This window comes from Arthrobacter sp. MDT1-48-3 (assembly GCF_054511015.1).
Genome location: NZ_JBTNDL010000001.1, coordinates 392,487 through 448,266, shown reverse-complemented (window position 1 = coordinate 448,266; position 55,780 = coordinate 392,487). Strand labels below are relative to the sequence as shown.

Genomic DNA, 55,780 nt, shown 5'->3' with positions numbered 1-55,780 from the left:
ATGGAGCGCATCCTCGCTTCCGGCAGAGCCACCAGGTCCTGGCCCTCGAACAGGATGCTGCCGGAGGTGACCCGGCCGTTGCCGGGCAGGAGGCCGATGCAGGCCATCGCCGTCGTCGACTTGCCCGAGCCCGACTCTCCGACGATCGCGAGGGCGCTGCCGCGCTTGAGCGTGAAACTCGCGTCCTCGACCGCCTGGACCTCGCCGTGGGTGGTCCGGAAGCTCACCGCCAGGTTCCGCACCTCGAGCAGGGGTGCGTCGAGGTTCTCTGGCTGGTCGGCCGCGCTTCCGGCGGGAGTGATGTCCGTCATAGCACCATCGTGCCCTATGTCCGGGGCCGTCGCCGTCCACGCGACGGTGCCCGGGCTAACTTTTCGGGAACGATGCGGCGCCGTCGGTCGCAGCGGTGAGCCGGGTCGCGAGGTGGTCCACCGCCAGGCGGTAGCCGTCGACGCCCGCACCGACGATCACGGCATCCGCGACGCCCGAGAGGAAGGAATGGTGCCGGAACTCCTCGCGCCGGTGCACATTGCTGATGTGCACCTCGACGACCGGGAGGCCCACCCCGGCGAGGGCGTCCCGGATGGCGATCGACGTGTGCGTGTAGGCGCCGGCGTTGATGACGATCCCGTCCGCCGTCGTGCGTGCGGCGTGGATGGCGTCGATGATCTCGCCCTCGTGGTTGGACTGCATCGCCGTCGTGGTGCAGCCGCGCTCCCGTGCGGCATCCGACGCGAGGCGGACGACGTCGTCGAGCGTCGCCGTCCCGTACACGGCCGGCTCCCTGGTGCCGAGCAGGTTCAGGTTCGGGCCGTTGATCACGAGGATGCGGGGGGTGCGTGCCGGGGTCATGCCCTAACTATGCCGCACGCCCGGCACCGGCCGGAGGATCCGCGAGGCGGGAGCGCAACCGCACCGCGCCCACCGCGCCGGCCACCGTCACGAGGCTCATGGCGGCGAGGACGACGCCCGGGTGCCACCAGGCACCGCCCGTCGCGATGCCGAACTGCTGGGTGATCGACGGGGCGAAGCCTGCGACGATCGCGGCGATGCTGTAGGCGAAGGACAGGGCAGTGAACGCCGTCGCCGGCCGGAAGATGTCCGCCATCAGGCCGCCCAGGGCTGCCCAGCTGGCGGTCGGCAGGATCCCGCCGAGGATGATCGCGGCGATGTACAGGGGTTCCGTCGCGATGCTGATGGTCCAGTACAGCGGGAAGGCGATCAGCGCGGTCCCGAGCGCCCCGCCGGCGACCACCTTCGCGGAGCCGATGCGCATCGCCAGGTAGCCGAAGGCCGGGATGGTGACGAGCTGGAGGATCGACCCCACGAGGGCTGCGTTCAGGACCGTCGCCTGGGACAGCCCGAGGGTCTCGGTGCCGTAGGCCTGGGTGTAGGTGACCATGAGGAAGTAGGAGCCGATACCCAGGACCGCGGAGGCGATGGCGATCACGATCGCGGTGGGCTGGGACTTCAGGACCTCGAGGAAGGGGACGCGGGGGAGGGCATGCTGCCGGCTCGTCTCCCGGAAGACGGGCGTCTCGTCGATGGCGAGCCGGAGGTAGATCGCGACGGCGAGGAACGGGAAGGCGAGCAGGAACGGGATGCGCCAGCCCCAGGTCGTCATGACGTCCGGGGCGACGACGGCGAGGACGAGGAAGATGGCGGAGATCAGCATGGTGCCGACGGGGGACCCGAGCTGGGGGATCGAGGCGTAGAGCGCGCGCTTGCGGGGCTCGGCGTGCTCGGTGGCGATGAGGATCGAGCCGCCCCACTCCCCGCCGAGCGAGAGGCCCTGCAGCAGGCGCAGCACGGTCAGGATGATCGGTGCCCACACGCCGATGGTGCTGTAGTCGGGCAGCAGCCCGACGGTGCCGGTGGCCAGCCCCATCAGGGTGATGGTCCAGATCAGGGTGCGCTTGCGGCCGATCCGGTCACCGAGGTGCCCGAAGAGGATCGCGCCGAGGGGGCGTGCCACGAATCCCATCGCGAAGACCAGGAATGCCGAGAGGGTCCCGGCGAGCGGATCCTGCTCGGTGAAGAAGACGGTGTTGAAGACGAGCGCGGCGGCGGTGCCGAACACGTAGAAGTCGTAGGACTCGAGGGCTGTTCCGACGAAGGAGGCTCCGGCGACGCGGCGGGCCATGCGCGGATTCGATACGGGGGGCTGCTGCACGGTAGTGGACACGCTGAAATCATCCTCTCGCTCCGGCGTACGGGCCATCTTTTCGGACGAACGTCACATCCCGGGCAGGTCGTCCGTCCGCAGCGCGGCCGCTGCGGCGCTGCTCGGAGCCGCCGGGCTGCTCAGGTGGGCAGGGCCGAACCGGCACCGGCGGTGATGATGGCACGCCCCGTGGTGATGAGCGACTCCGTGATCGCCGTCGGGTCGCCCAGGTAGCCCTGCACCATGGCGCCGTCACGCAGCATGATGAGCTGGTCCGCGACGATCCCGGGCTGCTCCACCCCGAGCTCGGACAGCAGCTCCGTGACGACGGAGTGCAACCACGCCCGGTACCGCTCGACGGCGGCGCGGACCACGTTGTCGGCTGCCGGGTACTCGGCGGCCGCATTGATGAAGGTGCATCCGCGGAATCCCGGCCGGCAGGCTGCACTGCCGTTGGCGGCGGCCAGGGCGAGCAGGACGCTGCAGGCATCCGGGCCCGCAGCACGCTCCCTGTCGACGGCGGTCCGCAACTGCTCCAGCTGGTTCTCGAGGTAGGCCACCACGAGGTGCTCCTTGGACCCGAAATGCCGGTAGAAGGTGACCTTCGTGGTCCCGGCGTCGGCGATCACCTTGTCCGCACTGACCGAGCGGATGCTGTCGGCGTCGAACAGTCGTGTCGCGGACGCGAGGATGCGTTCCCGGACGGAGGGCTGGGCGTTCATGGATGCTCCCGTGAGAGGGTGGATTTGGGTCGGGTGGAGTTACTAGTTAGTCTACCTGAAGGAGCGGGGGCCAGTCCGGCCCCCACGACGGAAGGATCTCCCCACATGAGTGCTCTCTACACCGCAGTCGCCACCGCCACGGGCGACGGACGCAACGGCAAGGCACACACAGACGACGGGCAGCTCGTCGTCGACCTGGCGGTCCCGAAGGAGATGGGCGGCGCCGGTGGCGCCACGAACCCCGAGCAGCTCTTCGCCCTCGGCTACGCAGCCTGCTTCCACAGCGCACTGAAGCTCGTCGCCGGCCGCAGCAAGGCCAGGATCAGCGACACGGCGGTCACCGCCGAGGTGAGCATCGACGCGGTCGACGGCGGCGCGTTCCAGCTCGCCGTCGCCCTGCACGCCGAGATCGGCGGCGTGGACCAGGAGACGGCGGACGCACTCGTCGAGCAGGCCCACCAGGTGTGCCCCTACTCGAACGCCACGCGCGGCAACATCGAGGTCACGGTCGACGCCACGATCGGCTGATCCGTTCCAGCTGGACGCAGAGAGGCCCCCGCACGCGCGGGGGCCTCTCTGCGTCCCGGGTCGGGCGCTACTTCCGGAGCGAGACGGCGATCTGCTGCATGATCGTGGGGTCGGACAGCGTCGTGGCGTCGCCCACCTCGCGGCCTTCGGCGACGTCCTTGAGCAGGCGCCGCATGATCTTCCCGCTGCGGGTCTTCGGCAGTTCGGGCACCACCAGGATGTTCCGCGGCTTGGCGATCGGTCCGATCTCCTTGCCCACGTGGTTGCGCAGGGTGGTGACGATGTCGTCGTCGTCCTTCGCCGAGCCACGGAGGATGACGAAGGCGACCACGGCCTCGCCCGTCGTCTCGTCACTGGCACCGACGACGGCGGCCTCCGCGACGGACGGGTGGCTCACCAGCGCCGATTCGATCTCGGTGGTGGACAGGCGGTGGCCGGAGATGTTCATGACGTCGTCGACCCGGCCGAGGAGCCAGATGTCCCCGTCGCTGTCCTTCTTGGCGCCGTCCCCGGCGAAGTACATGTCGTCGAAGCGGGACCAGTAGGTGTCCTTGAACCTCTGCGGGTCGCCCCAGATGCCACGCAGCATGGCGGGCCACGGCTCGCGGATCACCAGGTAGCCGCCGGAACCGTCCGGCACCGACACCCCCATCTCGTCGACGACGTCGACGGCGATGCCCGGTACGGCGACCTGCGCGGAGCCCGGCTTGGTCGCGGTCACCCCGGGCATCGGCGCGATCATGTGCGCGCCGGTCTCCGTCTGCCACCACGTATCCACGATCGGCGCCTGTCCGCCGCCGATCACCTCCCGGTACCACATCCACGCCTCGGGGTTGATCGGCTCCCCGACGGAGCCGAGCACGCGGATCGACGAGAGGTCGTACTTCTGCGGGATGTCGCGGCCCCACTTCATGAACGTGCGGATGGCCGTCGGTGCCGTGTAGAGGATGGACACCCTGTACTTCTCGATCAGTTCCCACCAGCGGCCCTGGTGCGGGGTGTCCGGCGTCCCCTCGTACATCAGCTGGGTGGCGCCGTTCACGAGGGGCGCGTAGGTGACGTAGCTGTGACCGGTGACCCAGCCGATGTCCGCCGTGCACCAGAACACATCGGTCTCGGGCCGCAGGTCGAAGGTGTTCCGATGGGTGAACGCGGTCTGGGCGAGGTAACCGCCGGTCGTGTGCAGGATGCCCTTCGGCTTCCCCGTGGTCCCCGAGGTGTACAGGATGAACAGCGGGTGCTCCGAGTCGTGCGCGACGGCGACGTGTTCCTCCGGGGCGCCGTCGACGACGTCGTGCCACCAGGTGTCGCGTCCCTCGGTCCACTCGACCGGTTCGTTGTTGCGGCGGACCACGACCACGCTCGTGACCGTGTGGCCCTCCTTCTCGAGGGCCCCGTCGACCGCCGGCTTGAGGGGGCTCGGCTTGCCACGGCGGTAGGTGCCGTCGGAGGTGACCACGAGCTTGGCCTCGGCGTCGTCGATGCGGCTGCGGAGGGCGTCCGCCGAGAAACCACCGAAGACGACGGAGTGGACGGCGCCGATCCGCGCACAGGCGAGCATCGTGACGACCGCCTCGGGGATCATGGGCAGGTAGACGGCGACGCGGTCGCCCTTCGCCACGCCGAGCGACTCGAAGGCGTTCGCCGCCTTCTTCACCTCCCGGGTCAGTTCCGCGTACGTGATGGTGCGTGTATCACCGGGCTCGCCCTCGAAGTGGATGGCGACGCGGTCGCCGAGGCCGGCTTCGACATGGCGGTCGAGGGCGTTGTAGGCGGCGTTGACCGTGCCGCCCACGAACCACTTCGCGAAGGGCGCGTCCGACCAGTCGAGCGTCTCGGTGAAGTCTCGGTCCCAGGTGAGGAGCTCCCGCGCCTGGCGGGCCCAGAACTCCGTGCCCTGCTCGCGTGCCTCGTCGTAGAGGGACGGCTGGGCGACGGCGTTCGCGGCGAACGCGTCGCTGGGCGGGAAGCGCCGTTCCTCGTGCAGCAGGTTCTCGAAGGCATCGCCTTGTCGTTCGGCGGTCATGTTCTACCCCTTTGTGACGTGTTCAATGACGGACAGGACGCAGGGTGCCGCGACGGCTCGCCGCACCGCAACGTGCTCCAGTGGAACACTATCGAGTTCTCCCCGCCGGTGTGTGCCCGGCGTCACAGGACCTAGCCGAGATGCGGCGATTGTGCGGTGAGCGGCGGTCGGCTCGGCATCTCCTGCGGTGGAGAAGGCGCGGGCCGATGGCTAGGGTGGAAGGAGGTAAGTGATGCCGGCGGCCGATGCCAGCCGGTGACCAGCGCTAGAAACGGGAGTTTGAGATGACGGAAGCAACCGAGGGGCGACTCGCCTCCGGCCAGGAGGCGACGGCATCCCGAACCGACGCACGGGACACGGGCGCGCAGGCGGCAGGGAAAGCCTCCGGCACGGACGGTCCGTCCGGCACGACGGCGACCCGGCAGGCCGGCGCCATTGGGCCGAGCGAGGCCGTGCTCGGTCCGTTCACCCTGCGTGAGGCCGTCTTCGGCGGAGGCGTTGCGCTCGTGTTCATCGGGACGCTGCTGCCGTTCATCGACGGCATGGTGCGCTACGCGAACTTCTGGAACAGCGGCCCGCTCTTCTTCATCGGCATCGGCATCCTGCTGCCCGTGATCGCACTCGCCCTCCTGGCCGGACGACGCCTGGGAAGTGCGGGACTCCGTGTCGGATCCCTCTCCGTCGACCAGTTCGCCTCGGTCACCGCCGTCCTGGCCGCCACCTACTTCTTCCTCCAGACCGTGACCGACTTCCACCCCGGACCCCTGCTCGCGCTGATCGGGTCCCTCGCCATGCTGGCCGCGACCGTCACCGCTCCTTTCCTCCCGGTCTTCCGGAACGACTTCGCGGAGCGGCCGGAGGTGCCTGCGCCCGCTGCGGCCCGTCCGATCACCGCAGCCCGCCCCCGCCCGAAGCAGCCCAAGCAGCCCAAGCCCGAGGCCGGAGCGAAGACCCGGCAGGCCCCGACGACCTCCGGTCCCGGCACGGCGGGAGTCAATCCTGCCGCTGCCGCAGTGCTGCAGAACGGCGCGGGCCTGTACGGTGCGGGCGGGGCAGGCGCCGTCGGTGCCGGTGCCGCCGCATCGGGCCAGTCCGGGATGGAGCGGGGAGCGTCGCAGGGCACGCCGACGCACAACGACCCGGTCACCGGTACGACGACGGCCGAACCGTCGGGGTCCTCCGCCGTCGGCCGCGGTTCGGAGGCCACTCCGGAGGATGCGGGCACGCGGACCTCCGATTCCTCGGATCTGAACGCCTCCGAGGCCGTCCCGTCGCAGACCACGACGCCCGCCGCGGATGCGACGCGGGTCCACGACGTCGTCCGCGACGACCTCCCGGGGTCCTCTGCAGCGGAGACCGCGGAGGAACGGAGCCACCAGGAGCCCATCACCGCAACGCGCTTCGCGGAGGAGGAACCCGTCGTCGAGGCGTTCTGGTTCGCGGTCGGCTCGCCGCGTCCCGTCGTCGACGAACAGACCGGCCGTGAGGTCTTCACGCTCCAGCCGGGCGACTGGGAAGTCGGCATCGAGGATCGCGGGAGCGAGTTCCTGGTCCAGGACAAGCGCACGGGATCGGTCGGTATCCTGCGGGACCTGCGCAACATCGAACGCGCTCCCCGCGACTGACGCATTCCGCCCCTGCCGGTCGTGGCCGGTGGCTCGAGCAGCACCACCGAGAGGAGATCCGCGCGTGGCAGGCAGGAAAGCGAAGATCGAGGAGGAATCACCCGTCGCCCTCAAGCGCCGCGCCCGCCGGATCAACAGGATCCTCGGTGAGACCTACCCCTACGCGGTCGCGGAGCTCGACTTCCGGAACGCGTTCGAACTGCTGGTGGCGACCGTGCTGTCCGCGCAGACCACCGATGTGAGGGTCAACCTCACCACCCCCGCCCTCTTCGAGCGGTACCCCGACGCGCGGACCATGTCCGAGGCCGAGGAGCTCGAGCTGCAGGAGATCATCCGCCCCACCGGGTTCTACCGCGCGAAGGCCAACAGCCTCCTTGCGCTCTCCCGGCGGCTCGTCGACGAATTCGACGGCGAGGTGCCCGGCACGCTCGAGGACCTCGTGACCCTGCCCGGGGTGGGGCGCAAGACCGCGAACGTGGTCCTCGGCAATGCGTTCGGTGTGCCCGGCATCACCGTGGACACGCACTTCGGGCGGCTGTCGCGCAGGTTCCGCTGGACGACGTCGGAGGACCCCGTGAAGGTGGAACTCGACGTCGCCGCGCTGTTCGACCGCAAGGACTGGACGATGCTCTCCCACCACGTCGTCTTCCACGGCCGGCGGATCTGCCATGCCAAGAAGCCGGCGTGCGGGGTCTGCCCCGTCGCGGCCCTGTGCCCGTCCTACGGGGAGGGCGAGACGGACCCCATGAAGGCGGCCAAGCTGCTCAAGTACGAACTCGCGCCGGGCCGGGAGGAGCTGCTGGACCAGATGCGGGCCGGCCGGACCCGTGCAGAGCTCCGCGAGGCCGGGCACGGCCTGGGTGCCTAGGACCCGGCTCGTGCCGGGAGGGGATCCGGCGGATGCGGCGGTGACGGCGTACGACGAGCTGACTCGATGGGTCAGGGAGATGGACCGGCCCGGAGCCACGCTGCTGCAGCCGCACGGCTGGCAGTTCGCGACCTTCGATCCCACCAGGAGCCGTCGCGCTGCCGTGCTGATCCTCTTCGGAGCCCGGGACGGGGGCCGGTCCGGACGACCCGGCAGGGATCTCGGGCGCAACGAACTCGACGTCCTGTTCGTGATGCGGGCCAGTTCGCTCTCCAACCATCCGGGCCAGGTGGCGTTCCCCGGCGGCGCGATCGACGCCGGGGACGCGGACGAGGGCGCGGCAGCCCTGCGCGAGGCAGAGGAGGAGACGGGGGCTGACCCTCGGGGCATCGAGGTCCTGGGCACCCTGCCCGACGTGGGACTCCCCGTCAGCAATTTCATGGTCACGCCGGTGCTCGGCTGGTGGGCCGAGCAGTCGCCGATCCGTGTCGTGGACACCGCCGAGTCCGAACTGGTCTTCCGGTGTCCCGTGGAGACCCTCCTCGACCCGTCGCGCCGCCGGACGGCAGTCGTCCGGCGCGACGGATTCGTCAGCCGGACACCCGCGTTCCTGGCGCCCGAAGCGGTGATCTGGGGATTCACGGCGATGCTGCTGGATGCGGTGTTCGACGGTCTCGGCTGGACGGAGCCGTGGGACCGGTCGCAGGAGATCCCCGCACCCCTGTGAAGTGCCCTGGCCCGGACCGCGATCGCCGGGCGTCGCACGGAAGCGTGACCGGAGGCCGTGCGGACTACTTGGCGTCCGCGTAGGACGTCACGGTGACCGTGGTGATGGAGAATTCGATCGGGATGGCACCGAAGATCAGCCGCGTCGCCGCCCGCGCAGCGTCGCCGAGGAGGGCCTCCGCCTCGGCGGCCTGCTCCACCGGGACATGCAGGACCACCTCGTCGTGCAGGAAGAAGGCGATGCGGCCCCGCGGCTGCGGGATGCTGCTCGCGGTCAACCGCCGCCGGATCTCCGCCAGCCAGCACAGGGCCCACTCCGCGGCCGAGGCCTGCACCACGAAATTGCGCGTGAAGCGGCCCCGGGCCCGCGCCGCCGCGTCCGCGCGGCGCTGCTCCTCCGCCGTCGTCGTCCGTTGCCTCGCGCGCCATTCCTCCGAGGCGGGCGGGCAGCCACGGCCGAGGTAGCTCGAGACACCCTCCCCGGCTTCCCCCGCCCTCGCCGCCGCCTCGACGACGCCGATGGCGCGCGGGTAGGCGCGGGTCAACTGCGGCATGAGCCGCCCGGACTCACCGCTCGTCGCACCGTACATCGCGCCGAGCATCGCGAGCTTCGCCTTCGCACGATCACCGCCGAATCCCTGTTCGGCGATGCCCTGGTAGAGGTCCCTGCCGCGCGCCGCTGCGGCCAGCGCCGAGTCCTGTCCGAGCGCCGCCAGCACCCGGGGCTCCAGCTGCGCCGCGTCGGCGACCAGGAAGACATGACCCTCGTCGGGCCGGACGGCGTCGCGCACCTGCCGAGGGATCTGAAGCGCACCGCCGCCCCGGGACGCCCACCGGCCGGAGACGACGCCGCCCACGACGTACTCCGGCCTGAAGCGTCCTGCGTGGACCCAGGTGTCGAGCCAGTTCCAGCCGTTCGCCGTCAGGAGCCGCGACAGTTTCTTGTAGGCCAGGAGCGGTTCGATGGCGGGGTGCTGCTGCTGCTCGAGTTCCCACGAGCGCGTGGTCCTCACCTCGATCCCGGCGCGGTGCAGGGCCCGCAGGACCTCCTGCGGGGAGTCCGGATTGAGCGCAGGGCTACCCAGCTCGGCACGCAGCACCCCGGCGAGCCGCTCGAGTTCGTTCGGCCGCGCACCCTCCGCGGGCCGTGGCCCCAACGTCCGTTCGAGCAGCTCCTCATGCACGTCCCTGCGCCACGGGAGTCCCCAGTGTTCCATCTCGGCGGCGATGAGCGAGCCCGCGGACTCGGCGGCGACCAGCAGGGTGAGGCGTGCCGGCTCCATGGCATCGGAGACGGCGGCGAGCTGGTCACGGAACGTCCCGAGGACCTCCTCCGGGGACGGACCGGAGGGCTCCCGCGGCTCGTCGAACAGCGAGCGCTGGTTCGGCGGCGGAGGGGGTGGCATCAGGAGCCGGGGAGGCTCCGTGCCGTCGTCCTTCGGGGCCGCCGATCTCAGCGAATCGATGTAGGGGGAGGGCCGGCAGGACGCCGAGTAGGCCAGGATGTCCCGGGTCAGTGCGAGGTCCCAGCATCGGTCCACGGCGACGCCCGCGGTCAGGAGGGCGGGATACCAGTCCCGTGTGCTGCTCCACACCCAGCGCGGGCGCTCGACCTCCAGGCGGGCGACGGCGTCGCCGAGCCCGTCGCGGTCGAGCACGTCCGGCTCACCGACGGACCCGCCCTCCGCATCGAGGCGCTGCAACGCCACGGCGGCGTCGCCACCGCGACCCGACGGCAGGGACGCCACGGCTATGTACATGAGCATATTGTCGGCGGTTGCGCTGTCATTCCTTCAATCCTGGTCCTTGTCCACATAGGGGTGACCCCTGCGGTGACGCCCACCCGGTGCAGCGAGGCTTGCCGCATGACTCGGCAGACGCGGACGCGGACGGAACGGCGGCAGCCCGTGGTCCTCGCCGGAGGGACGCAGTTCGTCCTGGATCAGGTGGCGCGCGCATGTGCTGCCGCCGGGATCGCGGGCCTGTTCGTCCCCACCCTCGCCGAAGCACTCACGCACGACCCGCTGGTGCTGCTCGTCGCGGTGGACCAGGCCGCGGCGGGAGTGCACGGGCAGCGCGAGGTCATCGTCGTGGGGACCGCCGACGACGAGCAACGGGCCTGGGGAAGCGCTGCGGCCCTCGCCTCGTCGCGCGTCGTGATCCTGCCGCAGGGTGCGGGCTGGCTCGCCGAACACCTCGGACGGCGGGTCAACCCTGCCGCCACCGGCGCGGTGGTCGGCTTCGTCGGTACCGCCGGCGGCTGCGGCGTGAGTACCTTCGCCTTCTGGTGTGCCCGACGCACCGCGGACCAGGGTAGGTCCGTGCTGCTGGTGGACGCGCATCCCCTCGGCGGCGGCCTCGATCGTGCCCTCGGCATCGAGGAGCACCCCGGCGTGCGGTGGCACGACCTCGAGGAGATCCGCGGGACGCTCGGTGCCGAGCAACTCGCCGCCGCCTTGCCCTCCGTCGGCGGCCTCTCCGTGCTGTCGCACGGCACGCGACCCGGCCCGCCCGGCGTCGGGCGAGGGGACGCGACGGGGCCGGCGGGAGCTGTCATGGAAGCCGCGCGCGGCGCGTTCGACACCAGCTTCATCGACCTCGGCAGCACCGGGACAGGTGACCGGGCCCTCGCGTCTGCATGCGACCGCCTGGTCCTCCTCGTGCCATCGAGGCCTCGCGGCGTCGCCGCAGCGGCCGCCGTCCTCCAGGAGTGCGGGTCCGTCCCGGTGACCATGGTGCTACGTGGGCCGGTCCTCGACGGCCTCGATGCCTGGGCGGTCGCCGAACTGGCGGGACGCCCGGGTCCGCTCCCGTACCTCCCCTTCGTCCGGGGGGCCGCCACTGCTGAGGCGAGCGGCAGGATGTTCGACTTCGCCCTGCCCAGGAAGGCACGCAGGATCGTCGAGTCCGTCGCTGCCGAGGGGGACGCGGCCGCATGAAGGAGCCCGACCCCCAGAGGCAGCCGACCCGGCGCGAGCTACGCGCCGGTCCCGGGGCCGGCACCCTCCACCGGGGTGCACCACCCCGGCCGGTCGCCGACGGGGCACGCGACAGGGACCCGGGTGCCGCGTCGATGGTGGAGTCGGTGCGGCGGGCCGTTCTCGCCGGGGACGTGCAGGCGACCGGGGCGGCCCTCGCCGACGCCGTGGGGTCGAGCGGCAGGCTTCTCGGATCGGAAGGTACCCTATCGGCCCTCGACCGGGTTCGTGCGGAACTCAAGGGACTCGGACCGCTCGAGCACCTCCTCACCCAGGAATCCACGACCGACATCCTCGTCAACGGGCCCTCGGACGTGTGGGTGGACGGCGCGGCGGGACTGCAGCGGGTGGGTTCCGTCTTCGCCGGCGATTCGGAGGTACGAGCGCTCGCCGTGCGCCTCGTCGCCGCGGGTGGGCGGCGCCTGGACGACGGCAATCCTGCCGTCGACGTGCGGCTGGACGGGCTCCGGATCCATGCGGTGCTCCCGCCCATCTCGACGACGGGAACGCTGCTGTCCATCAGGATCAGGAGACCGCTGCAGTTCTCGCTCCCGGAACTCGTCGACCGCGGGACCGTGGCGCCCATGATGGCGGAGGCACTGACCCTGATGATGCGCCGCCGCCTCAACTTCCTCATCAGCGGTGCGACGGGGACGGGAAAGACCACCCTCCTCTCGACGCTCCTCGGGCTGGCCGGGCCGCGGGAGCGTGTGGTGCTGGTCGAGGACGCCGCAGAGCTCGACCCTGCACACCCGCACACCGTCGGGCTCCAGTCCCGTCACGGCAACCTGGAGGGTGCCGGCGTCCTGGACCTCACCGAGCTCGTGCGGCAGGCCCTGCGCATGCGACCGGACCGGCTGGTCGTGGGGGAGTGCCGGGGCGCCGAGGTCCGGGAGTTGCTGGCCGCGATGAACACGGGGCACGACGGTGGTGGGGGAACGGTCCACGCCAATTCCGCCGACGCCGTCCCGGCCCGTTTGGCGGCGCTCGCAGCGCTCGCCGGCCTGTCGCCCGAAGCCCTCGCCCTGCAGGCAGCGAGCGCACTCGACGTGGTGGTGCACGTCGTGCGCGACGTGCGTGGCCGCCGGGTGGAGAGCATCGGGCTCCTGGAACTCGGCCCGGGTAGCGGCCTCCTGGTGCGGCCGGTCCTCGTCGACACCGGCGGGCAATGCCGACGAGCCTCGGGATGGGACGACTTCGCCCTGCGGGTGGGACGGAGCGGGGACGGGCCATGACCGGAGTCGTCGTGGCAATCCTCCTGGCGCTGGCCGGCACCGTCCTCGTGCTGCCGACCACGGGCCGGAGCGGCAGACGGGCGCCGGGTACCACGACACGTCCCGCTCGGACCGGCAGCACGCCCGTGGAAGCAGGGGTCTCCCGGCCCGACCGGCTCTGGAGGTCCCGGCGTCCGGCAGTCGACCTCCACGAGCTCCCGTTGTTCGTGCACCAACTGGCCGGGCTCCTCAGGGCAGGGCGGCCTCCACACGTCCTCTGGGCGGATATCGAGGCCGTCTACGCCGACGGGAGCAGTACCTTCGCGGCCGCCGTGCGCCCGATGATCGCCACAGCACGGCGTGCCGCGGACCTCGGCCTCGGTGTTCCCGACGCCCTCCGCCAAGGGGCTGCACATCGCAGCAATGGTGCCGGGGTGTCATCGTCCGCCGCGCACATCGACCGGCTGTGGATCGACCTCGCGGGGTGCTTCGAGGTGGCGGGGCGCAGCGGTGCGCCCTTGGCCGGGATCCTCGAGCACTACGCCGCACAACTGGACGCGCACCTCGATGGGCTGTCCGCCAGGGATACGGCGCTGGCGGGTCCGCGGGCGACGGTGGTGCTCCTCTCCTGGTTGCCGGCCGTCGGCCTGGTCCTCGGTTTCGCACTGGGCACCAACCCGCTGGAGGTCCTCACCGCGTCACCGCCGGGGCGCCTCGCGCTGGTCGCCGGCGCCGTCCTGATGATCGCATCGCGGATGTGGTCCCGGTGGCTGGTGCAGCGGGCGGGTGGGGGATCACCGTGATGCCCGGTCTCCTGGTGTTCGCCCTGCTGGCGGCGGCGTCCTCCGTGATGACGGTGTCGTCGGGGCGGCTCCGTCCGGCCCGCACGGAGCGACGGGGCGTGGAACAGGACGGCGGGATCCGCGACGGTCCGTTGCTCCTCGACCTGCTGGCAGCGCTGTTGTCCGCCGGAGCATCGGTGGAGCATGCGCTGTCGCTGGTCGCCGAATCCTGCGAGCCCGGTATCCGCTCGCACCTGGTCCGCGTGCACACGGCACGGCTCCTCGGTGCGTCGTGGGAGGCGGCCTGGGAAGCCGGGGCGGGGAGCCGGGCGGACACGCCGCCCCCGGGTTTCCTGCGCCATGCCGGCCGGAGGCGGTCCGTCCGCGATCAGGACCGCACCGTGGAGGACGTCCGGCTCGGTCTGCGCTTCGCCACATCGACGGGCGCGCCCTCGGCGGCGCTCCTCCACGCCCATGCGGCGCAGCTGCGGCGACGGTACAACCGTGAGATCGACAGGAAGGCAGCAGCCCTGGGCGTGCAGCTCGTCCTGCCCCTCGGCCTGTGCTCCCTGCCGGCCTTCATCTGCCTCGGCGTCGTGCCTGTCGTCCTGGGGCTCCTGCCTTCCCTCTGACGTGAGTGCCGGCGCTCCGCGGAGCGTGTGCGAGTGCGTCCCGCTGCAGGATCCGACCGTGAGTCCCGCTGCGCCGGTCAGTTCACTCGTCCCGTGCATTCCGCTGAGTCGGTCGGGCCGTTCGACCCGTTCATCCCGCTGAGTCGGTCGGGCCGCACGTTCCCGTGCATTCCGCTGCGCCGGTCGGACCGTTTGTTCCGCGGTTCCGGGGAGATGCGCTCCGGGGCAGGATGACCGCGGCACCTCGGGCACAGGGGTTATCCACTTAGCCCGTCCTGTCGTCGAGTGAGTACCGGCTGGTGACGAGAGTTGGTCCTGCGGCGATCGTCGCGGAGAGCACGCGGGACCTGTGTCCCTCGTCGAGGAAAGGACAGTCCATGTCAGAGGAGACCCAGCTCGAGGCAGTGCAAGGGTCGGCGTTCCGAAGCGCCGTCGTCGCTCCGGACGGTGCAGCAGGCTGCGGCAGCCCGGTGCGTCCTGCGCCGTCCGGGCTCTCGCAGGCGGCACCATCGGCGCCGCTTCACCCGGTGGGCGACGCCGAGCGGGAGAAGCCGGAGGGCGGCAGGCACGGGGCCGTCGCACCGGCTCCGATGCCGGTCGACCGGATGAGCCGTCGGGCGGAGGCTCGACGCCGGCGGTCGAACGAGCGGATCAGCCGCCGTCGGAAGGACCCGGCGACAGGTCAGGAAGCCGGGATGGCGACCGCCGAATACGCCATTGCGACGCTCGCGGCCGTCGCTTTCGCGGCACTCCTCGTCGCCGTCCTGTCGAGCGGCGAGATCAAGGGACTGCTCATGTCCCTGATCACGTCGGCCCTGAACTTCGGCTGATGGTGACCGGCCGGGGCGGGCCGGGGCGCGACCCCGCAGGACCACCGGACGAGTGTCATCGTGGATGTCACCTGATGAGCGGTACCGACGAGCCAGGCGACCCGCGCACACCGCGAAACCCGCATGAGCCGCACGAGCCGCATGGCCTGCAGCACCAGCGCGCACCGGACCCCTCGGATGGGGCTCCTGGAAGGCCGAGTGCTCGTCGGAAGGGTCTGCGCCACGAGAACGCCAGGACCTCCGACGGCGGTCAGCGCGGCTCGGTCACGGCGGAGGTCGCCGTCGTGCTTCCCGCCCTGGTCGTCCTCCTCGCGCTGCTGCTCGGGACCGCCCATGTCGGCACCGTCCAGCTACGGCTGGAGGAGGCCGCACGTGCCGGAGCACGCGAGGCGATGCGGGGCGAAAGCAGCGGAACAGTCCAGCAGACGGTGCAGCGTCTCGCCGGGCCCACCGCGAGGGTGCGGGTGGCGACAGACTCGGGATGGACCACCGTCGAGGTGACGGCACAGGTCGAGGGACCCGTCGTGAACCTGATGGGGATCGAACTCACGGCCACTGCTTCGGGGAAGGAGGAACACGGTGGATAGGAGTGGGGCGGCCGCCGGCGCAGGGCGGAGCCGCGATGCCGAGAGTGGGGCCGGGACGCTGCTGATGGCGGGCCTCGCCCTGGTGGCAGTCCTCCTGATCGCAGCAGCAGTCCTGGTGCTCCAGGCGGCATCCGCTGCATCGAAAGCGGCGACCGCGGCAGACCTAGCGGCACTCGCGGCCGCGGACATCGCGCGAGGACTCGCCACCGGAGACCCCTGCGCGGCCGCCTCGAGCGTCGCTGGACACCACGGGGCCAGGGTGCAGGACTGCATGATCGGCGGGGCGGGCCCCGGAACCGCGCTGGTCCGGGTCTCGGTCGGCGTCGCCGGCCCGCTTCCCGACGCCCTCGGCGCAGCCCGGGCCGGGCCGCCTCCGTGAGCGTCACCCGGGGACTACCCGGCGTCCGTCCGCTGATCCTCCAGATCGGACGCCGCAGACGCGGACCTCGGGGAGGTCGACGCTGAGATCGATGCGCCGCTGGTGGCCGGAGCCGCATTGTGGCCGGGGTCCGATACGCGGGCCGGACCGGCACCGGGAGCGGCACCGGCCTGGTTCAGGATGAGCGAGAGGACCGCTACGGCACCACCCTTGCTGAGCGGATTGTTCCGGTTGCCGCACTTCGGCGACTGGACGCAGGAGGGGCACCCCGACTCACACTCGCAGGCCTCGATCGCGTCACGGGTCGCGGACAACCAGGTGCGCGCGGCCTCGTAGCCCCGCTCGGCGAAGCCGGCGCCGCCGGGGTGGCCGTCGTACACGAAGATGGTGGGCATCCCGGTATCGGCGTGCAGCGCGGTGGACACTCCGCCGATGTCCCAGCGGTCGCTGGACGCGACGAGCGGCAGCAGGCCGATCGCCGCATGCTCCGCTGCATGGAGCGCCCCGGGGAGCTCCTCCGCGAGGATGCCCTCCGCCTCCAGCAACTCCGGACTGATCTCGAACCACACGCTCTTCGTGAAGAGATCCCGTGCCTCGAGTTCGAGCGGTTCCTCACCGAGGATCTCGTTGGAGGAGAAGGCCTTGCGCTGGAAGGACACCACCTGGGTCGTCACCTTCACGTCGCCGAAGTTGGCGAGGACCCCACCCCAGAGCCGGCTGACGTCCCGGCCGATCACCTCGATCTGAGTGACGTCCCGTGCCTGCGTGTAGTAGTCGGGATGGGCCCGTGCGACGACGGCGCAGTGGTCCTGCTCGTTGAGTTCCTGCACCACGTAGGTCCGCCCCTGATGGACGTACACCGCCCCGGGGTGCGCCTGGTAGTGGCTCTGCGGCGAATCCATGGTTCCGAGGAGTGCGCCCGATTCCGCCTCGACGATGTTGATCGGCCCACCTCCGTCGGCGCGCAGGTTCACCATCGAGGCGGCACTCTGGGGATGGGTCCAGAACCATCCGGCGGGACGGCGCCGCAGGAAGCCCTGGTCGCACAGGGTGCCGAGCAGTTCCTCCGACGTCGCGCCGAACAGGACGAGGTCGGCGTCTGTCAGCGGGAGCTCCGCGGCTGCGGCGCACAGGTGCGGCCCCAGCACATACGGATTGGAGGGATCGAAGACGGTGGCTTCGACGGCGAGGTCGAAGACGGCCTCGGGGTGGTGCACCAGGTACGTGTCCAGGGGGTCGTCGCTGGCCACGAATGCGGCGATGGCGTCCTGCCCGGAGCGGCCGGCACGGCCGATCTGCTGCATCAGCGAGGCCCGGGTGCCGGGCCAGCCGGCCACGAGCACGGCGTCGAGACCGGAGATGTCGATGCCGAGCTCCAGCGCCGAGGTGCTCGCGACACCGAGCAGCTCACCGCTGCGCAGGGCTGCCTCGAGGGCCCTGCGCTCCTCGGGCAAGTATCCGGAGCGGTAGGCGGCGATGCGGTGGGGGAGGCTCGGATGGACGTCCTCGAGCATCCGCCGGGAGGTCTGCGCGATACTCTCCGCGCCCCGCCGCGATTTGATGAAGGCGATGGTCCGCACATGGGAGGACACGAGGTTGGCGAGCAGGTCGGAGGTCTCGGCGATCACCGTCCGTCGCGTCGCCGCGCCGTTCTCACCCTTCATTCCCGTGAGCTCCGGCTCCCAGAAGGCGACGGTGGTGGAGCCGTGCGGAGAGCTGTCCCGGTCCACGGCCCGGGCCGGAGCGCCGATCAGCCGGGCGAAGGAGGCGGCGGGCTCGGCCGACGTGGCGGACGCCCCGATGAACACCGGATCCGCCCCGTAGCTCGCGCAGACGCGCCGTAGGCGTCGCAGGAGGTTCGCGACATGCGAGCCGAAGACGCCACGGTAGCTGTGCGCCTCGTCGATGATGACGTACTTGAGGCGGCGGAAGAACCGGGCCCACCACGTGTGGTTGGGCAGGATCCCGTAGTGGAGCATGTCCGGGTTCGCCAGCACCATGTTCGCGTGGTCGCGGATCCACCGCCGCGCACCCGACTCGGTGTCGCCGTCGTACGTCTCCGCCCGGACCGTGGGGAGTCCCAGCGCGTTGATGGCGGCGAGCTGGTCAGCGGCCAGGGCCTTCGTCGGAGCGAGGTAGAGGGCCACCGAGCCGGTGGGGGCGAGCGTCGCGCGGTCCAGCAGTTCGCTGCGGTGGATCTCGTCGAGGACGGGCAGCTGATAGCAGAGCGACTTCCCGGACGCGGTGCCCGTTGCAATGATCGTGTGCTCCCCGTCGTGGGCCGAGGTGGCGCCCTCCACCTGGTGACGCCACGGTTCGCTCACGCCGCGGGCGGCGAAGGCATCGACGACGTCGGGGTGCACCCATTCGGGCCACGGTTCGTGCTCGGCCTCGCGCGCGGGGATCTCGCGGACATGCAGCAGCTGCTCAGGGTCGGGCCCCCCTCCGAGGAGGGGAAGGAGGGGATTCTGCGCAGCCACCCTGCAATTCTCCCACCGGGTCTCCGGGAGGAGAGCGGAAACCGCCGTTATCCTCTGATGACGAACACATCGGCGAGGTGGCGCCACCCCAGGAACTCGTACAGCGCCCGGCCGTCCGCGGAGGCCATGAGCAGACCGGACGTGACGTCGTCCTCGAGGACGCCGGCCGTCAGGGCGCGCATGACGAAGCTGCCCAGTCCCCGTCGCCGGTAGCCGTCCTCGGTGACGATGCGGTCGTAGACCGCGTGCTCGGCCACCACCGACACCGAGCCGTGGGCCGCCAGTTCCCCGTCGGCGCGCACCGTCACACGGCGGCAGGCGCCGCTGTGCTCGCGCTCGAGGGTGAAGTCGTCCCCGGGGGGCCGGGGGTCCTCGACGTCCTGGCCGTCCATGTCGACGCTCATCAGGGACTGCTGGCGGTCGGTGACCCGCATGCGCAGGGGGGCTGCAGCATCGATGAGCTCCTGCATCCTGTTGGTGACGACGGTCAGCACGCGCGTCGGATCGTCCCGGGTCTCGGCGGCGAGTTCGAGGAACAGCCCGGTCGTCGGTTCGAACAGGAAGTGCTCGGTCTGGTCCTGTTGGTCCGTGAGCAGCACGGAGGTGCTCCGTGCGTCCCTGTGAGGCTCGTAGCCCCGGCAGGCGGACCAGCCGGTGATCCACGTCTGGAGGAGTTCGGCGTCTGCGTGTGCACCCATGTGCTGAACCATAGTTCTCGACGACTTCGAATCACCAGGGACGGGCGCCGAGGTGACCGTATTGAGACGCAAAGTACGCTTTAAGCCGTGTCGATGAATCGTATTGCCCTTTATTACGCCTTTGCACCACTGCCCGACCCCGAGGCGATCCGCCTGTGGCAGCGCGCTCTCTGCGAGAAGTGGGGGCTGCGCGGACGGATCCTCATCTCCAAGGACGGGATCAACGGCACGGTGGGTGGCGAGATCGGCGCGGTGAAGCAGTACGTGAAGACCACACGCGAGTACCCCGCGTTCAAGGGCATGGAGATCAAGTGGTCCGACGGCGGCGCGGACGACTTCCCGCGGCTGAGCGTGAAGGTCCGGGACGAGATCGTGTCGTTCGGGGCGCCCGGGGAACTCGAGGTCGACGCGAACGGAGTGGTGGGCGGGGGCACCCACCTGGCGCCGGAGGAACTGCACGCTCTGGTCGATGCAAAGCGGGCCGAGGGCGAGGAGGTCGTCTTCTTCGACGGCCGGAACGCCCTCGAGGCGCAGATCGGACGCTTCAAGGGGGCCGTGGTCCCCGATGTGCGCACCACGCACGACTTCGTCCGCGAACTCGACTCGGGCAAGTACGACGATCTCAAGGACAAGCCCGTCGTCACCTACTGCACCGGCGGCATCCGCTGCGAGGTGCTGTCCAGCCTCATGGTCAATCGCGGCTTCCAGGAGGTCTACCAGCTCGACGGCGGCATCGTCCGCTACGGCGAGAAGTACCGCGACGCCGGGCTGTGGGAGGGCTCCCTCTACGTCTTCGACAAGCGCATGCACCTGGAATTCAGCGATGACGCCGTCACGATCGGCAAGTGCGTGCGGTGCCAGACGCCCTCGAACACATTCGAGAACTGCTCCAACGCGTCCTGCCGGAATCTCACGCTCTACTGCTCGGCATGCGCGGCCGACCCGGCGACACTGCGGTGCCCCCAGGGGTGCGAGTCCGACGAAGCCGAGGCGACGGCCGCGGGCGCCGCGTGATGCCGGCCGCGCGTCCGACCGGCCGGCGGGACTTCGACGACGACGTCCCCACCGCACCCTCGAGCCGGGACCTCCCGGCGCTCGAGGCACTCGCCGAGGACCTGACGGACCTCGCCTACACGGTCGACGGTGTCGGGGAACTCCTCGGAGCCCCGGCCTACGCGGCCCTCGGCCGGGGTCAGCTCGCCCCCGCGCTCCTCGAATGCAGGCGCCACCTCTCCGGCTCGGCCGGCGCGCGGGCCGTGCCGGTCCTCCTGTGGCTCCTCGGGGAAGCCGTGGGCCACGAGGATCTGCGGGCCGCGTTCCCGCGCCTCGGCGTGCCCGGGCTCGAACAGCTGAGGCTCATCGAGCCCGGTGCGGACGGCGGGCCGACGTCGCACGAGGAACGGCAGGTCACAACGGCCGACGGGCCAGAAGCTGCGACGCGCACTGCCGCCGACCCGTCGGCAGGACGGAGCCGGCACGCCGCCGTCGAGCTCCGGCCCTACGGCTCCGATACAGGAGGTGGCCTGTGGGTGGCGAGTGACCTCGGATCGGAGCAGCGCCCGGGGCCCCTCCGCCACGACCACGTCCTAGGCATCGGCGGCGCGTCCCTGACCCTCGCCCAGACCGTCATGCGGACGTCCGTGGAGCGGGCTCTCGACCTGGGGACGGGGTGCGGGATCCAGGCCTTCCACCTGCTGTCGCATGCCCGCCACGTGACCGCGACCGACATCTCCGACCGCGCGCTCGGGTTCGCCCGGTTCAATCTCCTCCTGAACGCCCGGGCTCTGGAGATCGACCCGCAGCGGCTGGGGGACCGCGTCAGCCTCCGCAGGGGCAGCCTGCTCGAACCGGTCGAGGGGGAGCGGTTCGATCTCGTGGTCTCCAACCCGCCCTTCGTCATCACCCCGCGCACCGGGAGGTCCGGGGAGGCCTACACCTACCGCGACGGCGGACTCGCCGGGGACGCCATCGTCGAGGACCTCGTCGGGACGCTGCCGGGAGTACTCGCACCCGGTGGTGCCGCCCAGCTGCTCGGCAACTGGGAGATCCCGGAGGGGAACGCGTGGGACCGGCGGGTCCGTGGGTTCGTCCCGCCCGGCGTCGACGCCTGGGTCATCCAGCGCGAACAGCTGACACCCGTGCAGTACGCCGAGACGTGGCTGCGGGACGCCGCGGAGAACCGCGACCGGGAGGCATACCTCGAGAGCTTCGCGGACTACCTCGCGGACTTCGCGTCGCGGGATGTCGAGGGGATCGGCTTCGGCTCCGTATGGCTGCGTCGGCCCGGCAACCCCAACGACCTCGTCCGGGTCACGCTGGAGGAGATCACCCACGAGATCGAACAGCCCGTGGGACCCCACCTGGCCGCCGCGATCGGCCGGAACGACTGGCTCGCCGCCCACACGGAGCAGGCGGCGTCGGGCATCGGGATCGCCGACGAGTTCCTGCTGGTGGCGGACGACGTCACCGAGGAACGTCATGCACGGCCCGGAGCGGAACATCCCGGCGTCATCCTGCTGCGGCAGGGAGCGGGGCTGCGGCGCACCACGCTGCTGAGCACCGAGCTCGCCGGATTCGTGTCCGCATGCGACGGCGATCTCACCGCGGGCCAGATCGCGGGTGCGCTCGCGATGCTCCTGGACCGGCCCGACGCGGCGTTCACAGCGGAGCTGCTGGTCGATGTCGAGCAGCTCGTCCGCGAGGGCTTCCTGATTCCGGCCCCCTGAAACCAGCGGTTACCCTTGTGCAGGTACGCATGACGCATACTGTGAGGTGAGGCCGAGCAGCGGGATCCGGACCGGACACCCACGCACCTGCCGCGGCATCGCACCCGTATATATAGGAGAGATGTGCCGACCAAGGCCACGGACAAGAAGCACGGCAAGAAGCTCGTCATCGTAGAGTCCCCCAGCAAGATCAAGAGCATTTCGGGCTATCTCGGCGAGGGTTTCCAGGTCGCGGCGTCCATGGGGCACATCCGGGATCTCCCGCAGCCCTCCGACCTCCCTGCCGAACTCAAGAAGTCCTCGGTGGGCAAGTTCGCCGTGGACCTCGACAAGGATTTCGAGCCGTACTACGTCGTCTCCCCGGAGAAGCGGAAGACGGTCGCCGAGCTCAAGGCCGCCCTGAAGGACGCCGACGAGCTCTATCTCGCGACCGATAACGACCGCGAGGGCGAGGCCATCGCGTGGCACCTGCTGCAGGTCCTCAAGCCGAAGGTCCCCGTCTACCGCCTGACGTTCGGCGAGATCACCAAGGAAGCCGTGACGCGCGCCATGGGCGAGCTGCGCGACGTCGACATCCCCATGGTCGACGCCCAGGAGACCCGGCGCATCCTCGACCGACTGTACGGCTACGAGATCTCCCCCGTGCTGTGGCGCAAGGTGGCCCGCGGCCTGTCCGCCGGGCGCGTGCAGTCCGTGGCGACTCGGCTCGTCGTGGAGCGCGAGCGCGAGCGGATGGCGTTCCGGACCGCCTCGTACTGGGACCTCACCGGCACGTTCACCCCCGAGGACTCGGCGAAGGGCAGCACCTTCCCGGCCAAGCTCGTCGCCGTCGACGGCGGCCGGATCGCGACCGGCAAGGACTTCACCGACCGCGGCGAGCTGAAGGGCACCAACGCGGTCCGGCTCGACGAGGAGGCGGCACGGTCCCTCGCCGCCGGGCTGGAGAGCGCCGCCTTCACCGTGCGCTCCGTCGAGACGAAGCCGTACACGCGCCGTCCCGCGGCACCGTTCACGACGTCGACCCTGCAGCAGGAGGCGGCCCGCAAGCTGCGTTTCAGCTCGAAGGTCACCATGCAGGTGGCGCAGCGGCTGTACGAGAACGGCTACATCACCTACATGCGTACCGACTCGTCGGCGCTCTCGGACCAGGCCATCAACGCCGCCCGCCGGCAGGCCTCCGAGCTGTACGGTCCCGAGTACGTCCCCGAGTCGCGCCGCGTCTACAAGGGGAAGGCCAAGAACGCCCAGGAGGCGCACGAGGCCATCCGTCCCGCGGGAGACTCGTTCCGCACCCCCGCGCAGGTCGCCCAGTCCCTGCGCGGTGACGAATTCCGCCTGTACGAGCTGATCTGGAAGCGGACCGTGGCCTCGCAGATGGCGGACGCCAAGGGCTCGACGGCCTCGCTCCGCCTCGGCGCGACGAGCGCCGACGGCCGGGACGCCGAATTCGCCGCCTCCGGCACCGTCATCACGTTCCGCGGCTTCCTCGCCGCCTACGAGGAGGGCCGCGACGCCGACCGCAACGAGGACGGCTCCGACGACGACGCCCAGGGCACGCGTCTGCCCAACGTCGCCACGGGCGACGCCCTCGGTGCGACGGCGATCGAGGCCATCGGCCACGAGACGTCCCCGCCGCCGCGCTACACCGAGGCCTCGCTGGTCAAGGTGCTGGACGAGCGGGGGATCGGCCGCCCGTCCACGTACGCCGCGACGATGTCCACCATCATGGACCGCGGCTACGTGCGGACCCGCGGCCAGGCCCTCGTGCCGAGCTGGATCGCGTTCTCTGTGGTGCGCCTGCTCGAGGAGCACTTCAACGACTACGTCGACTACGACTTCACGGCGGAGCTCGAGGAGGACCTCGACCGCATCTCGCGGGGCGAGGCCGGGCGCGTGGAGTGGCTCAACCACTTCTACTACGGTGACCGCAAGGACACGGGCCTGCACACGATCGTCAACGAGCTCGGCGAGATCGACGCGCGCCGGATCAACTCGGTGGAGATCGCCGAGGGCATCACCCTGCGGGTGGGCAAGTTCGGCCCGTATCTCGAGAAGCCCCTTCCGGAGGATGCGCCCGAGGGGACCGAGCCCCAGCGCGCCAACGTGCCCGAGGACCTCGCACCGGACGAGCTGACGGCCGAGAAGGCGATCGAACTGATGGAGGCGCCGACGTCGCAGGAACGCGTCCTCGGCACCGACCCGGAGACCGGGCGCACGATCGTGGCCCGCGACGGGCGCTACGGGCCGTACGTCATCGAGCTGATCCCCGAGGTCACGGCGGAGGAGCTCGCGAGCCAGCCGGTCGAGTACTACAAGAACGGCAAGCCGAAGCCGCCGAAGAAGCCTGCGAAGGTCAAGCCCCGCACGGGTTCGCTCTTCAAGTCCATGGCTGTGGACACGGTGACGCTCGAGGACGCCCTCAAGCTGATGAATCTGCCGCGTGTCCTCGGGACGGACGAGGACGGCAAGGAGATCACGGTGCAGAACGGCCGGTTCGGCCCGTACCTGAAGAAGGGCAGCGATTCCCGGTCCATCGGGTCGGAGGAGGAGATCTTCACGATCACCCTCGAGCAGGCGCTGGAGATCTACAAGCAGCCCAAGCAGCGGGGCGGGCGGACGGTCACCCCGCCGCTGGCCGAGTTCGGCGACGATCCGGTGAGCGAGAAGCCCATCGTGGTGAAGGACGGCCGCTTCGGCCCCTACATCACCGACGGCGTCACGAACATCACCGTCCCGGGCTCGATGGCCATCGAGGAGCTGACGCGGGAGCAGGCGATCGAGATGCTCGCCGACAAGCGTGCGAAGGGACCGGCGCCGAAGAAGACAACCCGCAGGGCGCCCGCGAAGCGCAAGGTCGCGGCGGGCAAGTAGCCTGAGAGCGCGGGGCGGGAACACAGACGATAGCGGGAGAGCTGGGAGCGCGGGAACAATGCGGCTAGGTGTGCTGGACATAGGGTCGAACACGGTCCATCTGCTGCTCGTGGATGCCCACCCCGGTGGTCGGCCGGTGCCCTTCGCCTCCCACAAGAAGCCCCTGCAGCTCGTGGCCTACCTCGACGAGGACGGCTGCATCTCCCGGCAGGGACAGGACGAGCTGGTGGGTTTCGTCCGCGAGGCACGGGAGTTCGCGACGGGGCACGACGCCGAGGACTTCCTCGCCTTCTGCACCTCGGCCATCCGTGAGGCGGGGAACGGCAGCGAGGTGCTCGCGAGGGTCCGCGAGGAGACCGGCGTCGACCTGCAGGAGCTGTCCGGCGACCAGGAGGCAGCAGTGACCTTCCAGGCCGTCCGCCGCTGGTACGGCTGGGGGGCGGAGTCGATCCTCAACCTGGACATCGGCGGCGGATCCTTCGAGCTGGCAATGGGCACGGACGAGCTGCCCGAGGTCGCCCTGTCCGTACCGCTCGGCGCAGGCAGGCTCACGCGTGACTGGCTCCAGGGCGACCCGCCGTCGGCGAGGAGCGTCAAGGAACTGCGCCGCTACATCCGGGCGACCCTCCGCGAGGCAGTGCCGCAGTTCGCCCATCTCGGTACGCCGCACCTCGTGGCCGGCACCTCGAAGACCTTCCGGTCACTGGCACGCATCACGGGTGCCGCTCCGTCGGCCGCAGGTCCCTTCGTCCGGCGCGAGCTGCGCCTCGAGGACCTCACCCTGTGGACGAAGCGGCTGGCCGCGATGAGCGCCAGGGACCGCACCAGCCTGGACGGCGTCTCGGAACTCCGTGCGCCGCAGGTCCTCGCGGGAGCACTCGTGGCGGAGTGCGCCCTGGAACTGTTCAATGTCCCCTCCATGGACATCTGCCCGTGGGCGCTACGGGAGGGACTCCTGCTGAGGCGGTTCGACGCCAAGATGTTCGACGCCGACGAACCGCTGCCCGGTGCCGGGGTGGGGCACTCCCAGCTCGACTCGATGCGGCGCACGCCCCTGTCCAGGGGAGCCTGAGGTGGCGCACCCGGCCCACGGCCTGCCCGCGATCCCGGTCGCGCTGTCCAGTGCCTCCGTCTATCCGCTCGCCGTTCATGACGCGTTCGCGCTCGCCCAGGACCTCGGTTACGACGGGGTCGAGGTCATGGTCACCAACAACTCGGTGAGTCAGAGCCCCGACCAGCTCAACGTCCTGAGCGAACGGTACGAGATGCCGATCCTCGCCATCCATGCACCCACCCTGCTGCTGACGCAGCAGGTCTGGGGGAAGGCGTGGACGAAGATCGAACTCTCGGCAGCGATGGCCGCCGAGGTGGGGGCCAGGACGGTCGTGACGCATCCGCCGTTCCGCTGGCAGACGGGGTACGCCGAGGAGTTCCCCGAGGGTATCGCGCGCGTCGCAGCCGAGTACGGCGTCGAGATCGCCGTCGAGAACATGTATCCGTGGAAGGTCCGCGGCCGTGAGGCGAAAGCCTACCTGCCGCACTGGAACCCGGTGCCCGAGCCGTACGAGCGCATCACCTGGGACTTCTCCCACGCCGCCATCGCCGGGATGGACTCCTATGAGGAGATGCGGGCGCTGGGCGACCGGCTCGCCCACGTGCACCTGACCGACGGAACGCCCAACGGGAAGGACGAGCATCTCCTCCCGGGGCAGGGGCAACAGCGGTGCGCCGAAGCACTCGAACACCTCGCAGGGGCGGCGTGGGACGGCGTGGTGGCCGTCGAGGTCAGCACGCGCCGGGCACGGGGCGCGGGGGAGCGCGAGGAATGGCTCGCCGAGACCCTCCGCTTCGCGCGATCGCACCTGCGCCACTGAGCGGCGCCGACGTCCCGGCCGCCCGGCCGGTCGCTCGGGCCGTTGAACGAGGAATGGCGCCGGTGGACGGTCCAGATGCTGGGGGAATCATCTGTTGCCACCGACGCCGGACCGGATCAGGAATTCCGGTCCCCATCACTCGCACCCTTATGAGGTAGTTGGAACACTAGGCCCCCAACTTGTGCCGCGACGACGAGGATGCTGGGAGAAGGCTGGTAGCCCTCGTGGCAGGATGGGGCCATGACTCCGCAAGCAACGCAGCGCATCGCCTTCCTCGGCTGCGGTTCGATGAACGAATCCATCCTCGCCGGGCTGCTCGCCGCCGGGCTGGACCCCGCTCTGGTCACCGCCACCGTGCGGCGCGCCGAGCGTGCGGCGGAGCTGCGCCGGCGCCACGGGATCGAGGCCCTCGCCACCGCCGAGGACGACGGCGCGAACGTCGCCGCGGTCCGCAACGCGGACGTCGTCGTCCTGGGCGTGAAGCCGGTCGGCATCGTCCCCCTCGCCCGTGAGGTCTCGCCCGCGCTCGAGCCGACCGCCGTCGTCCTGAGCGTCGCCGCCGCGGTGTCCATCGCGATGATCGAGGCGGCGCTGCCCGCGGGGCAGCCCGTCATCCGGTCCATGCCCAACACGCCGTCGCGCCTCGGACGGGGCGTGCTGTCCATCTCGGCCGGCACCTCGGCGGGGCCGGAGCTCATGGCGCAGGCGCGGGAACTCCTGCGGCCGGCCGGTACGGTCGTCGAGATCCCGGAGGCTCAGGTCGACGCGCTGTCGGCCGTCAGCGGCTCGGGACCGGCGTACGCGTTCTACCTCGCGGAAGCCATGGCGGCCGCGGGCGAGGAACTCGGCCTGGACCCCGGGCTGGCCGAGCTGATCGCCCGCGAGACGGTCGCCGGAGCCGGGTTCATGCTGGCGGAGGAGGGCGCCGACGCCACGGCGCTGCGACGGGCCGTGACCAGCCCCAACGGGACGACGCAGAGCGCCATCGAGACCTTCGACAAGCTCGGACTGGCGCACATCGTGACCGCCGGCGCGCAGTCCGCCACCGCCCGCGCGGCGGCGATCACCCGTGAGCTGGCAGGGCCGCCGTCCGCCTGACCGGCCGCAGCGCCCAAAGCCCCAGCAGCGCCACCGGCAGGACCACGCCGAGTGCCGTGAAGAGCCGCAGGGGCAGTGGCCCCTCGCCCGACACGGCCCCCGTGAGGGTGAGGGTCACGGTGATGGAGGAGAACATCATGACGGGCACGAGAGCGGCCAGCAGCACCCGGACGGCTGTGCGCCGCGCGCCCTCCTCCCGGGCGGACAGGTAGGCGGCGGGGAAGACCAGCGCGATCCAGACCCAGTGGTGGAACCAGGAGATCGGTGAGATCGCGAGCATCACGACGGCGTTGGCGGCGATCGCCCGGACGGTGTCGCCGTCGTCGTCCGCCCGCCGGATCGCCAGATACCCGAGGGCGATCACTGCGAGGGACGCCAGCGCCCACACGGGCCGCTGAAGGGATCCGGGCAGGCCGGACTGGGCCACGATCGAATTGAGCGACACGTTGTAGAGGTCGGCCGTCGCCCCCACGCGGGAGGCGTCGAACAGTGCATCCAGCCAGAAGACCGCGGACTCGCGGGGGGCGAGGACCCACCCGAGGGCGACGGTGGAGCCGAAGGACGCCGCCAGCCAGGCGAGGGAACGCCAGTCCCTCCGGGCCAGGTAGACCAGCCCGAACGCGAGCGGGGTCAGCTTGATGCCCGCGGCGATCCCGACGAGGACGCCGGAGGGCAACCGCGTGGAGCGCAGCAGGTCGGCGAGGACCAGGACCATCAGGAGGGCGTTCACCTGCCCGAAGCCGAGGCCTTCCCGCCAGGGTCCGCTGAGGCCGAGGACGAGCATCGTCGCGAGCACGGCGACGGCGGTGTGCCGCGGCGCCGTCGCGCCTGCGGGGCGGGCCGAGCGCAGGTACCGCACCACGAGGGCCGCGACGCCTGCCAGGCAGCCGCAGGACAGCGCGGTGACGATGCCGAGGGCCACGGACTGCGGCACGAGCGCGAGGGGCACGAACAGGATCGCGGCGAACGGGGGATAGGTGAAGGGCAGGCCGCGCGTGTCGGTCTGCACGAGGGCGTCGTCGTACAGGTCCTTGTCGCCCGCCCGGCCGAGCAGCGCGAGCGCGCCCTCCCGGTAGACGGAGAGGTCGAGTCCGTGGATCTGCGCGGCAGCGACGACGACGGCGAGCACGAGGGCACCCCCGAGCGCCGATGCGGCCGCCGGCCGGAACGCGGGGCGGACGCGGGCCGGGGTAGCGGGGTCCGGCTGCGGGGAACCGGGCCCCCGCCGCATGCTAGGGACGGCCGGCAAAGCGCTCGAGCAGATCCACGTGGCCCGAGACGATCAGCATGTCCCGGCCGGACACCTTCGTGTCGGGCCGGGCGTAGGTGAAGTCCTCGCCCGGGGACTTCACCCCGACGACCGTGACGCCGTACTTGGAACGCACGGAGGACTCGGCGAGGGTGAACCCCTGGGTCTCCTTCGGCGGGTACATCTTCACGATCGCGAAGCCGTCGTCGAACTCGATGAAGTCCAGCATGCGACCGCCGACCAGGTGCGCGGCGCGCTGCCCGGCGTCGGCCTCGGGATAGATCACGTGGTTCGCGCCGATGCGCTTGAGGATCTTGCCGTGCGAGGGCGTGATCGCCTTGACCCAGAGATGGTCGATCCCGAGGTCCACGAGGTTCGCCGTGATGAGCACGCTCGACTCGATCGAGGTCCCGACGCCGACGACGGCGGCGGAGAACTCCTGCGCGCCGAGCTGGCGGAGGGAGTCGATGTTCGTGGCGTCGGCCTCGACGACGTGCGTGAGGATGCTCGCAAACTTCTGCACCAGCTGCGGATCGCGCTCGATGGCGAGCACCTCACGGCCCTGCCGGACCAGCTGCTCGGCGGTGGCCGCACCGAAGCGGCCGAGGCCGATCACGAGGACGGGTGCGTTGTGGGCGGGTCTTTCAGCCAATGATCGGCCTCTCGTCGGGGTAGCGGTACAGCGTGCTGCGTTGCCTCAGCGCCAGGGCTGAGGCGAGCGTGATGGTGCCCATGCGCCCGGCGAACATCAGGGCGGACAGGACGTACTTGCCCGCAGGGGGCAGTTCGGCGCTGAGGTTGGTGCTGAGGCCCACGGTCGCGAAGGCCGAGATGACCTCGAAGACCACCTTGTCGAGCGGCTCGTCGGAGAGCGCGAGGATCAGGCCGCTGCCGACGAGGACGAGCGTCGCACCCATGAAGATGACCGAGATCGCGACGCGCATGGCACCGTGCGGGATGGTGCGGCCCCAGGCGCGGACGTCGGCGTCGCCCCGCGCCTCGGCGACGATCGCGAGGAACATGACCGCGATCGTGGTGACCTTGATGCCGCCGGCCGTGGACGCGGACCCGCCGCCCGCGAACATGAGCGCGTCCGTGAGGAGCATCGTCGTCGTGTTCATGTCGTTCTGGTCCACGAGGTTGAACCCGCCGGAGCGTGTCATCACGGAGGCGAACAGGGCGTGGATACTCTTGTCGACCACGCTGAGTCCGGAGATCGTGCGGTCGTTCTCCCACTCGAGGAAGCCCCAGCCGAACGTCCCCGCGACGAGGAGGATCAGCGACACGGACACGGTGAGCTTGGCGTGGAGCGTCCACTTGCTGAACCGGTGGCGCACCTGGACGAGCACCATGACCACGGGGAACCCGAGACTGCCGAGGAACACGCCGACCATGAGCGGTGTCAGGATCCAGAGGTCCGTCTCGTAGGGCACCAGTCCGTCGCTGTGCGGTGTGAATCCCGCATTGTTGAAGGCGGAGATCGAGTAGAAGATCCCGTGCCACAGCGCCTGCCACCACGGTTCGCCGAGGATCATGAAGCGGGGGATGAGGACGACGGCGAGCACGATCTCGATGACCACGGAGGTGACGATGACGATCCGCAGGAGCGTGCCGATCTCCCCCAGGCGGCTGGCGTTGTTCAGCGCCTCCTGGGCCAGCAGCTTGCCGCGGACGCCGAGCCGCTTGCTCACGATGAGCGCGAGCAGGGATGCGAGCGTGAGGGTGCCCAGTCCGCCGATGAAGATGCCGAGCAGGATCACCAGCTGCCCGAAGAAGGACCAGTGGGTGGCCGTGGAGACGACCGTGAGCCCGGTGACGCAGACGGCGGACACCGCGGTGAAGAAGGCGTCGTGCAGGACCGTGACCTCGCCGCTGGTGGTCGCGATCGGCAGGCTCAGGAGCGCGGTGAACAGCAGGATGACGCCGCTGAAGATGAACAGGGCGAGCCGCGCGGGAGAGCTGTTGGCGAAGGAGTCGACGAAGTCACGGATCGAGGCCAGCAGCCTGAAGTATCCGTTCTGATCGTCCTTCAGCCACCGCGGCTGTTGACTTAGCATTGACGCCCGCTCTGCCCCGTCTGCCGGTCCTCCCGCCGAAGCGGCACGGTGACCGCCCCTTGTTGTCTTCCTGCAGTAGTAAAGCATCTCACCCGCGGGCATCGTCGGAATATCCGCCATCGCGTAGCCTTGCAGGGATGTCTACGCACTCCGGGCCAGCGGTACCCCTCCAGGTCGTCTGGGACGATTCGATGCTGGCCTACGACTTCGGTGGCCTGCACCCCATGAATCCCGAGAGGCTGCACCTGACGGCCCGCCTCACGCGGGACTGCGGCCTGCTCGACCACCGGGGAGTGACGGTCACGCGGCCCTTCGTGGCATCGGACGAGGACCTCGCCTGCGTCCACAGCCCCGACTACATCAGCGCCGTCCGGCTCGTCAGCAGCAATCCGGACAGATCCGACGCCGCGCACGGACTCGGCACGGAGGACAATCCCGCCTTCGCCGGGATGCACGAGGCCAGTGCCCGTCTGGCCGGCGGTTCGCTCGGTGCCGCCGATGCCATCCTGCAGGGCACAACCGTGCGGGCGGTCAACTTCGGCGGCGGCATGCACCATGCAGCGCGCTCGCGGGCCAGCGGCTTCTGCATCTACAACGACGCCGCCGCCTCCGTCCAGCGGCTGCTCGACCGCGGCGCGCAGCGCGTCCTCTATATCGACGTCGACGCCCACCACGGGGACGGGACGCAGAGCATCTTCTGGGACGACCGCCGCGTCATGACGATCTCCCTCCACGAGACGGGCATGAGCCTCTTCCCGGGCACGGGCTTCGCCAACGAGACGGGAGGGCCCGGCGCCGAGGGCTACGCCGTCAATGTGGCCCTGCCGACCGTCGCGGGCGATGCCGCCGTCCTGCGGGCCTTCCACGCCGTCGTGCCGCAGCTCGCCGGGGCCTTCGCGCCCGACGTGATCGTCAGCCAGCACGGCTGCGACTCCCACCGTGAGGATCCCCTGACGAACCTCCGGGTGAGCGTGGACGCCCAGCACGCGATGATGGTCGCCGTGCGGGATCTGGCGGACCGCCTGTGCGGCGGGCGGTGGATCGCCACCGGCGGGGGTGGGTACGCACTCGCGAGCGTGGTGCCCCGCGCCTGGACGCTGCTCGTCGCGGTCGCGGCGGGCGCCGCACTGGGTCCGGGCAGCGAGGTACCCGCAGCCTGGCGCGAGTACGTCCTCGAGCGGCACGGGATCGATGCACCCCGCCTGATGGGGGACGGTGCGGATACGTGGTGGCGTTCCTGGGAGGTCGGCTACGACCCCGATGATGACCTGGACCGCACGGTGATGGCGACGCGCAAGGCCGTGTTCCCGCTGCACGGATTGGATCCCTGGTTCGACTGATGCGTCGGGTCGCAGGATGCCCGGCGGCGTATATATCGCTAGGGTAGGCGGATGGGTATCGATGATGTTTTCGCTGTCATCGCCGAAGGAACACGCAGGCAGATCCTCAAGAACCTGCGGGACGGCGACAAAGCGGTGGGGGAGCTCGTTGTCGAGCTGCAGGTGAGCCAGCCGACGGTGTCGAAGCACCTGAAGGTCCTGCGGGAAGCGGGACTGGTCACCATGAGGGCGCAGGGCCAGAAGCGGTACTACTCGCTGGATCCGGCGCCGCTCGACCACGTGCGGAACTGGCTCGCCGACTTCGAGGCGTCCGCGACGCAGGCAGGTACGGCCCTCGGGGAACCGGCCGGGGAGGCACCGGCCGACGCGACGCCGGAAGCAGCGACAGATGCGGATGTCGGCGCTGCCGGGGCCGCGGAGATCGCCGAGACCGGGGTGCTGGCTGCAGCGGTGCTCGCCGCCCCGCAGCCTCCGACCGGGGTCGAGGCCGTCCGGCCGCCCATCGGGAGGACCATGGGACGCGCGGCCGAGCGTGCGGCGGATCTGTTGTCGCAGCTGCGGCGGCGTCGCGAATCGTAGGGCCTCCCCACGACGGACGCCTGGGTGACGCACAGTCCTTTCACTTTGGTCACAGGAGCCACTAGAGTTGTTCCTTAGGCGAAAATCCAGACAGCTCAGGACGACACGCCGGAGAGTCCCTCCAGGGGTGTCCTCCCCGATGCCGGTCTCAGGGTGAACAACAGCCTTCGTGCAAAGGAAAAGTGGTGAGATGGCAGACGGGAACAACTTCTCGGATGTGCAGTTCCTGACGGTCGCGGAAGTGGCCGAGCTCATGCGTGTCTCGAAGATGACGGTGTATCGGCTCGTCCACGCCGGTGACCTCCCTGCGGTGCAGTTCGGCCGCTCGTACCGCGTCCCCGAATCGGCGGTCGAGGCCTTCCTCCTCGCCGCGCAGGTCGAGGGCCAGTCCGAGAGCGCCTGAGGGCGGGTCCGCGCGTCCAGTCCGTTGTTCAAACGGATGTACCCTGTTAAGGAGCGTTTTGGGCGGGCCTAGGCCCGCTCGATTTATTGCATCATCCGGGCGACTGCCAGACGGCAGGTGCCGACGTCATGACCAGGGACGGCCTTCCGGCTACGAGCCTGATGCCGCCCTGGCAACAGAACAAGTTTGTGAGGACTCTATGGGTTCAGTTATCAAGAAGCGCCGCAAGCGTATGGCGAAGAAGAAGCACCGCAAGCTGCTTCGCAAGACCCGTCACCAGCGCCGCAACAAGAAGTAGGCAGGCGCCCGGCCACGAGCCGGGGTGTGCAGACCGGCCCGGATCCCCGCCCTCGAGGCGTCGGATCCGGGCCGTCGTCGTTCCCCGGCCCTGCGGATCGCGCAGAAGGCAGAGCCGGGCCGCGGCGTCAGCGGCCCCGGAAGCGTGAGAAGCCGCGCCACAGGCCGTAGACGGACCCGACGAGCGTGGCGGCGCTGAGGCCGAAGGTGGCCGCACGCCGACCGCTGCGGAAGTCGTAGACGGGCCAGTTGTTGGCGCGTGCATGACGGCGCAGCTTCCTGTCCGGGTTGATCGCGACGGGGTGGCCGACAGCGGTGAGCAGCGGGATGTCGTTGTACGAGTCGCTGTAGCCCCAGCACCGTGCGAGGTCGAGGTGCTCCCGCTCGGCGACCGCCAGGGCGGCAGCGGCCTTCGCCGAGCCGTGCAGGAAGTCGCCCACCAGCCGTCCGGTGTAGAGCCCGTCGATGACCTCGGCCACCGTCCCGAGCGCGCCGGTCAGGCCGAGCCGGCTGGAGATGACGGCGGCGACCTCCACGGGCGTGCCGGTCACGAGCCAGACCTGCCGGTTCGAGGAGAGGTGCTGTTCAGCGAGGGCGCGGGCGCCGGGCCAGATCTTCGAGGCGATCATCTCGTCGTAGACCTCCTCACCGAGGGCCAGGATGTCCTCGTGGGCGATCCCGATCGCGAAGGCGAGGGCGGCCTCGCGCACCGCATCCACGTCGGTCATCGTCTCGCCGCGCATGATGAAGCGCAGCTGCTTCCAGGCCAGTCCAGCCGCGAAACGGAGCGTGAACGCCTTCCGCTGGTACATCTTGCGCGCTACGTGGAACAGGCTCGCGCCCCGCATGAGGGTGTTGTCGACGTCGAAGAACGCGGCCTCGCCCGGAGGCGGCGCCGGAGGCTCTGGGGAGGGCTGCGTGCCCTGGATGGCGTCCGGCATGCTCCGAGTCTAGTTCTTCGCTCCGCGGGCCTGCCCCCGCCAGTACGGTGGAGGCATGGAATCGACCGCTGACGCGCCGGGAAGCGGCGTCGTGCTCCTCACCCGCCCGGACTGCCACCTCTGCGAGGACGCGCGCGCAGTGGTGGACCGTGTGACCAGGGACCTCGGGATCGGCTGGCGGGAACTGTCCGTGACCGATGCCCCGGCACTCGGGCAGCAGTTCGCCGAGGAACTCCCCGTCCTGTTCATCGGTGGGGTGCAGCGTGACTTCTGGTCGATCGACGAGGCGAGGCTGCGCAGGCTGCTGTCCTAGGCCCTCCGGGTGCTGTCAGGGCGTGCCGGTCCGGCTTGGAGGCCCCGCGTCGTCGGCATACAGTGGTTCTACTTCCGCCCCGACGACGCCGGGGGACCAGGAACCACCGCCCGCTCGCGGTGGTGCTAGCAACGGAGCCGATGACAGTGACAACGCCGGACATGCCAGGCCTCCACCCCGTGGGTGATTCCTCACGCCATATCCCGCCCGCCTCGGTGGCCCGCCTGACCATCTATCTGCGGGCCCTCAACTCGCTGCTCGCCGAGGGGATCGAACGCGTGTCCTCCGAGGAGCTCGCGGATGCTGCCGGGGTCAATTCGCCCATGCTGCGCAAGGACCTCTCCTACCTGGGGTCGTACGGCACCCGGGGGGTCGGGTACGAGGTGCAGTACCTGAACCGGCAGATCTCGATCGCCCTCGGGCTGACGCTGGACTGGCGCGTGGCGATCATCGGCGCCGGCAACCTCGGCCGCGCGCTGGCGGGCTACTCCGGCTTCGTCTCGCGCGGCTTCGAGATCGTCGCGATCTTCGACGCCGACCAGCTCGTCGTCGGGTCCGAGGTCGGCTACCTCCGCGTGAGCGCCGTCGACGACCTCGAGGCCGTGCTGGAGCGGACCCGCACCAACATGGCGGTCCTGTCCGTGCCGGGAGCGGTGGCGCAGGAGCTGTGCGACCGCCTGGTGGACGCTGGGATCTCCAGCATCCTCAGCTTCGCGCCGGTGGTGCTCCAGGTGCCGCCGCACGTGCAGCTGCGGAAGGTGGACATGTCCACCGAACTGCAGATCCTCGCCTATCACGCGCAGCGGGCGCAGGAGACGGACCTCGATCCGATCTCCCGCGCCCAGTAGGTAACGCTGCGGAGGTCCCGCTCAGTAGCCGAGCTTCCTCGGTGCGAAGTAGGGCCGCGCGGGCTTCGCGTAGGTCAGGACGACGCCGGCCACGCCGAGGAGCATGACGATCACGCTCAGGGCGAGCGAGAGGCCTGAGGGCTGGACCGCGGCCTGGCCGGTCGCCTCTGCAGCCTGGCCCACGAGCGGGAGGAGGAGGAAACTGCTGAGGACGGACAGGACGTTGAGCCCTGCCAGCACGGTCGCAGTGATCCTCGCCCAGTTGTGGCCCTTCCTGATGAAGACGGCCAGCACGATGTACACGGCGGTGAAGAGGGCCGCGAAGACGATCCCCAGGCCCACGCCGATGGATGCTCCCGGAGCATCCGGCACGGGGGTGGTCAGGCCCGAGACGACGGACGCCACGAGGTAGAGGATGCCCGCCGCCAGGATGAGGTAGTACGCCCGCTGGACCTCCGTGGGTGCGGGACCCCTGTCCGCCGGGCCGGATCCCCCGGCGGGGGGCGTCGGGTAGGCGTAGCTGGAGGGCTGCGCCGACTGGTAGTCGTACCGGCCCCCACCGTCGCCCTGTCCGTAGGCGCCGGGCCGGACGTGTCCGCCCTGGCCGGTACCGCCTGTGCCGGGTGCGCTCCACGGCTGTCCCTCGCCCTGCCTGTTGCCCTGCCCGTTCGGATCGTCCTGTGGCGTGCTCATCGCTGCGTCCTCCGTTGCGGTTCGAATGTCCATCCACCCGCCGGAGCCCCCATGGACGTGCCTTTCGTGGATGCGGTCATCGTCAGCCTAGTTCGTCGGCCGCGGCCGCGGACAGGGGCCGACGGCAACGGCCGACGCCGTCCAGGGGACGACGTCGGCCGTGAGCGTGCTGCCGGCCGGCCCGGCGGCCGGGATGCGGGACTAGACCGTGACGACGGCGGGAGCCACGAAGGCGGCTTCGATGGTGATGGTCACCTTGTCGCCGACGAGGACGCCGCCCGCTTCGAGTGCTGCGTTCCAGGTCAGGCCGAAGTCCTTGCGGGAGATGGTGGTGGAGGCGGAGACGCCTGCGCGGGTCGCGCCGAAGGGGTCCACGGCCACGCCGTTGAACTCGGCGTCGAGGACGACCGCCTTGGTGATCCCGCGAATGGTGAGGTCTCCGTGGATCTCGTAGGTCTCGCCGGAGCCGGTGTGGGAGGTGGAGACGAAGGTCATCTCGGGGAACTGCTCGACGTCGAAGAAGTCGGCGCCCTTGACGTGCCCGTCGCGGTTCTCGTCGCCAGAGGTGAACGACGCGGTCCTGATGGTCGCCGTGATGCTGGAATCCTCGAGGGAGGATCCGACGGTGAGGGACGCATCGACGTCCTTGAACGAGCCGCGGACCTTGCTGATACCGGCGTGGCGGACGCTGAATCCGACCTCGCTGTGGGCGGGATCGAAGGACCAGGTGCCGGAGGTGAGGCCTGAGGGGACAGTCATGATGAACTCCTGAGAAGTGGTGGTGGCGACGCTTACAGTGGATAGAAGCATGCGTATGCATGTTTTATTCCACAGATCGGTGGAATGTTCAAGTAAATGTAGCGCTGTCCACTGCGCCCCGATTGGCCGTCGCGCGGGGACATGCGGGAAACTGGACCCATGCAGCGAGCAACCGTCCACCTGGTGCGCCACGGTGAGGTCCATAACCCCGAGGGCGTCCTCTACGGGAGGCTTCCGGAGTTCCACCTCTCCGAACTGGGCCGCCAGATGGCCCTGCAGGTGGCGGGTCACTTCGAGCAGCGCCGCGACGAGGGTGCCGACATCGTCCACCTCGTGGCCTCCCCCCTGACGCGGGCCCAGGAGACCGCGCGCCCCCTCGCCGAGGCGCTGGGCCTGGAGATCGCCACGGATGAGCGCATCATCGAGGCCGAGAACCGCTTCGAGGGGATGTCGAGGATCAAGAGCAGGCTCCGCCAGCCGAGGTACTGGCCCCTGCTCGTCAATCCGTTCCGGCCGTCCTGGGGGGAGCCCTACGCCGAGCAGGCGGCGCGGGTGATGCTCGGGGTGCACGACGCCCGCCGCCGCGCCCTCGAACTCGCGGAGGGCGGAGGGGCGGACCGTCCCGCCGAGGCGATCCTCGTCAGCCACCAGCTGCCCATCTGGGTGACACGGCTCGCCGCCGAGCATCGCCGGCTCTGGCACGACCCGCGCCAGCGCGAGTGCACCCTCACGTCCGTCACGTCGCTCGACTTCGAGGGGGACTCCGTCCGCCGCGTGCGCTACGCCGAGCCCTGCGCCGACCTGCTGCCCGGTGCGGCGAATGTCCCCGGGGCGTAATAGAATTACTACACGTCGTAGAAATCATCGGAAGAAGCTGTGACACCAACCGCCCGTCCCCCGAAGCGCCGCCTCCTGCTCGAACTGGGCATGGCGCTCGCCGTCGTGCTGCCGGTTTCCCTGGTGGTCACCTCCTGTGCCGCCGAGGACCCGCTCGCACAGCAGGCCGCGGCCGGCGACGGCAAGAACTACATCGCAGGGGACGGCTCCGTCACGGAGTACGCGGCCGCGGACCGCGGTGAGCCCGTCGAGGTCTCCGGCACCCTGTTCGACGGGACGGACGTCTCGAGCGCCGACTGGGACGGCCAGGTCACCGTGCTCAACTTCTGGTACGCCGCCTGCGCACCCTGCCGGGAGGAGGCTGCGGACCTCGTCTCGCTCCACGACGAGTACGCGCCGCAGGGCGCAGCGTTCTACGGCGTCAACATCCGCGACGAGCAGGCCACCGCAGAGGCGTTCGAGCGCAGCTTCGGCATCCCCTACGCGAGCTTCGATGACAAGGACGGGGGAGTGCTGCTCGGCATGACCCAGTACGTCCCGCCGCAGGCCGTCCCCACGACGATCGTCCTCGACCGGGAGGGGCGGGTGTCCGCCCGGATCCTCGGACTGGCCGACCGCGGTACCCTCAAGGCCCTGATCCATGATGCCCTCGCCGAGTAGCGCGCCCGCCGCGTCCCGTCCATGACGGTGGCCACGGCCGGACACGTTCCCCTCGCCGCGGGGAACGCCTTCGCCGACGCCGTGCTCAACGGCTCCATGCTCCTCGCCCTGCCGGTCGCGCTCCTGGCCGGTCTGGTGTCCTTCGCCTCCCCCTGCGTCCTGCCGCTGGTCCCCGGGTACCTCGGGTACGTCACGGGCCTGACCGGCGTCGACCTCGAGAAGCAGAAGAGGGGACGGATGCTGGCCGGAATCGGGCTCTTCGTGCTCGGCTTCTCGGTCGTCTTCATGGCCTACGGGACCCTGTTCGGGCAGTTGGGCGCCTTCCTGAGGGTGTCCCAGGGGTGGCTCATCCAGGTGTTCGGCGTCGTCGTGATCCTGCTGGGCGTCGTATTCATGGGCGGTCTCTCCTGGTTCCAGCGCGAGAGCCGCGTCCATGCGAAGGTACCCGCCGGCCTCCTGGGGGCACCCCTGCTGGGTGTGACCTTCGGGCTCGGCTGGGCGCCGTGCATCGGCCCCACGCTCGGTGCGGTCCAACTCCTGGCGATCTCCGGGAACGACGCGACGGCACTCAAGGGCGCGGTCCTCACGTTCGTCTACTGCCTGGGCCTGGGCCTTCCGTTCCTGCTGATCGCACTCGGCGTACGCCGCGGCATGGGGGCCCTCGCGTTCTTCCGGAAGCACCGGCTCCTGCTGCAGCGGGCCGGGGGCGGGCTCCTGGTGCTCGTGGGTGTCCTCATGGTGACCGGCATCTGGAACTTCTGGATCACGCAGCTGCAGGACCTCCTGATCGGCAACGTGGTCCTGCCGATCTGATTACCGGTGGCATCCGCCGGACACGCACGCGAACAATCGACATCATTCGGAAAGGGCACAGTGAAGCAGGACGTCTCGCAGGATACGAGGGACACGGCAGGCGCCCGGGGCGCCAGGGCCGACGTCGTCCTGCCCTCACTCGGCGTCTTCGGCACCCTGCGGTGGGCGTGGACGCAGCTGACCAGCATGCGCACGGCGTTGTTCCTGCTGCTCCTGCTCGCCGTGGCGGCCGTTCCCGGCTCGCTGTTCCCCCAGCGCCCGGCGAACCCCGCCGTCGTCACGCAGTACATCCAGGACAACCCGGACACCGGGCCCGTGCTGGACTGGTTCCAGCTGTTCGACGTCTACTCGTCCGTCTGGTTCTCGGCGATCTACCTCCTGCTCTTCATCTCGCTCATCGGCTGCGTGGTGCCCCGGGCGATCGCGCATCTTCGAGCCGTGCGCTCCACACCGCCGCGCACGCCCAAGAGGCTCTCCCGCCTGCCCGTGTACGGCACGCTCGAGGTTCCTGCCGACCGGGCGCGCGATGCCGGCCTTACGCCGTCGTCCGCCGCCGAGCAGGCCGCCGCGGTCCTGCGGAAGCGCGGCTACCGCGTCGACGTGCGCGATGCCGGGACCGACCGCCCCTCCGTCGGCGCCGAACGCGGCCTCGCCAAGGAGCTCGGCAACCTCGTCTTCCACACCTCGCTCATCGGCGTCCTGGTGTCGGTCGCCGTCGGCGGGCTCTTCGGCTACAACGGCCAGAAGGTGATCGTCGAGGGCGACAGTTTCGTGAACACCCTGATCGGCTACGACAGCTTCAGCCCGGGCTCCAACTTCTCCGACGACCAGCTGGAGCCGTACTCGATCCGGCTCGACTCGTTCGACGTGCGCTTCGACCGCGAGCAGGAGAGCCACTACGGCCAGCCGCTCGACTTCACGGCGAACGTCACCACGCAGGACGGACTGGGCGAGGACGAGGCGCAGCAGGTCCTCAAGGTCAACGCGCCGATCACCATCGGCGGCACCAACGTCTACCTGGTCGGCAACGGCTACGCGCCCGTCGTCACCGTGCGCGACGGCGAGGGGAACATCGCCCAGCAGGGCCCCGTCGTCTCGGTCCCGTCCGACGGCCTCTACACCTCGCTGATCGTCATCAAGGCCCCGGACGCGAAGCCGGACCAGCTCGGCTTCGTCGGGTTCTTCCTGCCCACAGCCTTCGTGGACGAGAAGGGGGTCTCCTTCTCTCGGGACCCGGACCCCTTCAACCCGCAGCTGAACCTGAACTCCTACTACGGGGACCTCGGGCTCGACGACGGGACGCCCGAGAACGTCTACGTGCTGGACACCGAGAACCTCACCGAGCTCAACAGCCGCAACAACGACGACGGCGGGATCGTGCTCGGCGTCGGACAGACGTACGACCTGCCCGAGGGCAAGGGTTCCGTCACCTTCGACGGGCTCAAGCGCTATGTCGCCCTCGACATCCACCACGATCCCGGCGAGCTGGGCGCACTGGTCTTCTCGACACTCGCGCTGCTCGGACTCTCGGCGTCCCTGTTCATCGGGCGCCGCAGGCTCTGGGTGCGCACCGGCGAGCACCCGGACGGGCGCCTCATGGTCGAGTACGGGCTGCTGGCCCGCGGGGAGGACCACCGCCTGCCGGCGGAAGGCGCAGCCGTCGAGAAGCTGCTGGCGGATCGCTTCTTGGTCCCCACCGGCAGCGCGGGGGACCATAGTCATCAGGACGCCGCACCGGCCGGCACGGGGCAGTCGCACACCAACGCAAAGGACAAGTCATGACACCACCAGTCAATGCCGAGCTCGGGCAGGTCAGTGAGCTCTTCATGCTGCTGGCCTCGATCGCCTACGTGGTGGCCCTGGTCTTCTTCGTGCTCGACCTCGTGAAGTCGAGCTCCACGATCGGCAGCCTCGAGACGCGGCTCGCGGACGAGCAGGCGGCGTCGGCCCGGTCCCTCGCGGGCGTGGGCGCACGAGGCGGGAGTTCGATCGCGGCAGCGGCAGGATCGCCGGCGACGGCGGACGCCTCGATGGACTACGGGTCGGGGCCCCGGCGCCGCTCAGCGCGCATCGCCGTCTCGCTGACGGTGCTGGCCGCCGTCGTCCACGGCGCCGCCGTCCTCACCCGGGCGATCGCCGCGCACCGTGTCCCCTGGGGCAACATGTACGAGTTCTGCACCACGGGTGCCTTCCTCGTCGCCGCCATCTTCCTCATCACGCTCACCCGCAAGGATCTGCGGTTCGTCGGTTCCTTCGTGGTGGGACTCGTGGTCATCATGCTCTGCGCCGCCACCGTGGGCTTCCCCACGCCGGTGGCCCGCCTGATCCCCGCCCTGCAGAGCTACTGGCTGATCGTGCACGTCTCCATCGCCGTGGCGTCCTCGGCGCTGTTCACCATCACGTTCGCCATGTCCGTGCTGCAGCTCCTGCAGACCTCCCGCGAGGCCAAACTCCTCGCCGGCAAGGCGGACACCGCGCGGTTCCTCCGCCTCGTACCCTCGGCGCTGAGCCTCGAGAACCTGTCCTACCGGCTCAATGCCGTGGCGTTCGTCGGCTGGACCTTCACCCTCATGGCGGGCGCCATCTGGGCCGAGCAGGCATGGGGCCGCTACTGGGGCTGGGACACCAAGGAGGTCTGGACGTTCGTGATCTGGACCGTCTACGCCGGCTACCTCCACGCCCGTGCCACGCGTGGCTGGACGGGCACGCGTGCTGCCTGGCTGTCGATCGTCGGGTACCTCTGCATCGTCTTCAACTTCACGATCGTGAACATCTATTTCTCGGGGCTCCACAGCTACTCGGGAGTGTAGGCGCGGGCCGCGTGTCGGCCGATCGGAACGGGAGAGCCCCGCGGTGGATGCCGCGGGGCTCTCGCGTGTCCGGGAGCGCCCCCTCCGGCGGGGGTACAAGCAGGGAGCATGGCGTGCAGCCGGGGTGTCCGTCGGTCGCGCCGTCGGTCCTGCCCGAAGGGCGGCTTCGGCTTCCGCCCCCTGATGAGGTCCGATCCGCGGACATGATCGACCATGCCCACCGGTCGTTCGCGATCAGTGGGTGCCACGGGATCGGGCGCATGGGATGGTCCTCGCTGCCGCGCGACGTGTCGGACCTGCCCAGCGGCCGCCCGCGACCCGTGGGTGCCAGGGCATTCGGCAGCGCCGCAGGGGCCTGGCAGGCGGACGCCGGGTGTCAGGGGTGGTGGGCTCCCGCGGAACCGGACCCGGCGTCGTCGTTGCCTTCGCCGTCGTGCTTGTCGTCCTTCGGGGGAGTGTCCCGGCCGGCCTCGCCGGCCTTGGCCTCGCGTTCCTTCTGCTCCTGCTCGCGGCGGCGGCGCTCCTGCTCGCGGGCGCGCTGGCGGCGCTGCGCTTCGAGATTCTGGAGGAAGGCCGGATCGTCGTCCGGCGCGGTGGGCGTGCGGGGAGCCGGACGCCGCGGACCGGAGGGACCCTCGCTGCGAGGACGTCCGAACAGGAACCACATCCCGGCCCCGATGAGCGGCAGGATGAGGATGGTCACGAACCACGCCGTCTTCGAGATGCTCCGCACCTCGTGTTTTCGGCTCATGACGCAGTCGATCAGTGCATAGATGACGACGGCGACCCCCAGGATCGCGGCGATGAGCAGGAGGCGGGGCATGCGCCAATTGTAGGCGAGTAAACTTGGAGCGTGGCCTTCCTCAAATTCACCGCCCTGCGCCTGCTGCTGATCGTCGTGTTCTACGTGGCGTGCGTGCTGCTGGGCCTCGGATTGTTCCTGTCGGCGGTGGTGGCCGCGATCCTCGCCTGGTGCGTGACGTACCTGTTCTTCCGCACCCTCCGGGACGCCGCCGCCGCCACCCTGCAGCGGCGTTTCACGCCCGGCGCGCCGCCCGTGCGGTCCGCGGTCGAGCTCGACGACGCAGCGGCCGAGGACGCACTGGATCCCAACACCCCGGTCAATGCGGACCGGAAGCCGCGCGGCACCGCTGCCTGACAGACCGTCTCGGGGCGCCGGCCGACGCGGGACATAGCGTCGGTCCCGGGGGACGACAGCCGCACGGCAACGCTGCCGAAGGCGGCCCGCCGGCACCCCGCCGGCACCCTCGGGCGGTCCCGCCGGCACCCTTCAGGCAGTCCGGCCGGCTCCGCCTAGGCGAGGACCGTCGTGACGACGATGCCTGCCGTGAAGAGGAGGCTGAACGCCAGGTTGATCAGGCCCGTCTGCTTCAGCACCGGGATCAGGCTCCCGCGCTTCTTGCCCGTGAGCATCAACCAGCTCGGCTGGAGGCACGCCGGGATCAGCAGCAGCACCAGCAGCACCCACGGGTAGTCGTAGCTGAGGAACAGGGGCAGCAGGACCGCCGCCGCGAGCATCATGACGTAGCTGATGCGGGCGGCCGGATCACCGAGTCGCACGGCGAGGGTCCTCTTGCCCACCACGCTGTCCGTCGGGATGTCGCGGACGTTGTTGGCCATCAGGAGCGCCATGGCGATCAGGCCGGTACTCACCGCACCGATCCAGGCGGCGGCGCTGAGCTGGTCCGCCTGGGTGAAGGTGGTGCCGAGGGTGGCGACCAGCCCGAAGAAGACGAAGACGAACAGATCACCGAGGCCGAGGTACCCGTAGGGGTTCTTCCCTCCCGTGTATCCCCAGGCGGCCGCGATGCAGCCCACCCCGACCAGGAGGAGGATCCAGGCCTGGGCCAGGATCACCAGCGCCAGCCCGGCCAGCATGGCAAGGCCGAAGCACGCGAAGGCGGCGTGCTTCACCTGGCGGGGCTGGGCCACCCCCGATCCGGTCAGGCGGAGCGGACCCACCCGCTCGTCGTCGGTCCCGCGGATGCCGTCGGAGTAGTCGTTCGCGTAGTTCACGCCCACCTGCAGCAGCACGGACACGAAGGCGGCGAGCACTGCGTTGAGCGGCTTGAAGGATCCGAGGCCGAACGCGGCCGCGCTGCCGATGATCACCGGTGCGAGGGCCATGGGGAGGGTGCGGGGACGGGCTCCTTCAAGCCATTGAGCGGCAGTCGCCACGGGAGGTTTCCTTCTGGTCGGGTCGGTGGTGCTTCTGGTGTCCTCGGACGCTCAGGCGCGTTCGAGGAGCGAGCGGACGGTGCGGCGGTCCGGCTTGCCGCCGGGCAGCAGGGGGAAGGCGTCGAGCGTGACGATGGACTTGGGGACGGCGTGTGCCCCGAGTTCGACGTGGACAGCCTGGCGGATCACCTCGGCGTCGACATCGCCCACGATCGCGGCCGCGACGGCAGCGCCCCATTCCTCGCTCCGGATACCGAGCACGATTGCTTGCTCGACGCCGGGCAGGGCCTGGATGACGTCCGACACCTTCATGGCGGAGACCTTCAGCCCACCCGTGATGATGACGTCGTCGAGCCGTCCGTGCACGGTGACGGCGCCGTCGAGTGCCACGTCCCCGGCGTCGTCCGTGACGAACCAGCGCCGCCCCGAGTTGAACACGAACTTCTCCTCGGTGAGGGCGGGCGCATCGAGGTAACCGTCGGCGAGGACCGCCCCGCCGATGCGTAGACGCCCGTCCACGGAGCGGAGCTCGACGCCATCGAGCGGGGTCCCGTCGTAGACACAGCCGCCGCAGGTCTCGCTCATGCCGTAGGTCTCGACGATCTTCAGATCCTGGCTGCGCGCGAGGGACCGCAGGGAGGCCCCGGCGGGCGCCCCGCCGAGCAGGATGGCATCGAAGCGGCGCAGGAGCCTCAGCGTCTCCGGCGACGGATCGGCCAGCAGGCGGTGGAGCTGCGTGGGGACCAGCGAGGTGAACCGGACGCGGTCCGTCAGCTCGGCGGCCGCATCGGTGAAGGACTCTGCGGTGAAGCCGGCGGAGGTGTCCATGACCCAGGGCTGGGTGCCTGCGTACAGGGAGCGGACGAGGACCTGGAACCCGGCCACGTAGTGCACGGGGAGGGTGAGCAGCCACTGGCCCTCGGCCTTCAGCGCGAACGCGGTGCCCATCGCCGAGGCAGCGAGCGCGTCGACGCTGAGCATCGTCTGCTTGGGTGTCCCCGTCGATCCCGACGTGCTGATGACGGCAGCGATCTCGTCGTTCGGCAGGGTGCCGTCGAAGACCTGGCCCGGCAGTACATGGGGCGCGACGGCGGGTCCCTCGCCCGAGAGTGCGGCGGCGAGGGGTTTCAGCAGTCCCAGCGGGTCGAAGCCCTCGGGGGTGTGCACGGGAAGGAGTTCCACGTGGCTCCTAGAAGTAGTAGGGGAACGAGGACCAGTCCGGCGCACGCTTCTCGAGGAAGGCATCCCTCCCCTCCACCGCCTCGTCGGTCATGTAGGCCAGGCGTGTCGCCTCGCCGGCGAAGACCTGCTGGCCCGCGAGTCCGTCGTCGGCAAGGTTGAAGGCGAACTTCAGCATGCGGATCGCCTGCGGGCTCTGCCGGGCGATGTCCGCCGCGTAGGCCAGCGCCGCCACCTCGAGTTCCTCGTGGTCCACGGCCTCGTTCACCGCGCCCATCTCCACCATGTCCTGCGCGGAATACTCACGCGCCAGGAAGAAGATCTCACGTGCCCTCTTCTGCCCGATCTGCCGGGCCAGGAGGGCCGACCCGTATCCCGCATCGAAGCTGCCGACGGTCGCATCGGTCTGCTTGAACCGGCCGTGCTGCGCCGAGGCGATGGTCAGGTCCGCCACGACGTGCAGGCTGTGGCCACCGCCCGCCGCCCAGCCGTTGACGACGGCGACGACGACCTTGGGCATGGTCCGGATGAGCCGTTGCACCTCGAGGATGTGGAGGCGCCCTGCACGGGCAGGATCGATCGTCTCCCCGGTCTCGCCTTCCGCGTACCGGTATCCGTCACGGCCCCGGATGCGCTGGTCGCCTCCCGAGCAGAAGGAGTGGCCGCCGTCGCGGGGGCTGGGACCATTGCCGGTCAGCAGCACGGTCGCGACGTCGGGCGTCATGCGGGCGTGGTCGAGGGCGCGGTACAGCTCGTCGACGGTACCCGGGCGGAACGCATTGCGGACCTCGGGACGGTCGAAGGCGATGCGTACGGTCGGGAGGTCGCGCACCACGGCGCCGTCGGCGTCGCGCTCCACCTGGCGGTGGTAGGTCATGTCCGCGAAGTCCTCGAAACCCGCCACGACCCGCCATCGGGTCGGGTCGAAGATGTCGGATACCTTGGCGGGCAGCTCTGAAGTCACCCGTCGAGTCTAGCGGCGGAACGGCGCCGACCCGTCCCGCCCCCGGCGTCGTACGGGGGCGTCAGGCGATACAGAACTCGTTGTCCTCGGGGTCGAGCATGACGTACCAGGCGTGCGGTCCCTGGGAGTGCCGTGCCAGGTAGCGGGCACCCCGCGCCTCGAGCCGGGTCCGCTGCTCGTCCCTGTCGGCGCCGCCGAGGTTGATGTCCAGGTGCACCCTGTTCTTGGCGACCTTGGGTTCGGGGACCGGCTGGAACAGGATGCGCTCCCGGCCGGCCCGGCCGACGTCGTCGGCCCGGCAGATCGCCGTTCCGTCCTTCCAGACCCGCTTGCCGCTGTGGACGATCACGTCCGTCTCGCTGGCGAAGCCCTCCGCGATCATCCGGTCGAGGAACGCTTCGTCGGTGGGTTCGACGACCCAGTCGGGGGTCTCCGCCCACCAGTCCGCCTGGGCGTGCGGGTCCGCGCAGTCGATCGAGATCTGGATGGAGAAGGGCATGGCGACAGGGTAGGCCCACCAGCCCTGTTTCTGAAGGGGCGGGCCGGCGGAAGGTGTCGGGGGAGCGTGCCGGACGTGCACGAGGGGTGTGCGGTCGACGTCGGCGGCCGTCCTGGTGACTCCGCCGGACCCCCGCGGGCCCGGCGGACGGAGCCCCTAGCGCTGCAGTTGGGAGAAGTTCACGGCACTGCGTACCGCGGGGTAGTACCCGGACTTGTAGCCCTCCGCGGTGGGGTGCAGGTTGTCGGAGGCTCCTGCCCGGAAGGTGATCCAGGGGTCCGTGGAGCCGAGCCCGTGGCCCTCGAACTTCGGGACCAGGTCGACGAAGGTGAAGCCGTGCGTCTCGGCCTGGGTGCGGATCACGGCGTTGAGGGCATCGGTGCCCGCGTTGAACGCGGTCTGCGAGGCGATCGGGATGACCGGGGTCCCGAACTCGGGGGAGAACAGGTGGGGGTAGCCGGTCACGACCACCGTGGCATTCGGGGCCGCCGCGTCGATGGAGTCGTACAGGGCATCGAGGGTGCGGTCGAGCACGGGGAGCGCGGCGGCGTTCTTGGCCGCGATGAACTGTGCGCAGATCGCGGGGGACTGGGTTGCACACACCCCTGCGACCTCCCCGAAGCCAGCGTCGTTGCCGCCTGCCGAGATGGTCACGAGGTCGGTGTCCGCCGACAGTGCTCGGGCGGCGGTCGTGCCCGCCACCTGCTCCGGGAGGTCGACGGCGCCGCCCGGTTCCGTGACGACCTTCGCTCCGGCGCAGGTGGCATCGGCGACCAGGTCGACCTGCTTCTTCCCGTCGAGGATCCCGGGCAGTCCGAGTGGCGACTGGCCGCAGCCGTTGACGTACGAGCCGGCACCGAATCCGGACGCGTAGGAGTCACCGAGGGCAACATACGACAGGGGTGCCTTGGGTGCGGCTGCGGCGGGGCCGGCGGCCCCGCCGACCAGCGCCGCGGACGCCACGAGAGCGAGGGCGACGAATCGGGTGGAACGGGTCCTGCGGGCACGCGTGGCGGAGGTCATGGCCTAACGGTACTCGCGGAATGCGGCTTGTCCAGGAGCAGATTGGTGATGCGGAGGGTGCAGAGCCGCTGCCCGGCGTCGTCGGTCAGCAGCACCTCGTGCGTGGTCAGGGTGCGGCCGAGCTGGATCGGCGTGGCGGTGATCGTCACCGTTCCCTCGCGGGCGCCGCGGTGGTGCGTCGCGGAGACGTCCACCCCCACAGCAGTCTTCCCGAGGGTGGAGGCATGGATGACCGCCGCCCAGGAGCCCACGGCTTCTCCGACCGCGAGCGACGCCCCTCCGTGAAGGAGGCCGAAGGACTGGCGGTTGCCCTCCACCGGCATCGTCGCGACGACGCGCTCCGCCGACTGCTCCAAAATCACGACACCCATCTTCTCGTCGAGCTCGCCGAGCGTGATGGTCCATGGGGGGAAAGACTCCTGGCTCATCGCCTGTGAACTCCTCGTGGTCGGGTACCGGGTGAGCGCAACTCTAGCGGCGGCACGTCCGCCGGTACCGCCGCCACATAACAGTAGGGTCACGTCCGATACCGTGATCGGCGTCTGACCTGCGGCGATAGTCCAGCTTTTTCCCATCCCGTGATGGTGGAAGCGCTCCCACTTGACAGTGCCGTACGTCACAGTCAGGATGAGTGGCACGTCGTGAGAGCGCTCCCACCGGAACTGATCTGCCGGAGGACGGCGATCCCGCCGACATCATCATCCCGCGTCGGCGGCGGGCTCCGGGTGCTCCCGCAACCCGCCGCCGCCAACCCACCGGAGGCCGCCGACAGGATCGGCCCCGGCCCGAACCCGTCCGGACACTGCGTCCGCCAGGGATGCTCACCCGAGTCCGCTGCAACCGGCGGCGGAATCAAGCTGACAAAGGAGTCAACCGTGCACAGCAGAGCACGCATCACCGCACTTTCCGCTACGGCGGCATGCCTCGCCCTGGCCCTCACCGCCTGTGGATCCGGCGGTTCGGACAACGCCGGAGTCGAGGGCGAGACCGGTACGGACGACGTCACCCTCTCCGTCGGGACGTTCAACGAATTCGGCTACGAGGAGCTCTTCGAGGAGTACGAGCAGCTCAACCCGAACGTCACGATCAATCACAAGAAGGCCGCCACCTCCAACGAGGCCCGCGACAATCTCACCACCCGTCTGGCCGCAGGGTCCGGGCTGTCCGACATCGAAGGCATCGAGGTCGACTGGCTGCCCGAGCTGCTCGAGTTCCCCGACCAGTTCGCCGACCTCACCGACCCGGCCGTCGAGGGCCGCTGGCTCGACTGGAAGACGGAAGCCGCCACCACGGAGGACGGACAGCTCATCGGGTACGGCACCGACGCCGGCCCCCAGGGCGTGTGCTACCGGGCCGACCTGTTCGAGAAGGCCGGGCTGCCCAGCGATCGCGAGTCCGTCGCCGCGTTGCTCGACGGCTCCTGGCAGGACTACTTCGACGCCGGTAAGGAATTCGTGGCCTCCAGCGACGGCGTCGCGTGGTTCGATTCCGCCGGCGCCACCTACCAGGGCATGATCAACCAGGTCCAGAACGCCTACGAGGACAACGACGGCACGGTGATCGCCACCGAGAACCCCGAGGTCAAGGACATCTACGAGCAGGTCCTTCAGGCGTCCGTCACGGACGGGCTCTCCGCGCACCTCACGCAGTGGGAGGACGACTGGGTGGCGAGCTTCCAGTCCGACGCGTTCGCCACGAAGCTCTGCCCGGGCTGGATGCTCGGAGTCATCGAGGGCAACGCCGAGGGCGTCGAGGGCTGGGACATCGCCGATGTCTTCCCCGGCGGCGGCGGCAACTGGGGCGGCTCCTACCTGACCGTCCCCACCCAGGGCGAGAACCAGGCCGAGGCGAAGAAGCTCGCCGAGTGGCTGACCGCCCCGGAGCAGCAGATCAAGGCCTTCGAGTCGAAGGGCACGTTCCCCAGCCAGGTCGAGGCGCTCGAGAGCGAGGAGCTGCAGGGACAGGTCGATCCGTTCTTCAACGACGCACCCACCGGCCAGATTCTCGCCAATCGGGCCACCGCCGTCGAGGTCACGCCGTTCAAGGGCCCCAAGTACTTCGCCATCAACGATGCGATGCAGCAGGCCCTGACCCGTGTCGACGTCGACGAGACCGATGACCCCGCCTCCTCCTGGGAGAAGTTCACCACCGCTGTGGGCGCTCTGTAGCCGATGGCCGTCACGGACCGGGTCCAATCCCCACCTCCCAACACGAATCGGCGGACCTCACGCGAGACTCGCGTGAAGCGCCTGGCCTTCTCCCAGAAGGTGTCGAAGTGGGACGTCAAGCTGTCTCCGTATCTCTACATCTCACCGTTCTTCCTGCTCTTCGCCATCACGGGCCTGTTCCCCCTGCTCTACACGGCATGGGTCTCGCTCCACAGCTGGAACCTCATCGGGGGCCAGGGCGATTTCACGGCACTGGAGAACTACGAGTTCGTGCTCGCGCAGCCGTTCTTCTGGAACGCGGTAGGCAATACGTTCAGCATCTTCCTCCTCTCGTCCGTCCCGCAGGTCGTCCTTGCCATCGCCATCGCCGCGGTGCTCGACGCCAACCTGCGGGCCAGGACGTTCTGGCGGATGGGCGTCCTCGTCCCCTTCGTGGTGGCCCCCGTGGCCGTAGGGTTGATCTTCAACAACCTCTTCGCTGACCAGGCAGGCCTGTTCAACGAGCTGTTGACGGGGATAGGGCTGGACCCGGTCCGCTGGCACTCCGATTCACTCGCCAGCCACGCGGCGATCGCGACCATGGTGAACTTCCGGTGGACCGGGTACAACGCGCTGATCTTCCTCGCCGCCATGCAGGCCATCCCCCGGGACGTCTACGAGGCGGCGACCATCGACGGCGCCGGACGCCTCCGGCAGTTCTTCTCCGTCACCGTGCCGATGCTGCGCCCCACCATCATCTTCGTGGTCATCACCGCCACCATCGGCGGACTGCAGATCTTCGACGAGGCCCGGGTCTTCGACCAGGCGGGTCTCGGCGGGGCGGACCGGCAATGGCAGACGCTGACGATGTACATCTGGGAGCTCGGCTGGGGCCAGCGCAACTTCGGCAGGGCCTCGGCGGTCGCCTGGCTCCTGTTCCTGATCATCGTCGTGATCGCGATGGCCAACTTCCTCATCACCCGCCGCATCGCGAACCAGGGAGGCCGACGATGAGCTCCATCCCCATGATCGAGCAGACCGCAGGGAAGGGCGCGGCCCGCGCCGCCCAGCGGGGCCTCGGCGCGCGACGCCGGGGTGCACCCGGCGGAACCATGCGCCGTCCCGGGTTCCTCACCTACGGGTTCCTCGGCGCGGTCATCCTCGGCTCGGTGTTCCCGCTCTGGTGGTCCTTCCTGGTCGGCAGCCATGACAGCTCCGTCATCAGCAAGGGCGTGCCGATGATCCCGGGCGGCAACTTCCTGGCCAACGCGGCATCGGTCCTGGACAGCATCCCGTTCTGGAAGGCGCTCAGCAACAGCATCATCGTCTCCACCGTCACGGCGGCATCCGTGGTGCTGTTCTCCACCCTCGCCGGCTTCGCCTTCGCCAAGCTCCGCTTCCGGGGCAGCAAGGGCCTGCTGGTGTTCGTGATCGCCACGATGGCGGTGCCCACCCAGCTCGGCGTGGTGCCGCTGTTCATCGTGATGGCGAAGCTCGGCTGGACCGGCTCGCTCTGGGCCGTCATCGTGCCCGGCATCGTGACGGCGTTCGGCGTCTTCTGGATGACCCAGTACCTGCGGGATGCCCTGCCGGACGAGCTCATCGAGGCCGTCCGGATCGACGGTGCCTCCATGATCCAGGCCTTTTGGTACGTTGGTCTCCCCGCGGCCCGACCGGCTGCGGCGATGCTCGCGCTGTTCACGTTCGTCGCCACCTGGACGAACTTCTTCTGGCCGTTCATCGTGCTGGATCCGTCCAACCCCACCCTCCCGGTGGCGCTGCAGCTGCTCCAGGCCGCGCACTTCGTCGATTACTCGATCGTGCTCGCCGGAGCGGTGCTCTCCACCATCCCGCTCCTGCTCCTCTTCGCCGTGGCGGGACGTCAACTCGTTTCAGGAATCATGCAAGGAGCAGTCAAAGGATGAGCAGCACCGACATCACCTTCCCCGAGGGTTTCCTCTGGGGAGCGGCGACAGCCGCCTACCAGATCGAGGGCGCCGCCCGGGAAGGCGGCAGGGGGCCCTCCATCTGGGACACCTTCACCCGTGTCCCCGGAGCCGTGGCGGATGCACACAACGGCGACGTGGCCTGCGACCACTACCACCGGTCGGCCGACGACGTCGCACTGATGAAGAGCCTCAACCTGCAGGCCTACCGCTTCTCGACCTCGTGGTCGCGCTGCATGCCGGACGGGGTGACCCCGAACATCGAGGGCATCCGCTTCTACTCCACCCTCGTGGACCAGCTCATCGAAGCCGGCATCAAGCCATGGCTCACCCTGTACCACTGGGACCTGCCGCAGGCACTCGAGGACGAGGGCGGCTGGACGAACCGGGAGACGGCCTACCGGTTCGCGGAGTACGCGGCAGTCATGCACGAGGCGCTCGGTGACCGCGTCCGCATCTGGACCACCCTCAACGAGCCCTGGTGCGCGGCGTTCCTCGGCTACGCAGCCGGCGTGCACGCACCCGGACGGCAGGAGCCCACGGCAGCCCTCGCCGCTGCCCATCACCTGCTCCTCGGGCACGGACTCGCGACGCAGGAGCTCCGCCGACGCGACGCGGACGCGACGCTCGGCATCACGCTCAACTTCACGGTTGCCGATCCGCTCGATCCCTCCAGCGAGGCGGACCGCGACGCCGCGCGCCGGATCGACGGGCAGTTCAACCGCATCTTCGTCGATCCCGTGCTGCGCGGCGAGTACCCGGAGGACCTCCTCCGGGACGTCGAGCACCTCGGCCTGACGGATGCGATCCGGGACGGCGACCTCGCGATCATCGCAACGCCGATCGACGTCCTGGGCGTGAACTACTACCACGGCGAGGCCGTGACGAAGACGCCGTCGGACGAGGCCGCGCCCCAGGAGGGCCATGCCCCCCTCGAACGCCCGGTCTCCTCGCCCTACGTCGCCGCGCACGGCGTGCGCTCCGTCCCGCGCGGCCTGCCGGTCACCGCGATGGACTGGGAGGTTCAGCCCGAGGGCCTCCGCCGCCTGCTCAACCGGCTGCAGGACGAGTACACCGGGCCCGCGGGCATCCCCCTCTACATCACCGAGAACGGCGCGGCGTACGACGACACCGCGGACGGGTCCGGCTTCGTGGACGACCAGGATCGCCTCGCGTTCTTCGATGTCCACGTCCGCGCCATGAAGGACGCGATCGACGACGGCGTCGACCTGCGCGGCTACCTCGCCTGGTCGCTCATGGACAACTTCGAGTGGGCCTGGGGGTACCACCAGCGGTTCGGTCTGGTGCGCGTGGACTACGAGACCCAGGAACGGACGCCGAAGGCGAGTGCCCTCTGGTACGCGCGGCTCGCGGCTTCGAACCAGCTGCCGGAGCGCCCGTCGTCGCCGGACGCCGAGAAGGCCGGTGCCGTATTGTCGAGGTGATGAACACGTCGCCGCCCCGGTCGCTGCGCCCGACCACGGCCCGCCCGAGCCCCACGCTCGAGGACCTCGCCGTGGCGGCCGGGGTGTCGCGGTCCACGGCGTCCCGGGCCATCAACGGCGGCGATCGGGTCAGCCCCGAGGCGCAGGCGGCCGTGGACCGGGCCGTCGTCGCCCTCGGGTACATCCCGAACCGTGCGGCTCGCAGCCTGGTGACCCGCCGGACCTCCTCGATCGCCCTGGTGATCCCCGAGCCGGACGTCCGCGTCATGATGGATCCCTTCTTCGCCGTCGTCATCACCGGCATCACGGAGGCCCTCCGGGAGACCGACGTCCAACTGGTGCTGCTGATGTCGCGGACCGAGGACGACTCGTCCCGCACCCTGCGCTACCTGCGGGGCGGGCACGTCGACGGCGCCATCGTGGTCTCGCACCACAAGGCCGATTCCTGGGCCAGATCGCTGGCCGAGACCGGCCTTCCCACCATCTTCATCGGACGGCCGTGGGACATGGCGTTCGACGTCACCTATGTGGATACCGACAACGTCGGGGGCGGGCGCCTGGCCGCCCAGCACCTCGCGGGTATCGGGCGACGGCGCCTCGCCACGGTCGCCGGCCCCGCGGACATGACCGCCGCCGTCGACCGCCTCCGCGGCTGGCGAGCCGGTCTCGCCGATGCAGGGCTTCCCGACGGTCCCGTGGTCCACGCGGACTTCACCACGGACGGCGGCGCGGCCGCGGCTCGCCGGCTGCTCGCCGAGCACCCCGAGATCGACGGGATCTTCGCGGCCTCGGACCTCATGGCGCTCGGCGTGCTCGACGTCGTCCAGGCGGCGGGCAGGACGGTCCCGGGGGACATCGCGCTGGTCGGCTACGACAACCATGCCGTGGCGGAGACCGCGCCGACACCCCTGACCACCATCACCCAGCCCATGGTCCGGATGGCCGTGAAGGCCGGCACCATGCTGCTCGAGGAGATCGAGGCCCCGGGCTCGCACCCGGAGCCCGTCATCTACACCACGGAGCTGGTGGAGCGCGCCAGCACCGCGGTGGCGCCCACCGCGTCCGCGGCGAACGCGTAGTCCCAGGCCACGTCGCGCCAGCGGGAGTAGCGTCCGCTCGCTCCACCGTGGCCACCGTCCATCTCGGTCTTGAGGACGATCGGCTCGCTGCCGGTCGTCGTCTCGCGGAGCTGCGCCACCCACTTGGCGGGCTCGACGTAGAGCACCCGGGTGTCGTTGAAGCTGGTGACCGCCGCGATGCGCGGATAGGCCACGGGGCGGACGTTCTCGTAGGGCGTGTACTCCTTCATGTAGCGGTACACCTCCGCATCGGTGATGGGGTTCCCCCACTCCTCCCACTCGAGCGCCGAGAGGGGCAGCTCGGGATCGAGGATCGTGGTCAGGGCGTCGACGAACGGCACCTGCGCGACGATGGCCCGGTACTTCTCGGGTGCGAGGTTCGCGACGGCGCCCATGAGCAGCCCGCCCGCCGATCCGCCCATGGCCGCGATGCGGCCGGCGTCCACCCAGCCCGAGTCGGCGAGGTACGTGGTGGCGTCCACGAAATCGGTGAAGGTGTTCTTCTTCGCGAGCTTCTTGCCCTGGTCGTACCAGCTGCGACCCATCTCGCCGCCGCCGCGGATGTGCGCGGTGACGTAGATGATGCCCCGATCCAGCAGCGACAGCCTGGCGATCGAGAACGCAGGGTCCATGCTCGCCTCGTAGCTGCCGTAGGCGTAGATGACGGCGGGGTTCGTGCCGTCCGGGGACAGTTCCGCACGGCGGACGACCGAGAGCGGGATCAGGGTGCCGTCCGCGGCCGGCGCCCACTGGCGCTCCGCGACGTAGGAGGCGGGGTCGTAGCCGCCGCGCACCTCCGTCTCCTTGCGGAGTGCCAGCGTACCGTCCTCGAGGACGTAGTCGTACACGCGCGGCGGCGTGAGGTAGGAGGCGTAGGACAGCCGGATGATCG

56 protein-coding genes (2 of these 56 only partly in view) are annotated in these 55,780 nt (G+C 70.1%); 34 read left to right on the top strand and 22 right to left on the bottom strand.

Annotated features, from left to right (window positions below):
* From ACX80L_RS02235 to ACX80L_RS02220, 4 genes are all read right to left on the bottom strand, one after another.
* Positions 1-311 carry the beginning of a dipeptide ABC transporter ATP-binding protein gene (locus ACX80L_RS02235; RefSeq protein ID WP_459287403.1) on the bottom strand. Its footprint begins 1,585 nt before the window's first position, so only the first 311 of its 1,896 coding nucleotides appear in the window; it begins with the start codon at positions 309-311; the stop codon falls past the left edge of the window.
* 55 nt (positions 312-366) lie between these two features.
* Complete coding sequence (aroQ, locus tag ACX80L_RS02230; RefSeq protein WP_459287401.1) at positions 367-852, bottom strand: type II 3-dehydroquinate dehydratase; 486 nt, start codon at positions 850-852, stop codon at positions 367-369.
* 7 nt (positions 853-859) lie between these two features.
* Positions 860-2,185, bottom strand: coding sequence for an MFS transporter (locus ACX80L_RS02225; RefSeq protein ID WP_459287399.1), 1,326 nt, complete (start codon positions 2,183-2,185; stop codon positions 860-862).
* Positions 2,186-2,304: 119 nt separating this feature from the next.
* Positions 2,305-2,886, bottom strand: coding sequence for a TetR/AcrR family transcriptional regulator (locus ACX80L_RS02220; RefSeq protein WP_459267329.1), 582 nt, complete (start codon positions 2,884-2,886; stop codon positions 2,305-2,307).
* Between the two features lie 105 nt (positions 2,887-2,991).
* Between ACX80L_RS02220 and ACX80L_RS02215 the strand changes: the two genes are divergently transcribed.
* Positions 2,992-3,414 (top strand): organic hydroperoxide resistance protein, encoded by a 423-nt coding sequence (locus ACX80L_RS02215; protein WP_133081184.1) that lies wholly within the window; start codon positions 2,992-2,994, stop codon positions 3,412-3,414.
* A gap of 67 nt (positions 3,415-3,481) precedes the next feature.
* On the opposite strand, the gene acs is transcribed toward ACX80L_RS02215, so the two are convergent.
* Positions 3,482-5,440, bottom strand: coding sequence for an acetate--CoA ligase (gene acs / locus ACX80L_RS02210; protein WP_459287397.1), 1,959 nt, complete (start codon positions 5,438-5,440; stop codon positions 3,482-3,484).
* A 284-nt stretch (positions 5,441-5,724) separates the two neighbouring features.
* Between acs and ACX80L_RS02205 the strand changes: the two genes are divergently transcribed.
* The 3 genes from ACX80L_RS02205 (at position 5,725) to ACX80L_RS02195 (ending at position 8,660) form a co-directional block, all read left to right on the top strand.
* The gene (locus ACX80L_RS02205; RefSeq protein WP_459287395.1) at positions 5,725-7,065 is read left to right on the top strand and encodes a hypothetical protein; all 1,341 of its coding nucleotides are present in this window, start codon (positions 5,725-5,727) and stop codon (positions 7,063-7,065) included.
* A gap of 64 nt (positions 7,066-7,129) precedes the next feature.
* Positions 7,130-7,933, top strand: a complete 804-nt coding sequence (nth, locus tag ACX80L_RS02200; RefSeq protein WP_459287393.1) for an endonuclease III — start codon at positions 7,130-7,132, stop codon at positions 7,931-7,933.
* 10 nt (positions 7,934-7,943) lie between these two features.
* Positions 7,944-8,660, top strand: coding sequence for an NUDIX hydrolase (locus ACX80L_RS02195; protein WP_459287391.1), 717 nt, complete (start codon positions 7,944-7,946; stop codon positions 8,658-8,660).
* A 64-nt stretch (positions 8,661-8,724) separates the two neighbouring features.
* Here the strand turns inward: ACX80L_RS02195 and ACX80L_RS02190 are convergent, their stop codons facing one another.
* Positions 8,725-10,419, bottom strand: a complete 1,695-nt coding sequence (locus ACX80L_RS02190) for a bifunctional 3'-5' exonuclease/DNA polymerase (RefSeq protein ID WP_459287389.1) — start codon at positions 10,417-10,419, stop codon at positions 8,725-8,727.
* 105 nt (positions 10,420-10,524) lie between these two features.
* Here ACX80L_RS02190 and ssd point away from each other — a divergent pair, with 105 nt between their 5' ends.
* The 7 genes from ssd to ACX80L_RS02155 all read left to right on the top strand — a co-directional run bounded on the left by ssd (position 10,525) and on the right by ACX80L_RS02155 (position 16,061).
* Positions 10,525-11,598 carry a septum site-determining protein Ssd gene (gene ssd / locus ACX80L_RS02185; protein ID WP_459287387.1) on the top strand — a complete coding sequence of 358 codons (1,074 nt, stop codon included), beginning with the start codon at positions 10,525-10,527 and terminating at the stop codon, positions 11,596-11,598.
* Positions 11,595-12,872, top strand: a complete 1,278-nt coding sequence (locus ACX80L_RS02180) for a TadA family conjugal transfer-associated ATPase (protein WP_459287385.1) — start codon at positions 11,595-11,597, stop codon at positions 12,870-12,872. The genes ssd and ACX80L_RS02180 overlap by 4 nt, the downstream gene beginning before the upstream one ends.
* On the top strand, positions 12,869-13,654 hold the full coding sequence (locus ACX80L_RS02175; protein WP_459287383.1) for a type II secretion system F family protein: 786 nt from the start codon (positions 12,869-12,871) through the stop codon (positions 13,652-13,654). The genes ACX80L_RS02180 and ACX80L_RS02175 overlap by 4 nt, the downstream gene beginning before the upstream one ends.
* Complete coding sequence (locus ACX80L_RS02170; protein ID WP_459287381.1) at positions 13,654-14,265, top strand: type II secretion system F family protein; 612 nt, start codon at positions 13,654-13,656, stop codon at positions 14,263-14,265. Before ACX80L_RS02175 ends, ACX80L_RS02170 begins: the two co-directional genes overlap by 1 nt.
* 377 nt (positions 14,266-14,642) lie before the next feature.
* Positions 14,643-15,095 carry a DUF4244 domain-containing protein gene (locus ACX80L_RS02165; RefSeq protein ID WP_459287379.1) on the top strand — a complete coding sequence of 151 codons (453 nt, stop codon included), beginning with the start codon at positions 14,643-14,645 and terminating at the stop codon, positions 15,093-15,095.
* 74 nt (positions 15,096-15,169) lie between these two features.
* Complete coding sequence (locus ACX80L_RS02160; protein ID WP_459287377.1) at positions 15,170-15,682, top strand: TadE family type IV pilus minor pilin; 513 nt, start codon at positions 15,170-15,172, stop codon at positions 15,680-15,682.
* Positions 15,675-16,061 (top strand): Rv3654c family TadE-like protein, encoded by a 387-nt coding sequence (locus ACX80L_RS02155; RefSeq protein WP_459287375.1) that lies wholly within the window; start codon positions 15,675-15,677, stop codon positions 16,059-16,061. Before ACX80L_RS02160 ends, ACX80L_RS02155 begins: the two co-directional genes overlap by 8 nt.
* Positions 16,062-16,075: 14 nt before the next feature.
* Here the strand turns inward: ACX80L_RS02155 and ACX80L_RS02150 are convergent, their stop codons facing one another.
* Positions 16,076-18,541, bottom strand: coding sequence for a DEAD/DEAH box helicase (locus tag ACX80L_RS02150; protein WP_459287373.1), 2,466 nt, complete (start codon positions 18,539-18,541; stop codon positions 16,076-16,078).
* 47 nt (positions 18,542-18,588) lie between these two features.
* On the bottom strand, positions 18,589-19,239 hold the full coding sequence (locus tag ACX80L_RS02145) for a GNAT family N-acetyltransferase (RefSeq protein ID WP_459287371.1): 651 nt from the start codon (positions 19,237-19,239) through the stop codon (positions 18,589-18,591).
* Between the two features lie 87 nt (positions 19,240-19,326).
* On the opposite strand from ACX80L_RS02145, the gene trhO reads away from it, so the two are divergent.
* The 6 genes from trhO to proC all read left to right on the top strand — a co-directional run bounded on the left by trhO (position 19,327) and on the right by proC (position 27,808).
* Positions 19,327-20,253: an oxygen-dependent tRNA uridine(34) hydroxylase TrhO gene (trhO, locus tag ACX80L_RS02140; protein ID WP_133081174.1), complete on the top strand. Its 927-nt coding sequence runs from the start codon at positions 19,327-19,329 to the stop codon at positions 20,251-20,253.
* Positions 20,253-21,965 (top strand): DUF7059 domain-containing protein, encoded by a 1,713-nt coding sequence (locus ACX80L_RS02135; RefSeq protein ID WP_459287369.1) that lies wholly within the window; start codon positions 20,253-20,255, stop codon positions 21,963-21,965. The genes trhO and ACX80L_RS02135 overlap by 1 nt, the downstream gene beginning before the upstream one ends.
* Positions 21,966-22,088: 123 nt before the next feature.
* Positions 22,089-24,836, top strand: a complete 2,748-nt coding sequence (gene topA / locus ACX80L_RS02130; RefSeq protein ID WP_459287367.1) for a type I DNA topoisomerase — start codon at positions 22,089-22,091, stop codon at positions 24,834-24,836.
* 58 nt (positions 24,837-24,894) lie between these two features.
* A complete protein-coding gene (locus ACX80L_RS02125; RefSeq protein WP_459267311.1) occupies positions 24,895-25,908 on the top strand; it encodes a Ppx/GppA phosphatase family protein in 1,014 nt (337 codons plus the stop codon).
* A 1-nt stretch (position 25,909) separates the two neighbouring features.
* A complete protein-coding gene (locus ACX80L_RS02120) occupies positions 25,910-26,710 on the top strand; it encodes a sugar phosphate isomerase/epimerase family protein (protein WP_208739175.1) in 801 nt (266 codons plus the stop codon).
* Positions 26,711-26,950: 240 nt separating this feature from the next.
* Entirely contained in the window at positions 26,951-27,808 is an 858-nt protein-coding gene (gene proC / locus ACX80L_RS02115) for a pyrroline-5-carboxylate reductase (protein ID WP_459287365.1), read from the top strand.
* Here the strand turns inward: proC and ACX80L_RS02110 are convergent.
* From ACX80L_RS02110 to ACX80L_RS02100, 3 genes are read right to left on the bottom strand one after another with little or no spacing between them, the layout of a single operon-like run.
* Positions 27,774-29,039 (bottom strand): glycosyltransferase 87 family protein, encoded by a 1,266-nt coding sequence (locus ACX80L_RS02110; protein ID WP_459287363.1) that lies wholly within the window; start codon positions 29,037-29,039, stop codon positions 27,774-27,776. The genes proC and ACX80L_RS02110 overlap by 35 nt on opposite strands.
* A 1-nt stretch (position 29,040) precedes the next feature.
* Complete coding sequence (locus ACX80L_RS02105) at positions 29,041-29,709, bottom strand: potassium channel family protein (RefSeq protein WP_104050125.1); 669 nt, start codon at positions 29,707-29,709, stop codon at positions 29,041-29,043.
* Positions 29,702-31,114 carry a potassium transporter TrkG gene (locus ACX80L_RS02100; protein ID WP_133081167.1) on the bottom strand — a complete coding sequence of 471 codons (1,413 nt, stop codon included), beginning with the start codon at positions 31,112-31,114 and terminating at the stop codon, positions 29,702-29,704. The genes ACX80L_RS02105 and ACX80L_RS02100 overlap by 8 nt, the downstream gene beginning before the upstream one ends.
* A 137-nt stretch (positions 31,115-31,251) precedes the next feature.
* Between ACX80L_RS02100 and ACX80L_RS02095 the strand changes: the two genes are divergently transcribed.
* The 4 genes from ACX80L_RS02095 (at position 31,252) to ACX80L_RS02080 (ending at position 33,734) form a co-directional block, all read left to right on the top strand.
* Positions 31,252-32,454 carry an acetoin utilization protein AcuC gene (locus ACX80L_RS02095; protein ID WP_459287361.1) on the top strand — a complete coding sequence of 401 codons (1,203 nt, stop codon included), beginning with the start codon at positions 31,252-31,254 and terminating at the stop codon, positions 32,452-32,454.
* 51 nt (positions 32,455-32,505) lie between these two features.
* Complete coding sequence (locus ACX80L_RS02090) at positions 32,506-33,033, top strand: ArsR/SmtB family transcription factor (RefSeq protein WP_459287359.1); 528 nt, start codon at positions 32,506-32,508, stop codon at positions 33,031-33,033.
* A 190-nt stretch (positions 33,034-33,223) separates the two neighbouring features.
* Positions 33,224-33,436: a helix-turn-helix domain-containing protein gene (locus tag ACX80L_RS02085; protein WP_133081165.1), complete on the top strand. Its 213-nt coding sequence runs from the start codon at positions 33,224-33,226 to the stop codon at positions 33,434-33,436.
* A 199-nt stretch (positions 33,437-33,635) separates the two neighbouring features.
* A complete protein-coding gene (locus ACX80L_RS02080) occupies positions 33,636-33,734 on the top strand; it encodes a 30S ribosomal protein bS22 (RefSeq protein ID WP_003792170.1) in 99 nt (32 codons plus the stop codon).
* 127 nt (positions 33,735-33,861) lie between these two features.
* On the opposite strand, the gene ACX80L_RS02075 is transcribed toward ACX80L_RS02080, so the two are convergent.
* Entirely contained in the window at positions 33,862-34,674 is an 813-nt protein-coding gene (locus ACX80L_RS02075; protein WP_459287357.1) for an HAD family hydrolase, read from the bottom strand.
* A gap of 55 nt (positions 34,675-34,729) precedes the next feature.
* Between ACX80L_RS02075 and ACX80L_RS02070 the strand changes: the two genes are divergently transcribed.
* Together ACX80L_RS02070 and ACX80L_RS02065 are read left to right on the top strand one after the other, a co-directional pair.
* Positions 34,730-34,987, top strand: a complete 258-nt coding sequence (locus ACX80L_RS02070; protein WP_133081163.1) for a glutaredoxin family protein — start codon at positions 34,730-34,732, stop codon at positions 34,985-34,987.
* A gap of 140 nt (positions 34,988-35,127) precedes the next feature.
* Entirely contained in the window at positions 35,128-35,835 is a 708-nt protein-coding gene (locus tag ACX80L_RS02065; RefSeq protein WP_133081162.1) for a redox-sensing transcriptional repressor Rex, read from the top strand.
* 21 nt (positions 35,836-35,856) lie between these two features.
* Here the strand turns inward: ACX80L_RS02065 and ACX80L_RS02060 are convergent, their stop codons facing one another.
* Both ACX80L_RS02060 and ACX80L_RS02055 read right to left on the bottom strand, forming a co-directional pair.
* Positions 35,857-36,528, bottom strand: coding sequence for a hypothetical protein (locus tag ACX80L_RS02060; protein ID WP_459287355.1), 672 nt, complete (start codon positions 36,526-36,528; stop codon positions 35,857-35,859).
* Positions 36,529-36,729: 201 nt separating this feature from the next.
* Positions 36,730-37,287 (bottom strand): YceI family protein, encoded by a 558-nt coding sequence (locus tag ACX80L_RS02055; RefSeq protein ID WP_133081160.1) that lies wholly within the window; start codon positions 37,285-37,287, stop codon positions 36,730-36,732.
* 159 nt (positions 37,288-37,446) lie between these two features.
* On the opposite strand from ACX80L_RS02055, the gene ACX80L_RS02050 reads away from it, so the two are divergent.
* From ACX80L_RS02050 to ccsB, 5 genes are all read left to right on the top strand, one after another.
* The gene (locus ACX80L_RS02050) at positions 37,447-38,124 is read left to right on the top strand and encodes a histidine phosphatase family protein (protein WP_133081159.1); all 678 of its coding nucleotides are present in this window, start codon (positions 37,447-37,449) and stop codon (positions 38,122-38,124) included.
* Positions 38,125-38,214: 90 nt separating this feature from the next.
* The gene (locus ACX80L_RS02045) at positions 38,215-38,784 is read left to right on the top strand and encodes a TlpA family protein disulfide reductase (RefSeq protein WP_133081570.1); all 570 of its coding nucleotides are present in this window, start codon (positions 38,215-38,217) and stop codon (positions 38,782-38,784) included.
* A gap of 21 nt (positions 38,785-38,805) precedes the next feature.
* The gene (locus ACX80L_RS02040) at positions 38,806-39,597 is read left to right on the top strand and encodes a cytochrome c biogenesis CcdA family protein (RefSeq protein WP_244185877.1); all 792 of its coding nucleotides are present in this window, start codon (positions 38,806-38,808) and stop codon (positions 39,595-39,597) included.
* A 60-nt stretch (positions 39,598-39,657) separates the two neighbouring features.
* On the top strand, positions 39,658-41,379 hold the full coding sequence (gene resB / locus ACX80L_RS02035; RefSeq protein WP_459287352.1) for a cytochrome c biogenesis protein ResB: 1,722 nt from the start codon (positions 39,658-39,660) through the stop codon (positions 41,377-41,379).
* Positions 41,376-42,407 (top strand): c-type cytochrome biogenesis protein CcsB, encoded by a 1,032-nt coding sequence (gene ccsB / locus ACX80L_RS02030; RefSeq protein WP_459287350.1) that lies wholly within the window; start codon positions 41,376-41,378, stop codon positions 42,405-42,407. The genes resB and ccsB overlap by 4 nt, the downstream gene beginning before the upstream one ends.
* Positions 42,408-42,783: 376 nt before the next feature.
* On the opposite strand, the gene ACX80L_RS02025 is transcribed toward ccsB, so the two are convergent.
* Positions 42,784-43,230, bottom strand: coding sequence for a PLD nuclease N-terminal domain-containing protein (locus tag ACX80L_RS02025; protein WP_459287348.1), 447 nt, complete (start codon positions 43,228-43,230; stop codon positions 42,784-42,786).
* Positions 43,231-43,260: 30 nt separating this feature from the next.
* Here ACX80L_RS02025 and ACX80L_RS02020 point away from each other — a divergent pair, with 30 nt between their 5' ends.
* On the top strand, positions 43,261-43,566 hold the full coding sequence (locus ACX80L_RS02020; protein ID WP_133081156.1) for a DUF4229 domain-containing protein: 306 nt from the start codon (positions 43,261-43,263) through the stop codon (positions 43,564-43,566).
* Between the two features lie 155 nt (positions 43,567-43,721).
* Here ACX80L_RS02020 and ACX80L_RS02015 read toward each other — a convergent pair whose 3' ends face one another.
* From ACX80L_RS02015 to ACX80L_RS01990, 6 genes are all read right to left on the bottom strand, one after another.
* The gene (locus ACX80L_RS02015; protein ID WP_459287346.1) at positions 43,722-44,606 is read right to left on the bottom strand and encodes a 1,4-dihydroxy-2-naphthoate polyprenyltransferase; all 885 of its coding nucleotides are present in this window, start codon (positions 44,604-44,606) and stop codon (positions 43,722-43,724) included.
* 51 nt (positions 44,607-44,657) lie between these two features.
* Positions 44,658-45,788, bottom strand: a complete 1,131-nt coding sequence (locus tag ACX80L_RS02010) for an AMP-binding protein (RefSeq protein WP_459287344.1) — start codon at positions 45,786-45,788, stop codon at positions 44,658-44,660.
* 7 nt (positions 45,789-45,795) lie between these two features.
* Complete coding sequence (locus ACX80L_RS02005) at positions 45,796-46,749, bottom strand: 1,4-dihydroxy-2-naphthoyl-CoA synthase (protein ID WP_459287342.1); 954 nt, start codon at positions 46,747-46,749, stop codon at positions 45,796-45,798.
* A gap of 61 nt (positions 46,750-46,810) precedes the next feature.
* Positions 46,811-47,248, bottom strand: coding sequence for a VOC family protein (locus ACX80L_RS02000; RefSeq protein WP_459287340.1), 438 nt, complete (start codon positions 47,246-47,248; stop codon positions 46,811-46,813).
* A gap of 156 nt (positions 47,249-47,404) precedes the next feature.
* On the bottom strand, positions 47,405-48,271 hold the full coding sequence (locus ACX80L_RS01995) for an SGNH/GDSL hydrolase family protein (RefSeq protein WP_459287338.1): 867 nt from the start codon (positions 48,269-48,271) through the stop codon (positions 47,405-47,407).
* Entirely contained in the window at positions 48,268-48,699 is a 432-nt protein-coding gene (locus ACX80L_RS01990) for a PaaI family thioesterase (protein WP_459267301.1), read from the bottom strand. Before ACX80L_RS01990 ends, ACX80L_RS01995 begins: the two co-directional genes overlap by 4 nt.
* Before the next feature lie 447 nt (positions 48,700-49,146).
* On the opposite strand from ACX80L_RS01990, the gene ACX80L_RS01985 reads away from it, so the two are divergent.
* The 5 genes from ACX80L_RS01985 to ACX80L_RS01965 are packed head-to-tail and all read left to right on the top strand — an operon-like array spanning position 49,147 to position 54,888.
* A complete protein-coding gene (locus ACX80L_RS01985; protein WP_459287336.1) occupies positions 49,147-50,439 on the top strand; it encodes an ABC transporter substrate-binding protein in 1,293 nt (430 codons plus the stop codon).
* Positions 50,440-50,442: 3 nt separating this feature from the next.
* Positions 50,443-51,432, top strand: a complete 990-nt coding sequence (locus ACX80L_RS01980) for a carbohydrate ABC transporter permease (protein ID WP_208740396.1) — start codon at positions 50,443-50,445, stop codon at positions 51,430-51,432.
* Positions 51,429-52,343 carry a carbohydrate ABC transporter permease gene (locus tag ACX80L_RS01975; RefSeq protein ID WP_133081147.1) on the top strand — a complete coding sequence of 305 codons (915 nt, stop codon included), beginning with the start codon at positions 51,429-51,431 and terminating at the stop codon, positions 52,341-52,343. The genes ACX80L_RS01980 and ACX80L_RS01975 overlap by 4 nt, the downstream gene beginning before the upstream one ends.
* Positions 52,340-53,809: a GH1 family beta-glucosidase gene (locus tag ACX80L_RS01970; RefSeq protein WP_133081146.1), complete on the top strand. Its 1,470-nt coding sequence runs from the start codon at positions 52,340-52,342 to the stop codon at positions 53,807-53,809. The genes ACX80L_RS01975 and ACX80L_RS01970 overlap by 4 nt, the downstream gene beginning before the upstream one ends.
* A complete protein-coding gene (locus ACX80L_RS01965) occupies positions 53,809-54,888 on the top strand; it encodes a LacI family DNA-binding transcriptional regulator (protein ID WP_133081145.1) in 1,080 nt (359 codons plus the stop codon). The genes ACX80L_RS01970 and ACX80L_RS01965 overlap by 1 nt, the downstream gene beginning before the upstream one ends.
* On the opposite strand, the gene ACX80L_RS01960 is transcribed toward ACX80L_RS01965, so the two are convergent.
* On the bottom strand, positions 54,819-55,780 hold the 3' portion of the coding sequence (locus tag ACX80L_RS01960) for a S9 family peptidase (RefSeq protein WP_459287333.1). Its footprint extends 1,243 nt past the window's final position; only the last 962 of its 2,205 coding nucleotides appear in the window; its start codon lies off the right edge, out of view — the gene reads right to left on this strand; it ends in the stop codon at positions 54,819-54,821. The two genes, ACX80L_RS01965 and ACX80L_RS01960, sit on opposite strands and share 70 nt — an antisense overlap.

What these genes read in the sequence shown, in the direction of transcription:
- ACX80L_RS02170 (WP_459287381.1), top strand. Translation starts at nt 13,654, where the DNA reads ATGCCCGGTCTCCTGGTGTTCGCCCTGCTGGCGGCGGCGTCCTCCGTG.
- ACX80L_RS02050 (WP_133081159.1), top strand. Translation starts at nt 37,447, where the DNA reads ATGCAGCGAGCAACCGTCCACCTGGTGCGCCACGGTGAGGTCCATAAC.
- ACX80L_RS02065 (WP_133081162.1), top strand. Translation starts at nt 35,128, where the DNA reads ATGACAGTGACAACGCCGGACATGCCAGGCCTCCACCCCGTGGGTGAT.
- proC (WP_459287365.1), top strand. Translation starts at nt 26,951, where the DNA reads ATGACTCCGCAAGCAACGCAGCGCATCGCCTTCCTCGGCTGCGGTTCG.
- ACX80L_RS02040 (WP_244185877.1), top strand. Translation starts at nt 38,806, where the DNA reads ATGACGGTGGCCACGGCCGGACACGTTCCCCTCGCCGCGGGGAACGCC.
- ACX80L_RS01990 (WP_459267301.1), bottom strand. Translation starts at nt 48,699, where the DNA reads ATGAGCCAGGAGTCTTTCCCCCCATGGACCATCACGCTCGGCGAGCTC.
- ACX80L_RS01975 (WP_133081147.1), top strand. Translation starts at nt 51,429, where the DNA reads ATGAGCTCCATCCCCATGATCGAGCAGACCGCAGGGAAGGGCGCGGCC.
- ACX80L_RS02075 (WP_459287357.1), bottom strand. Translation starts at nt 34,674, where the DNA reads ATGCCGGACGCCATCCAGGGCACGCAGCCCTCCCCAGAGCCTCCGGCG.
- ACX80L_RS02095 (WP_459287361.1), top strand. Translation starts at nt 31,252, where the DNA reads ATGTCTACGCACTCCGGGCCAGCGGTACCCCTCCAGGTCGTCTGGGAC.
- ACX80L_RS02205 (WP_459287395.1), top strand. Translation starts at nt 5,725, where the DNA reads ATGACGGAAGCAACCGAGGGGCGACTCGCCTCCGGCCAGGAGGCGACG.
- ACX80L_RS02000 (WP_459287340.1), bottom strand. Translation starts at nt 47,248, where the DNA reads ATGCCCTTCTCCATCCAGATCTCGATCGACTGCGCGGACCCGCACGCC.
- ACX80L_RS01995 (WP_459287338.1), bottom strand. Translation starts at nt 48,271, where the DNA reads ATGACCTCCGCCACGCGTGCCCGCAGGACCCGTTCCACCCGATTCGTC.
- ACX80L_RS02180 (WP_459287385.1), top strand. Translation starts at nt 11,595, where the DNA reads ATGAAGGAGCCCGACCCCCAGAGGCAGCCGACCCGGCGCGAGCTACGC.
- ACX80L_RS02045 (WP_133081570.1), top strand. Translation starts at nt 38,215, where the DNA reads ATGGCGCTCGCCGTCGTGCTGCCGGTTTCCCTGGTGGTCACCTCCTGT.
- ACX80L_RS02085 (WP_133081165.1), top strand. Translation starts at nt 33,224, where the DNA reads ATGGCAGACGGGAACAACTTCTCGGATGTGCAGTTCCTGACGGTCGCG.
- ACX80L_RS02025 (WP_459287348.1), bottom strand. Translation starts at nt 43,230, where the DNA reads ATGCCCCGCCTCCTGCTCATCGCCGCGATCCTGGGGGTCGCCGTCGTC.
- ccsB (WP_459287350.1), top strand. Translation starts at nt 41,376, where the DNA reads ATGACACCACCAGTCAATGCCGAGCTCGGGCAGGTCAGTGAGCTCTTC.
- ACX80L_RS02220 (WP_459267329.1), bottom strand. Translation starts at nt 2,886, where the DNA reads ATGAACGCCCAGCCCTCCGTCCGGGAACGCATCCTCGCGTCCGCGACA.
- ACX80L_RS02110 (WP_459287363.1), bottom strand. Translation starts at nt 29,039, where the DNA reads ATGCGGCGGGGGCCCGGTTCCCCGCAGCCGGACCCCGCTACCCCGGCC.
- ACX80L_RS02090 (WP_459287359.1), top strand. Translation starts at nt 32,506, where the DNA reads ATGGGTATCGATGATGTTTTCGCTGTCATCGCCGAAGGAACACGCAGG.
- ACX80L_RS02125 (WP_459267311.1), top strand. Translation starts at nt 24,895, where the DNA reads ATGCGGCTAGGTGTGCTGGACATAGGGTCGAACACGGTCCATCTGCTG.
- ACX80L_RS02215 (WP_133081184.1), top strand. Translation starts at nt 2,992, where the DNA reads ATGAGTGCTCTCTACACCGCAGTCGCCACCGCCACGGGCGACGGACGC.
- ACX80L_RS02080 (WP_003792170.1), top strand. Translation starts at nt 33,636, where the DNA reads ATGGGTTCAGTTATCAAGAAGCGCCGCAAGCGTATGGCGAAGAAGAAG.
- ssd (WP_459287387.1), top strand. Translation starts at nt 10,525, where the DNA reads ATGACTCGGCAGACGCGGACGCGGACGGAACGGCGGCAGCCCGTGGTC.
- acs (WP_459287397.1), bottom strand. Translation starts at nt 5,440, where the DNA reads ATGACCGCCGAACGACAAGGCGATGCCTTCGAGAACCTGCTGCACGAG.
- ACX80L_RS02055 (WP_133081160.1), bottom strand. Translation starts at nt 37,287, where the DNA reads ATGACTGTCCCCTCAGGCCTCACCTCCGGCACCTGGTCCTTCGATCCC.
- ACX80L_RS02135 (WP_459287369.1), top strand. Translation starts at nt 20,253, where the DNA reads ATGCCGGCCGCGCGTCCGACCGGCCGGCGGGACTTCGACGACGACGTC.
- aroQ (WP_459287401.1), bottom strand. Translation starts at nt 852, where the DNA reads ATGACCCCGGCACGCACCCCCCGCATCCTCGTGATCAACGGCCCGAAC.
- ACX80L_RS02100 (WP_133081167.1), bottom strand. Translation starts at nt 31,114, where the DNA reads ATGCTAAGTCAACAGCCGCGGTGGCTGAAGGACGATCAGAACGGATAC.
- ACX80L_RS02060 (WP_459287355.1), bottom strand. Translation starts at nt 36,528, where the DNA reads ATGAGCACGCCACAGGACGATCCGAACGGGCAGGGCAACAGGCAGGGC.
- ACX80L_RS02070 (WP_133081163.1), top strand. Translation starts at nt 34,730, where the DNA reads ATGGAATCGACCGCTGACGCGCCGGGAAGCGGCGTCGTGCTCCTCACC.
- ACX80L_RS02190 (WP_459287389.1), bottom strand. Translation starts at nt 10,419, where the DNA reads ATGTACATAGCCGTGGCGTCCCTGCCGTCGGGTCGCGGTGGCGACGCC.
- ACX80L_RS01965 (WP_133081145.1), top strand. Translation starts at nt 53,809, where the DNA reads ATGAACACGTCGCCGCCCCGGTCGCTGCGCCCGACCACGGCCCGCCCG.
- ACX80L_RS02175 (WP_459287383.1), top strand. Translation starts at nt 12,869, where the DNA reads ATGACCGGAGTCGTCGTGGCAATCCTCCTGGCGCTGGCCGGCACCGTC.
- ACX80L_RS02165 (WP_459287379.1), top strand. Translation starts at nt 14,643, where the DNA reads ATGTCAGAGGAGACCCAGCTCGAGGCAGTGCAAGGGTCGGCGTTCCGA.
- ACX80L_RS02160 (WP_459287377.1), top strand. Translation starts at nt 15,170, where the DNA reads ATGAGCGGTACCGACGAGCCAGGCGACCCGCGCACACCGCGAAACCCG.
- ACX80L_RS02145 (WP_459287371.1), bottom strand. Translation starts at nt 19,239, where the DNA reads ATGGGTGCACACGCAGACGCCGAACTCCTCCAGACGTGGATCACCGGC.
- ACX80L_RS01970 (WP_133081146.1), top strand. Translation starts at nt 52,340, where the DNA reads ATGAGCAGCACCGACATCACCTTCCCCGAGGGTTTCCTCTGGGGAGCG.
- ACX80L_RS01980 (WP_208740396.1), top strand. Translation starts at nt 50,443, where the DNA reads ATGGCCGTCACGGACCGGGTCCAATCCCCACCTCCCAACACGAATCGG.